Consider the following 57,671-nt stretch of genomic DNA (forward strand, 5'->3'; position numbering starts at 1 on the left):
TCTCACAACTTCCTGCTATTCGGTTTTCAAAGACCAGATGCGTTCCGTGACAGACGAACAAAGTACTAAATCAAGCCGACATTGTCAAGAAGTTTTTTCCGGCCAAACTCCTTTTTTTCCGCCCCCAACGACTCGGCAAAACTCTCCGCGTCAAATGGGACGCTGGTTATAACAACTATCACTCCCACCGTCAATACCTTTTTTTGTTCTTTTCTCTGTTTTTTTCGATAACCCCAAAAAATATGTTGTTAATCCGACAGTTGAATCGACAATAAAATCACTCGAAGGAACGGTTGTCGAATATACGACGCGTCTTGCGCTCCGAGCGCGGCCCAAAAATCCTCAGCAGGCGCATGGGGGGAGCCAGGAAGTATCCGCACATTTTATCTCTTATATATAATGAGCGGGGGCACACACTCCAACCGACCAACTTAACTGTTGCCAATCTTCCGGGATATATTGTACATACAGGGCTTATGAAATTCCCTGCCCTCCCCCGTATCTCCGTCATGGGCGCATCGCGCCTTGTGTCCTTCGCTGCACTTTTTCTGATAACGCCCGGCGCTTGGGCCGATACTCGCCAGGATGCCCTTCTGGCCGTTTCGCACCTTCGGGCATCCGGTTTCGGCCGACAGATGCCCGATGAGATGAAGAGCGTGGATGCCACCTTCTCCCTGGCCGAGCGCCATTATCAGAGGCAGGAGCACGACATGGCCGAGCGCTATTATCTGCTCACCCTCCAGAAGGTACGTGTCATTCAGGAGACGTTGCCCGCCATCCCGCCAGCGGAAGCCGCCGGGAGCGACCAACCCCGGAACGCTGCGGCGGTACCGCAGCCAGCCAGCCAGCCCGAAGCAGTGCCACCCCACCCCCCGGTGGCGGCAGTACCGGCCGATCCTCTGCCCGGTATCACACCGGAGCAAACGATGGCCAGTCAGGAGCCGGCTGTTCCCACCCAGGACGACGCCCCCACCGTGCATGACGACTTCGTATCGGCAAAGGTCGTGGGAAGCGCCAACGTCTATACCGCTGTCAAGGGCGATACCTTGCGGCTGGTCGCGGCAAAGCTTGGGGTCAGCCGCCAGCACCTCATAGCGGCGAACAAGCTGGACGCCAAGGCTTCCCTCAAAATCGGGCAGAGACTGAAATACAACAACCGGAAGATCATCCCCCAGAGAATGAAGGACGGCATCGTGGTCAATATCCCCGACCGCACCTTGTACTACTTCCGCCAGGGGAAACTGGTCACCTCGCTCCCGGTAGCGGTCGGCACCGGGAAGAAGAGCGACAAGTTCGATTGGCAGACTCCGGTCGGCAAATTCAAGATAACGGGGAAACAGAAAGACCCCACCTGGCACGTCCCCGCCTCTATCCGTTCGGAGATGGAGGAGGAAGGGAGGGAGGTCATCACCAGCATCCCCCCCGGACCCGGCAACCCCTTGGGGAGATACGCCATAAAGACCTCAATCCCCGGGATACTGATTCACAGCACCATCAAGCCCTGGTCCATATACGGCTTTGCCAGCCATGGCTGCATCAGGGTGTCACCGCTCAGGATGGAGGGATTCTTCAACGAGGTCAAGGTCAATACCCCCGGTGAGATCATCTACAAGCCGGTAAAGATGGCCGTTACCGAGCAGGGGAGAATCCTTCTGGAGGTGCACCAGGATGTGTACAAAAAGGGGCTAAAGCCGGATGTGGAGGCTTGGAATCTCATCAGGAAATACCGGCTGTCCGAACGCATCGACCGGGACAAGGTAGAGGCGGTCATCAGGCAGCGGTCGGGGATTGCCGAGGATATCTCGTTGTAGCGGGTGTACCCGCGAGCACGGGTGCGACAATTAATCCTTTCAGAACAGCAAAGGGGGGCGCGAACGCCCCCCTTTTATTTTTTACTATCGTACCAGCGTCCGGCCCCACCCCGGCCTTATTCCTCTTTTTCCGCCGCGGGCGGACGGGCGGCTGCCCCCCCGCCGTCGCCGTCATAGCCGGTCGGCTCGCTCCCCTTGACAAAACATTCCATGACCGCCCCCGGGGTTCCCTCCTTGGCCAGTTTGCCGGTACGGGGGTTGATCAGCACAAAGGTGACATTATCCGGGGCCTCGAAATCCATGACCGGCATTCCCGCCGTCGCTTTCCTCATGAATTCGGCCCAGATCGGCGCAGCCGCCTGTCCGCCCGACCCGCCGGCGCCCAGGGAGCGTTCCTGATCGTAACCGACCCACACGCCGGTCACCAGTTGCGGGATGTAGCCGACGAACCAGGCATCCTTACCTTCGTTCGTGGTACCGGTCTTGCCGGCCACGGGACGCCCGATGATGGCGCGAGAACCGGTGCCGCTGGCGACGACGCTCTGCATCAGGTTGGTGATGACATAGGAGGTCTCGGGCGAAACGGCCGGAATCGCGGCCGGCGGCTGGTTTTCCTGAAGTACGGTCCCGTCGTTGTCCGTAACCTTGGTGACGAAATACTGGGGGATCAATTGCCCCTTATTGGCAAACACCGAGTAGGCTTCGGTCAGCTCGAAGGGGGACACGGACGCGGCCCCCAGGGCCAGGGCCAGGTTGGCCGGGATCTGGGAGGTGAAGCCGAGCTTCTTGGCGTAATCCGCCGCATACTGGGCGCCGATCTGTTCCATGATCTTGACGCTGACGATGTTGATGGAGTAGGTCAGCGCCTCGCGCATGGTTACCGGTCCACGAAAGGTGTTGTCGTAGTTCTTCGGTTTCCAGGTTCCGCCGGCGCCGTCCGGATATTCCACCTCGGAGTCCTCGATGATGGTGGCCGGGGTCAATCCCTTGTCGAGGGCTGCGGCATAGATGATCGGCTTGAAGGCCGACCCGGCGTTGCGCTTGGCCTGGATGGCCCGGTTGAACTGGCTCTTGCGGAAGTCGTAGCCGCCGACCATGGCCTTGACCGCCCCGGTACGGGGATCGAGGGAAACCAGGGCCGCCTGCACCTCGGGGGTTTGATCGAGGGCGAATTGGGCTCCCTCCTTGTTGACCTCCGGCGAGACGACCGACACCTCGATCACCGAGCCGAGGGCCAGGTTCTTGTTCCCCTTCTCCGGCTTGCCGTAGCTGTTGATCATCCCCACCCTGCCGGCCCAGGCCATATTCTTGCGGGTCAGAACGCCTTTACGATCCCCAACCCTGACGATGGCCTCACCCTTCTCGGGGACGAATCCCACTACGACCCCCTGATAGCTCTCGCCGGTCTTGAGGGTCGCGGAATCGATACCATCCTCGACCTTGGCGCAGAACCCATCCACCTCGGATTCGCCAAGGTATTTGGTTGGTCCGCGGAACCCCTGGCGCTTGTCAACCGCCTTGAGGCCGTTCCTGAGGCTTTCGTAGGCCGCCCGCTGCATGTCGGCATTCATGGTGGTGTAGATCTTCAGGCCACCCTTGTAAAGCTGATCCTCTCCGTACTTCTCCTCAAGCTGGATGCGCAGATGTTCGAGGAAATAGGCCGACTGCTCGTTGTTGACCTTTTTCATGGAGCGGATCTCGATCGGCGTATTCTTGGCGTGATCGGCCTCGGCGGTCGTGATGTACCCCTCCTTCACCATCCGATCCAGAACATAGGCCTGCCGCTCACGGGCCTTGTCCAGGTGCTTGATGGGGGAATAGGCGTTGGGCGCCTTGGGAAGCCCGGCCAGCATGGCCATCTCGGCCAGGTTGAGCTGATCGACGTTTTTGCCGAAATAGGTTTCAGCCGCCACCTGGACGCCGTAGGCCCCGCCCCCCAGGTAGATCTGGTTCAGGTACAGGTAGAGGATCTCGTCCTTGGAGAGCTTTTCCTCCATGCGTTTGGCCAGTATGGCCTCTTTGATCTTGCGGGAAAACTTCTTTTCCGGGGTCAGCAGCATGGACTTGGTCACCTGCTGGGTGATGGTCGAGGCCCCCTCCTTCTTGCGCATGGAGAGGAGGTTTTTGAAGGCCGCCCGTACAATCCCCAGGTAATCGATCCCCTTGTGCTGGTAAAAACTGGAGTCCTCGGCCGCCACGAAGGCCTGGATCAGCTTGCGCGGCATCTTTTCCACCGGCACCACGATGCGCCGTTCCAGATAGAATTCCCCCACCAGGCTGCCGTCGTCGCTAAAGACCTGGGAGACGATGGGCGGTTTATAGTCCGCCAGACGGTCCACCCGTGGCAGGCGCGCCATCAGATAGAATACATACCCCGTTGCCCCGAGCAGCCCAACAATGCCCAGCGTAACGGCAAACAGCGCCAGGGCCGGCAAAATCCCCCTGCCCCTGCCCTTGGTTGATGTTGATGTTGATGTGGATGCGGGTGCCTTCCTGTCCATATACCTACTCCCCGGCTATGCGCCGTGATTCCCGATTCGTTGTGCATCAGTGCAAATTCTGATGCAATCTTTTCAAAATAGCCCATATCACCACGAGAATTCAAGCATAATAACGAAACCACATTACCCTTGCCAAGCCTCGAAGAGCAGTTATAATCAGTCTGAATCCGATGTTGCCTGCATGGCGGATCGAGTGACATGCAGGGGTCGATCGCCGCCCACGAAAAACCATCCCGGCTTTGTCGGGAAAACTCCGCCGTCGCGGATTCAGACACCATGCAAACGACACATGAAGCGTGGGACAACGGGGACGGCAGGGCCGGGGAACCTCCATGAGAATGCTTTCTGACCGCAGCGTCAACACCAAATTCAACATCATCGCCGCCCTCCTCCTCGCGGCGCTGTTCCTGAGCCTGGCCTACAGCAACTATCGCCGGGAGCAGGCGCTCATCCTCACCACGGCCGTGGACAACGCCCGTTCCATCGCGCACCAGATCATCGAAACCCGGGACTATCTTTCCCAGAGCGTCACCAACGAACCTGAACACAACTACAACCTCATCCCCCAGGTGGCCGCCACCCAGATCGCCAAACGCCTCACCAGCGGGTCGCGCTACTATGTCCGCCAGATATCGTTACGCTACCGCAATCCGGGCAACCGCCCCGACAGCTTCGAGACCGCCCAATTGGCGACTTTTCGCGATACACAGGCCAGGGAGGTCTGGCAGGTGGCGGGTGAAAAAGGGAAGAAGGCCCTGCGCTACCTGCTGCCCATGAAGGCCGATCAATCCTGTCTGGCCTGCCATGGCACCTATGACACCGCGCCCCGTTTTGTCCGGGAGCGCTTCCCGCGGGGGCATTATTCCTACGGCTACCGGGTGGGCGAGGTGATCGGCGCGGTTTCGGTGTCGGTTCCCATGGAGGGACTGTACCACGAGGTCGGTACCAACCTGGCCTTCGACCTGCTCTACGACGGCGCGGTTCTCCTCGCCTTCGTCCTCGTCAGCGGCTGGCTCATCCGCAGGACGATCCTGACACCGGTCAAGAACGTCGCCGAGAGTATTGCCGACGTGGCCCGCACCGGTAATTTCTCCGAGCGACTCACGGGGCGGGGCAACGACGAGATCGGCGAACTGATCGGATCGTTCAACGAACTGATGGCGGAGTTGGACCGCAAGACCCTGCAGCGGAAGGAGTCGGAGGATCGCTACCGCAACTTCATCGAGATCGCCCAGTCCCCCATCGTCACCTTCGTGGGGGACGGCAAGATCGTCATCTCCAATCAGAAGGCGGAAAAGCTCTTTGGCCTGACCAAACAGGAACTGCTCGGCCAGTGCATCTTTGAATTCATGGAAAACGGAGAGGCGTTACGGGCCGGGGTCGAAGGGTATTTCAGTTCTGGCAGCAGCGACCTGATCGGCGCCACGGTGCGACAAACGGTGCGGGATGTGTGTGGTAACCCCTTTGAGGTGGACATGGTCATCTCCGTCTCCCAGGCTGATCAGAACCCGATCTTCAGTGCCATACTGCGACCACTCAAATAGCAGGTTGTGCATCCTGTTCCGGCAACTCACGTTTCACGTTTGAAGCGACACGAATATCTGCTATAGTTTCCTCACTATGGTATCCGACCCACTGTATCAACTTGCCCTGTACGCCCTGGTGACCGTTGCCCTGATCGGCGTTTTGCTGTTGGCTGCCTGGTGGCTCGGAGCAAAGCGCACGACGCCCGCCAAGGAGACCCCCTACGAATCGGGGGTTCTGCCCACCGGCAGCGCCCGTCTGGCATGGCCGGTCCCTTTCTACCTGGTGGCCATCTTCTTTATCGTGTTCGACGTGGAGGCGGCCTTTATCTTCACCTGGGCCTCGGCCTGGGACCTGCTCGGTATTGCGGGCCTCACCCAGATCACGGTCTTCATCGTCATTTTAGCCGCCGGCCTCCTCTGGCTCTGGCTTAAAGGCGGACTGGACTGGGGACCTTCACGGGAGAGAAACGCAGAGTTTTCGCAATCCCTGCGCAAGTCTTCGGAATAACTTGTGCGGCGTAGCGCTGCTACGCCTCCGCGCCCTTCCTCGACAACCTTGATCTTGCAAAAACTTTGCGTTTCAGAGGTACCAGCCTTGTACGATACACCGGACAACATCATCCCAACCCCCGACAACATCATCCTGACTCGCCTCGACGACCTGATCAACTGGGGGCGGGCCAATTCCCTCTGGCCCATGTTCTTCGGTCTCTCCTGCTGCTTTGTGGAGATGATGACCTCCTTCACGTCGCGCCACGACATCTCCCGCTTCGGGGCCGAGGTGCTGCGGGGGACCCCCCGCGAGGCGGACGTGATGGTGATCGCCGGGACGGTTTTCAAGAAGATGGCCCCCTCGATCCTGAACCTCTACGAGCAGATGGCCGAGCCGCGCTGGGTGATCTCCATGGGGAGCTGCTCCAATTCCGGCGGCATGTACGACGTGTACAGCGTGGTGCAGGGGGTGAACCAGATCCTGCCGGTGGATGTGTACGTGCCCGGCTGTCCGCCACGGCCCGAGGCCTTCCTCCAGGGGCTGATGCTGCTCCAGGAAAAGATCAAAACCGGGGAGCGCCCGGCCCGGCCGGTCCTGCACCTGGCCGGGGGCTATCAGGGGACGACCGTCCCGGTCCTGAGGGACGGGGAGACCAAATTCCGGGACACCCGCGGCCCAGGCATGGCGGCCATCCCCGCCCGTGGTGCCGCCGTGGGGCATCCCGCCATGTTCCAGCCCCGCTCGGACGCGCAGTGGCGCCCCCCCGCGCCCCGGCACCCCTACCCGGATTTCGGGCTTCCCGGAGAGATCGGCACGCTCTTCGGCGACCGGGTCGCCATCGACGAGACCGCCACCGACATGCTCACCCTGCGGGCGCCGGCCGAACTGGTGCCCGACCTGCTGCGCCATCTGAAAGGGCGCCCCGGCGCAGCCTTCAAGCGCCTGGAGGACATCGCCGCCGTGGACGACTCCCTCCGGCGGGACCGCTCCCGGTACCGGGACTTCACCCTCAACTACCACCTGCTCTCTTTCGACCAGCCCGGCTACGTGCGCGTCAAATGCGAACTAACGGGGAAATCCCCGGAAGCGCCCAGCGTGACCCCGGTCTTCCCGGTTGCCGACTGGTACGAGCGGGAGGTGTTCGACATGTTCGGCATCCGCTTTGGCGGCCACCCCAACCTGCGGCGCATCCTGATGCCCCATGACTGGGAGGGGCACCCCCTGCGCAAGGAGCACCCCTTCCGCGCCACGGAGATGGCGCCCTACACCGTGGATGACGCCCGCCGCCATGCGCCGCTGCCCGCCTCGGACTTTTTCGAACGGATCAACGAGGGGGAGATGGTGCTCAACCTGGGGCCGCAGCACCCCGGCACCCACGGCATCATCCGCTGCATCCTCAAGCTGGACGGGGAGGAGATCCGCGACATCGACTTCGACATCGGCTATCACCACCGGGGGGCCGAGAAGATCGCCGAGCGCCAGCACTGGAACCAGTTCATCCCCTACACCGACCGCATCGACTACCTGGCCGGGGTGCAGAACAACCTGGCCTATGTCACGTCGGTCGAACGGCTCTGCGGTATCCAGGTGCCCGAGCGGGCCCAGTATATCCGCGTCATGCTGGCGGAACTGTTCCGCATCGCCAGCCACCTGGTCTGGCTCGGGACCTTTGCCGCCGACGTGGGGGCCATGACGCCGGTCTTCTATACCTTTACCGACCGGGAACTGATCTTCGACATCGTGGAGATGATCACCGGGGGGCGCATGCACCCGGCCTGGTTCCGCATCGGCGGCGTGGCCGAGGACCTGCCCGAAGGGTGGGAGGCGCCGGTGAAGCGGTTTCTGGAATGGCTGCCGCCCCGACTCAAGGAGTACGAACAGCTCGTGGGCGGCAACCCGATCTTCCGGGCGCGGCTCAAAGGGGTCGGCGTCATCTCGGCGGAAGACGCCCGGGAATGGGGACTTTCGGGGCCTAACCTGCGCGCCTGCGGCATGGAATGGGATTTACGGAAAAAGATGCCCTACGGCGGATACGAGCGGTTCTCGTTCGATGTGGCCGTGGCCGAAGGGGGGGACTGCTGGGCGCGCTATCTGGTGCGCATGGAGGAGATTCGCCAGTCGCTCAGTCTGGTGGAACAGGCAATGAACGGGATGCCCGACGGCCGCTGGATCACGGACGACTACCGCTACGTGCTGCCCCAGAAGCCGGACACCCTGAAGGACATCGAGTCCCTGATCCACCACTTCGTCAACAGCACCCGGGGCATGACGCCGCCCAAGGGAGAGACCTACGCCGCCATCGAGGCCCCGAAAGGGGAGAACGGCTACTTTGCCGTCTCGGACGGCCTGAATATCCCCTACCGGATGCGCATCCGCACCCCCAGCTTCCCGCACATCCAGGCGCTGCCGGTCATGAGCCGCGGCTGGCTGGTGGCCGACTTCCTGGCAATCCTGGGCTCGGTGGATTTCGTCCTGGCCGATCTCGACCGCTAACAGGGGGTTGCGCGTCCAGGGGCAGGGGCAGTTGGCGCGTATGCACCCCGCGGGATGGCGGTTCTTGAGACTGGCTGGCATCGAAGATCTCCGCGAACTCATCCTTGATCTCATCGAACGTGGCCAGGACGTGGGGATCGAAATGCTCCGGCATCGTCCTGCCGTCGCCGTTCAGGATGATGTCGCAGGCCGTTGCATGGTCAAAGGCCCCCTTATAGACCCGCTCGCTCCGCAAGGCGTCATACTGGTCGGCCAGCATGGTGATCCGGCCGGCAATGGGGATGGCTTCCCCCCGCAGGCCGTAGGGATAGCCGCTGCCGTCCCAGCGTTCATGATGGCTGGCCGCGATGGTCGCCCCCATCTGGAGCATGCTGTGGGCCGACCCCTGGAGGATCTTCTCGCCGATGACCGTATGCTGTTTGATGGTCTCGAATTCGGCGGATGTCAGTGCCCCCGGTTTGAGCAGGATCGAGTCGGGGATGCCGATCTTGCCGACGTCGTGCATGGCGCTGGCAATGTGGATCTGCTCGATGAAGGTGTCCGACATACCCAGGGCTGTCGCCAGTTTTTTGGCATACAGGCCGATGCGCAGGATGTGCAGCCCGGTGTCCTCGTCCCGCAACTCGGCCGCCGAGGTGAGCCGTTCGATGATCTCGCGGCTCATCTTCGTCAACCTCCGCAGGGCCTCGGCCAGTTCCGAAGTCCGCTTCTCCACCGTGATCTCCAGCTCCCGCTTGTAGTTCTTTTCGATCTGGGTCAGATGCTTATAGTGGACCCCCTTTTCCACCGTATGGATGAGATAGGGGGGGCTGTACGGTTTGATGATGAAGTCGAAGGCCCCTTTCTGGATGGCTTTGACGGCCGTATCCAGGTCCGCGTAGGCGGTCATGAGCACCACCGGCGTCTCCCGGTCCAGGAAACGGATCTTCTCCAGAAGCTCGATGCCATCCATATGGGGCATGTTGATATCGGTCAGGACCAGGTCCACCGGCCGGGTCACGAACTGCTTGACCGCTTCGTGGCCATTGGCAAAGGCCTGGACCGTGAAACCGTATTCGTCGAGAAGCGTCGAGACGCTCTCCAACACGAAGCGGTCGTCGTCAACCACAAAGATGTTCCCGGTTGTTTCACTCCCCATGGCCCAGCACCTCGCGAATTTTCATAAGCAACTCCTTGGGCATATATGGTTTGGCGATGAAAGGCAGGCTTTCATCCAGGACCTCCTGCGAACGGACGATCTCCTCCGTGTACCCGCTGGTGAAGAGCACCTTTACCCCCGGATTGCCGGCACGGATGGCCTCGTAAACCTCCCGCCCCTTCATTCCCGGCATGATGACATCCAGGATGAGCAGGCCGACCTGGTTGCTGTATTCATAGAACCTGTCCAGGGCCTGCCGACCGTCTTCGGCCTCAATAACCGAATAGCCGAACTCCTCCAGCACCTCCCGGGAAAAACGGCGGGTCGACTCGTTGTCGTCGGCCAGGAGGACCACCTGTTTTCCGGCCTGGGGAGACACCCGGGGCGCCTCCTGTTCATCGTCACGGGACTCCACGTCCGAACAGGGGAGATAGATGCGGAAGGTCGTTCCCTTCCCCTTCTCGCTGGTGCACACAATGCATCCGTTGTGCTTTTTGACGATGCCGTAGGCGATGGAAAGACCGAGCCCGGTTCCCTTGCCGGTCCCCTTGGTGGTAAAAAACGGCTCGAAGATATGGCTGATCGTCTCCTCATCCATGCCCTGGCCGGTGTCGGAGACCGTCAGTACCGCAAAGCGGCCGGGCTGACCGAGCCCGTTCATGACGGCAAACGAGCTGTCCAGGTCCACCAATGCGCTTCCGATGGCGATCTTGCCCCCGTCCGGCATCGCATCCCGTGCGTTGGCGGCCAGGCTCATCAGCACCTGTTCGATCTGGACGCTGTCAACCATGACCGGCAGATCTTCAACGGCCAGGCGGGTGGTGAGGTGGATGTCTTCGCTGATCAGCCGATGGAGCAGTTTCTGCACCCGCTCGACGATCTCGTTGAGGTTGATGTGGCGGGTGATCGTATGCTGTTTGCGGCTGAAGGCCAGAAGCCCTTTGGTCAGACTGGAACCGCGCTCGGCAGTGGCCAGGATCTGCTCCACCCCATTCCGCATGGGATTTTCCTCCGGCAGCTTGATCTGCATGATGCTGGCATAACCGATGACCGCCGTCAGGATATTGTTGAAGTCATGGGCGATGCCGCCGGCCAGTTGCCCGATGGCCTCCATCTTCTGGGAGTGGTGCAGTTCGCTCTCCAGCCGCTTGCGCTCGGTAATATCCTCGTTGATGGCGATAAAGTGGGTGATCAGACCTTTTTCATCCCTGATCGGCGCTATCATAGCCTGTTCCCAGTACAGTTCGCCACTCTTCTTGCGGTTATGAAATTCCCCGCGCCATTCGCGCCCGCCCAGGATCGTCTCCCAGAGCAGGCGGTATTCCGCCGGGCTGGTGGTGCCGGATTTGAACATGCGGGTGTTCTGGCCGACCGCCTCGGCGGAGGAATATCCGGTAACCTCGCTGAAACGGGGGTTGACGTATTCGATGGCGCCGCCCGTATCCGTGATGATGATGGAAGCCGGGTTTTGCTCCACGGCGACCGAAAGTTTCCTCAGGCTTGCCTCGGCCTTCTGGCGCTCCGACAGTTCCCGTTGAACCGCACCATAGAGCTGGGCATTGTCCAGGGCCACGGAGGCCAATTCGGCGAATTGCATCAGGATGGCCATCTGCTCGTCATCGAACAGCTGCCCCTCCTTGAGGAACGCCAACCCAAGCACGCCGACCACCCTGTCGTTCGACTTCAGCGGGACGCCGGCCACGGCCCGCAGCACGATGCGGTCGGCGTCGGGAAGCCGGTGTTCCCATTGGCTGTAATTGTCGACCTGAAACGGTTCCCCCGTTGTCCAGACCAGGCCCGCGATCCCGTCATGGGGCCCGATGGAGCGGTGCACAAAACCTTCAAAGACCCCGCTCTGGCAGACCATGTCCATTGCCGTCCCCTGCCCGTTCAACAGGTAGACATAGCAATGTTCGGTCCCCACCAGCTTGCCGGCGCGAACGAGGATCGCCTGCAGGAGGCTGGGCGCGTCCAGGCGCCTGACAAGCCCCAGGGAGGTCTCGTGGAATGCGGTCAGGTATTCGTTCTGGCGGCGCAAAAGTTCGTCGGCTCGCTTGCGGTCGCTGATATCCCGGGCCACGGCCATGAGCGCCTTGTCACCGTCGAAATCGATCAGGCGGGCCTTCACCTCCACCGGCAGGGTGACGCCGCTCTTGCAGCGCTGGCAGGTTTCGAAGGTGATCTGCCCCAACTCCATGACGAGGGCAAACCGCTCGGGGTTGTGCACGGCGTACTCGGGAGTATCCAGATCCCCTACCTGCATGCCGATGAACTCCTCGCGGCAGAACCCGTAACGGTTGCACGCCTCGTTGTTCACCTCGAAGATCCTGCCGTCCTTGTGGGTAATAAAGATTGCGTCGCTGGACTGCTCGAAGAAGAGCCGAAATTTTTCCTCGCTGACGATGGTGGAGAGTTCGGCGCGCTTCAGGAGCGTGATATCGGAGAAGCTGCCGCGCAAGCCGACATAGGCGCCGTTCTGGCCGAAGACCGGCCGGCTGAGATAGTTCGTCCACCGTACCTCGCCGCTCTTGGTGACGATTCGGAACTCCAGGGGCTCGACGGAGTCGGCGGTTGCACCTTCCCGGTACTGCTCATCCCAATGTTCCCGGTCATCCGGGTGGATAATGGAACTCAACAGGCCGGGCGCGGCATAGAACTCCTCGGGGCTGTACCCGGTGACGTCGCTGCAGCTGGGAGAGACGTAGTGCATGGTCCCGCAGTCCGGGGCGACCCAGAAGACCATCTCCGAGGAGAAATCCACCACCGTGCGATACAGCACCTCCCGCTTGGCAAGCTCCTCCTGCTGCTGGTCCACCTCCTTGAGCAGACGGTTGAAGGCCTGGGCCAGTATGGCCGGTTCATCGTCACCCACGGCGGGAAAGAGGCGGTCGTCGCCTGTTTTGGTCGAGAGGGTTTCCACATGCCCGGCGAGGGCCAGAATCGGCGCGGTCAGCCGGGAGAGGACACGCCGCAGCAGCAGGGCAGCGAGCAGGGCAATCGGGACAACGATCCCCAGGAAAAGGGCATTCGCCTTTTGGATCGGCTCATAGGCCTGGGCGATGGGATAGTTTGCCGCGATAATCCAGTTCTTGCTCTTGAGGTGCTTGAACGACGCCAGCGTGCGAACCCCGCGGGAGGTTAGCGTCTCGTCGGTGCCGTCAAAGCCTGCAATGGCGCGGTCCAGCAGCGGGTTGGCACCCGGGAGGGGCGTTCCCTTCACACCCACCAGGGGATCGGAATGAAACAGGGTGACCCGGTCGGTATTGACGACGTACAGGTAGCCGTTCTTGCCGATCCTGACATCGGAAAGCTTGCCCAGGAATGGGGAGCGGGTCAGGTCGATCCCCCCCCCTACTACCGCGATCAGGACGCCCTCCTCGTCGAACACCGGGGCGGTGAACATCAGGGCCGAATGATGGTGCTCCTGGGATGACACATAGGGGTCGGAAATAATCGGTTTCCGTGTGGCAAAGGTCTTTTTCAGGTAGTCGCGGTAGGAAAAGTCTTCCCCCGAACGCTCCAGCCCCTGGGGCAACTCCGCCATCAGGCGGCCGTGCCGGTCGAAAATGAAGAAGCCGTTATCGAAGGTGGCAAGATATTCACCTTCCCCCCTCAGGAATTCCAGCGCTTTTTGGGGGGTGGAGATCGTTTCGGGCGTGGCCATGCGGGCGATGGCGACCAGCGACTCGCTGGTGGAGGCCACCTGCCGGTCGATCTCATCCGCCAGAACCGAGACGATCTGGTACTGCTGTTCGGAGACCCCCTCCTTGATGCGCGACTCGAGGATCCTTTGGGAGAGCAAAAGAATCCCAGCCAGCACACAGATGGAGAGGATGGGGTACACAAGGCTTACTTTCGTTTTGAGGGAAAGGGTCCGCATCGCAACGTTTCCGGAATCAATGGTGTTTTCGCGCCGAGCGCATCATTACGCGGCATCTATTCAGGCACAGGTTCGAAATCATAGCATAGTTATTGAGCCGAACCCAAAAATAAAAAACCACTCATCTGCCGGAACGTGTCGCCCGCCTTCTATGCCGGTGCTTCATCGCCCGGCTTCAGGCCAACTTTTTCTTGGACAAGGTGTATCCCATCGAGTAATATGGATCGAATAACTATCAATAAAAGGGAGAAAAAGGGTGGATAAGCTTGTCATCAAGGGTGGGAAAAAACTAGCGGGCGAGGTGCGGGTCAGCGGTTCCAAGAACGCCTCCCTGCCGATCTTCGTGGCCACCATCCTGAACTCCGGGATGAACCAGATCAGCAACGTACCCTTCCTGCGCGACATCAACACCACCATCAAGGTGCTGGAATCCCTGGGCGCCACCATCGAAGGCAACGGCAACATCGTCAGGATCGACTCCGCCGGTATCCGCAACCACGAGGCAACCTACGAACTGGTAAAAACCATGCGCGCCTCGGTGCTGGTCCTGGGGCCGCTTCTGGCCCGCTTCGGCAAGGCCAGGGTCTCCCTGCCCGGTGGCTGCGCCATCGGCGCCCGCCCCATCAACCTGCACCTCAAGGGGCTCCAGGCCCTGGGGGCCGAGATAAACCTGGAACACGGCTATGTGGAGGCCAAAGCCCGCCACCTGAAAGGGGCGCGGGTCAACTTCGACATATCCACCGTGGGGGGCACCGAGCACCTGCTGATGGCCGCTGCCCTGGCCAAGGGGGAGACGGTCCTGGAGAACGCCGCCCGTGAGCCGGAGATCGTCGATCTGGCCCAGATGCTCAACCTCATGGGAGCCAAGATCGAGGGAGCCGGAACCGACACCATCCATATCCAGGGGGTCACCGAACTCTCCCCCGTTTCCTACTCCGTCATGCCGGACCGCATCGAGGCCGGCACCTTCATGATCGCCGCGGCGATCACCGGGGGCGACGTGAAGATCCACGGCATGAAGCTGGAGCATCTGGACGCGATGGTCTTCAAGCTCCAGGACGCCGGGGTGGAGATCACGAGCCACGACAACGTGGTGCGGGTCAAGGCGCCCAGGAAGATCCGCAGCATCAACATCAAGACCCGCCCCTACCCCGGCTTTCCCACGGACATGCAGGCCCAATTCATGGCCCTCATGTGTGTGGCCGACGGGGCGAGCGTCATCAGCGAGAACATCTTCGAGAACCGTTTCATGCACGTCTCCGAGCTCCAACGCTTCGGGGCGGACATCACCATTGAGGGGAACAGCGCCACAGTCAAGGGGGTCAAGAAACTCTCCGGCGCGCCGGTCATGGCCACCGACCTGCGGGCGTCGGCATCCCTGATCCTGGCCGGCCTGGCCGCGGACAACGTCACCGAGATCTCCCGCATCTACCACCTGGACCGGGGGTATGAGTCCATCGAGAAGAAGTTGGCGGGGCTGGGAGCGGATATCAAAAGAATCAAAGAGTGACGATAAATAGGTACCACCCCCGGCCCCTCCTAAACTAGGAGGGGAGGAAAAACGCCCAGTTCTTCCCCCTCCTTGATAAGGAGGGGGGCAGGGGGTGGTTGAATCCCCAAATTCCCTTCTCCCCCCCCCGCTGGGGGGAGGAGCTAAAACGAAAAGGTTCCCTATGAACGACTGGATTACAATCGCAATTCCGAAGGGCCGCATCCTGGAAGAATCGGTGGAACTGTTCGGCAGGATCGGCATCGACTGCCGGGAACTGCTCTCCGACTCCCGCAAACTGATCTTTGAGAATGCCGAACAGCGCATGCGCTATATGATCGTGCGCGCCACCGACGTCCCCACCTACGTGGAGTACGGCAGCGCCGACCTGGGCATCGTGGGCAAGGACACGCTCATGGAACAGGGCAAGGACCTGTACGAACCGCTGGACCTGAAGTTCGGCTACTGCCGCATGATGGTGGCCGAGCCGGTCAACCTGGCCAAGAACGACGACCCCTCCGGCTGGTCCCATATCCGCATCGCCACCAAGTACCCCCACGTGGCCGAGACCTATTTCGCCTCCAAGGGGATTCAGGTGGAGATCATCAAGCTGTACGGCTCCATCGAACTGGCCCCGCTGGTGGGGCTCTCCGAGCGGATCGTGGACCTGGTGTCCACCGGCGAGACCCTGCGCCAGAACGGCCTGGTGGAGGTGGAGAGCATCGCCGAGATCACCACCCGGCTGATCGTCAACCGCGCCAGCCTCAAGACCAAGTACGAGCGGATCACCCACATCATACAAGGGCTGGAAAAAGAGCTTCAGTCCGCATAAACCTAAAATAAACATTTGCACCACAAAGACACAAAGAACACTAAGTAAAATCAGTCGTTTGTCTTACCAAAGTCTTGCACCTGATTGGTTCGGTTTTTTGTTTTCCATAAGCATCTGAATTTCTTTGTGCCCTTTGTGTCTTTGTGGTTATTAACTACCGCATTCAGGATGAACGCTGTAAAGAGGGACTCCATGCTATTTCTCGATATACGCGACAACGATTTTACTGAGAAGTTCGGCGCCATCCTCGCCCGGGGCGAAGAGACCGGCCGGGAGGTGGAACAGACCGTGCTCGGCATCATCGCCGACGTGCGCAAGCGGGGCGACGCAGCCGTGCTGGAGTTGACCCGGCGCTTCGACCGTCTGGAGGCGGCCTCCGTGGCCGAGCTGGAGGTCACCCCCGCCGAGATCGAGGCGGCCTTCGCCCAGGTTGCAGAGGCGGACGCGGCGGCGCTCAAGCTGGCCGTGGAGCGGGTGGCCCGGTTTCACGAAAAACAGAAGCAGCAGACCTGGATCTCCACCGAGGAGCCGGACATCATGCTGGGGCAGAAGGTCACCCCCCTGGCGCGGGTCGGCATCTACGTCCCGGGCGGCAAGGCCAGTTATCCCAGCAGCGTGATCATGAACGCCGTGCCGGCCCGTGTGGCGGGCGTCGGCGAGATCATCATGGTGGCCCCCACGCCGGGGGGACAGATCAACCCCCACGTGCTGGTGGCGGCCAAACTGGCCGGGGTAGACCGTATCTTCCGCATGGGCGGGGCCCAGGCGGTGGCGGCCCTGGCCTACGGCACCGAAACAATCCCCAAGGTGGACAAGATCACCGGGCCGGGCAATATCTATGTGGCCACGGCCAAGAAGCTGGTCTTCGGCCAGGTGGGGATCGACATGATCGCCGGGCCGAGCGAGATCCTGGTCATCAACGACGGCAGCGGCAACCCGGTCCACATCGCGGCAGACCTCCTCTCCCAGGCCGAACACGACGAATTGGCCTCCTCCATCCTCATCACCACCGACCGCGCCTTTGGCGAGCGGGTGGCGGCCGAGGTGGAGCGCCAGTTGGCCCAACTCTCCCGAGAGGCCATCGCCCGCGCCTCGTGGGACAAGTACGGCGCCGTCATCGTGGCCGCAGACCTGGACGAGGTCATCGCCTTCTCCAACCGCATCGCGCCGGAGCATCTGGAACTGGCCGTCGCCGATCCCTTCGCCATCCTGTCCCGCATCACCAACGCCGGGGCCATCTTCATGGGGCACTGGACCCCCGAGGCGGCGGGCGACTACCTGGCCGGGCCGAACCACACCCTGCCCACCGGCGGCACGGCCCGCTTCTTCTCCCCCCTGTCCGTGGACGACTTTGTGAAGAAATCCTCCATCGTCTATTTCTCCGAAGGCGGATTGAAACGGCTGGGGAGCGACATCATGCGCATCGCCGGGCTTGAAGGGCTGGAGGCCCACGCCAAGTCGGTGGGTAAACGACTGGAATAGACGAGAGGCACTATCGAAATGATACAAAAAGCACCCGGAGGCGATCCGGGTGCTTTTTTTGTGTGCTCGCGGAGATGCGCCATGCGCCGCCCTGCCATGGCTCACCTACTTGCCGGCCATGCCCAGGCAATAGACCAGCACGGGAGCCGCCAGCACGTTGAACAGACCGACGAGCACCATGACCAGACCGGCGATGGCGCCGACCTCCTGATCGATCTGATGCGCCTTTGCCGTCCCGGCTCCGTGAGCCCCCATCCCCAGGAGGGCTCCTCGCGAAAAGACCGAGCGCAGCGGCAGATAGTTGATCAATCCCTCGCCCAGCGCCGCGCCCAACACCCCCGTGAGCACCACGAACACCGCGGTAAGCCCCGGCGCGCCGCCGATGTCGCCGGAAACGGCCATGGCGAATGGCGTGCTCATGGAACGAGGCAGCAGGCTCAGGCGCAAGCTGTCATTCAGGCCAAGCAGGTTGGAGAGTTCCCACGAGGAAACCACCGCCGTTATGCTCCCTGCCACCACGCCCACCACCAGCAGCACCCAGTGCCGGCAGATCAAAGCGCGCTGTTCATAGATGGGCACGGCAAAGGCGACGGTCGCCGGGCCGAGCAAGGCGACCAGCCAGTGGGTGCCCCGGATATACTGCGCATAGCTGACGTGGAACAGAAGCGTCGCCAGGATGAGCAGCACCGGAGTAATGAACAGCGGCGACGACAACATGCACGACTTGCGCCGGTACAGGGCTTTCCCCAGGGCATACAGCCCAATGGTCAGCACGGACCAGAACGCGGCCTGAAACAATGGCATATTACTTTGCAACATCCACATCCTCTTTTCCCAACCGATAACAGAGATCGATAGCCCCCGCCGTAACCGTCATGACGGTAAGCGTCCCCAGCACGATCACCGTGAGGATCTTCAACCCCAGCAGCCCGAGAAATTCCGGGTGGTCCAAAACAGCCAATACCGCCGGGACAAAGAACAGCAGCATCTCGGCAAGATACCACTCGGCCCCCCGGCGCACCGTCCGAACCCGGAGCCGTTTGCCGACCAGCAGGACCAGCATGATCAACAACCCGACAATCGCGCCGGGGATCGCAATGCCGGTGATGCGTACGATGGCTTCCCCCAGTGCCCAGAACAGCAAGATAACCAGAGCCTGAAACGGACGGCTCAAACGGAAGCGCCGCAGCCAGAGGCTCATGTGTTGATAGATGGTCATACCCTTTCCTCTCCTCACATTTACTGTTTGTATAATATCCCCGCCCATGCTATTCGTAAAACGAATTAAATTCATACTGTATATTCTCAATAGGACTAACAATGGAATTGCGGACATTACGGGCTTTTGTCGAGGTAGTGCGCCACGGGGGCTTTTCACGAGCCGCAAAGACGCTGTACGTGACCCAGTCGGCCGTGAGCAAGGCCGTAAAGCAGCTTGAGGATGAGTTGAGCCTCCAACTGGTGGACCGGATCGGCCAGGGGTGCAAGATGACGGCGGCGGGAGAGGTGGTCTACCGGCGGGCGCTCACGATCCTGGCCCAGGGGGACGATCTGAAAGCGGAACTGGAGGAGTTGCGGGGGCTCAAAGGGGGCACGCTGCGCCTCGGGGTACCGCTCATCGGCAGCAATACCCTCTTTGCCCACTGGTTCGCCGCCTTTCGCAGCCGCTACCCCGGCGTGGACCTGCGGCTGGTGGAACACGGCAGCAAGCGTCTGGAAGAACTGGTGCTGGCGGGGGAACTGGACCTGGCGGCAACGCTGCTGCCGGTGGGAGCGGAGTTCGAGTGGCAGGAGGTATGGCGCGAGCCCATCGATGTGCTTCTGGCGGCGGACCACCCCTTGGCGGCAGCGGACCGGCTCACCTTCGCGGCGCTCAAGGATGAGCCGTTTATCCTCTACGGGCCGGGTTTCGCCCTCAACCCGATGATCTTGGAGGCCTGCCGGGAAGCGGGATTCACGCCCAAGGTCGCGGCAAACTCCAGCCAGATCGACTTCATCATCGAATTGGTGGCCTCGAAGCTCGGCGTCGCCCTGCTGCCCCGCATGATCGCGGAACAGCGGCATCATCGCCTGACAAGATGCATCCCGGTCGATCAACCGGCGATCTTTTGGCATATGGCCTTGATCTGGCGGCGCGGGGGCTACCTGTCGCACGCCGCGCAGGCATGGTTGGGGCTGGCGGGCGAACCGGGGATTCGGCTCACCCCGGAGCGGAGTTAGGCCCCCATTTATATAGAAGAACGCCCCATTTCCTCATTTACCCCGTATTTCCTCATTTCCCGCTTCAATTACTCGGTATAATCACCCGAATGAGTGAACGCAAACCATCCACACCAAGGAAATGAGGATCGACCGATGAAAAAACATATCTGGGTAAAAACGGCACTTATGCTCGCAACGATCTCGATGCTGTCCGGTTGTCTCGGCTGGCCGTATGAAGGCGGCGGCGGTGGCGGACGTGGCAACGGGAGCATAAGCGGCGGCAGGGGCGGCGGCTTATTCCATGATGAACAGCGCGGCGGCGGTGGCGACCGCGGCGGCGATGACGGCGGCCGTCGTTGATCTGAGAAAAGCCATGGGGACCAGGTCGGCACTCTTCAAGTTATCGGCATTTTTGAGGCGTGCCGGCCGGGTCCCTGCCTTTCTCTCGAATCACGCCAAACCCGCCTAACAGCAGAATAGCTACTACTTCCAATAAGCAATGGCAGGCCTGATCGCCAGCAGGACCGCAACACCGAGAACCACCCACACATACGGCAAGACCGCCGCATGGAAATACGCCCCCGCCGCAATACCGAACAGGAACGCGCACCACTTCAGCAGCCACACATCCCACCAGTTCCAGATCTTCGTTATGAACAGTCTCATCACATCACACCGAGGGCGTCATGTTCAATTCCTGCTCGATGTCATCGCCATTCAGCAGGATCACCTTGCCCTTGCCCCCTTCAGTGCGCAGCACGCCATTTTCGATCCAATTTTGTAGCTGTTGGTTGGTGACTCCGAACTTGGCTGCCGCTTCGTCGATGGTATACCAGTTTTTCGTCAATGACATGGCTCGCTCCTTTTACACGGGATGACATGAATTATTATACCATGTCCTAACAGGTCGGCAGTAAACCCCGCATTCGGGGTAGAGGGAAATATTTTGCCTTGGGAATTTCCGCGGGTATACTGTTGAGCAGGTACAACCAACAACATCAGGGAGGGGCCGCGAGATCATGAAGGCGGAGATCTATTCCATTACGTACCGGATACCCTTGACGGATGCCCAACAGGCGCGGCTCGACCGGAAGTGGCCCGACGGCGACCCGTTCATATCCTATGAAAAGATCGCATCCCTGCTGGAACCGCTGCCGGTGGAAGACCTGGACTGGTCCAACCATACCGGCCGGTATTTCTACTTTACCGTGCACGGGGACGACCGGGAAGGCACGGTAGCGGAGGTCATCGAACGGCTCGAACGGAAGCTGGGGGGCACGTGATGGGATGAACGGGGAATTGAGCTGGCAGGCTGCTATTTCAGAAAGTCTGCGCGGTTCATATGGACACCGTAACGGTCTTCGCCCTCCCCTGCGTTTCAGACTTGAACACAACGCCCAAGCGTGATATTTCTCATACATTATGAACCGACTACGACCTAATATACGCGACATGAAGGGGTATGTCCCCGGCTTCCAGCCGGACGACGTGGCCTCGTGGATCAAGCTGAACACCAACGAAAATCCCTATCCGCCGTCACCCAGAGTCGTGGAGGCCATCTACGAGGAAGTGGGCGTGGACGGCGCCCTGTTGCGCACCTACCCCAGCGCCTCCAGTGCGAAACTGCGCGAGGCGGCCGGCGAACTGTACGGCTTCGATCCCTCCTGGATCATCATGGCCAACGGTTCCGACGAGGTACTCAACAACCTGATCCGGGCCTGCGCCGGCGAGGGTGAGGAGATCGCCCTCGTCCACCCCTCCTACTCCTACTACGCCACCCTGGCGGAGGTTCAAGGGGCCAGGGTCCGCTGTTTCGGCCTGACGGACGACTTCCGCATCGCCGACTTCCCGGAGCGCTACGAGGGGAAACTGTTCTTCCTCACCTCCCCCAATGCGCCGCTCGGCTTCGCGTTCCCCCAGGAGTACGTCGAGGAGCTGGCCCAACGGTGCAGCGGCCTGCTGGTGATCGACGAGGCCTATGCCGACTTTGCCGACGCCAATGTGATGGAACTGGTGAAAAAATACGACAACGTGGTGGTGACCCGCACCTTTTCCAAGAGCTACGCCCTGGCCGGCATGCGCCTCGGCCTGGCCATCGCCCGGCCGGAGATCATCGCCGCCCTGGACAAGATCCGCGACCACTACAACCTGGACCGTCTGGCCCAGGCGGCCTGCGTGGCCGCGCTGCAGGACCAGCCCTATTTCCGCAACAGCTGCACCCGCATCCGTGAGACCCGTGAGTGGTTCACCCAGGAGTTGATCGCCATCGGCTATCAGGTGATCCCGTCCCAGACCAATTTCGTCTTCGTCTCCCCGCCCGACCGGAACGGCAAGCGGGTCTACGAGGCCCTGTACGGCCGCAAGATTCTGGTGCGCCTCCTGTCCGATCCGCTCTTGGCCCACGGCCTGCGCATCTCCATCGGGACCCGCGAGGAGATGGAACTGACCCTGGCGGCCTTGAAGGAGATCGGGTAGAGTCCGTTGTTTTTATGTGACTTATAGGTCTTATGGGACTTATATGTCCCATTTATCCCATAAGTCCTATCTCCCCCGCGGGGGGAGGGGAATTTTGCAAAAGGCACTACAGGGAGGTCATATGTCACGATGCGCCGCACTAGAACGGATCACCCAGGAAACAAAGATCAAGCTGGCGCTGGACGTGGATGGCAGCGGCCAGGCCACGATCTGCACCTCGGTCCCGTTTTTAGACCACATGCTGAACCTGTTCGCCCGGCATGGCCTTTTCGATCTCAAGATCGAGGCCTGCGGCGATATCGACATCGACTTCCACCATACGGTGGAGGATATCGGCATCGTGCTGGGCGAGGCGTTCAAACAGGCCCTGGGCGATAAGCAGGGAATCCGGCGCTACGGCCAGGCCACGGTACCCATGGACGAAACCCTGGCGGCGGTGGCGGTGGACATCTCCGGCCGCCCCTACCTGGTGTACAACGTGCGGCTCCCCAAGGTGAAGCTCGGCGAGTTCGACGTGGAACTGGCCCGTGAGTTCTTCCAGGCCTTTGCCAACCACTGCGGCCTGAACCTGCACATCAACGTGATGTACGGCGACAACGTGCACCACATCCTGGAGGCCTGCTTCAAGGCGGTGGCGCGGGCCCTGGATGCGGCGACCCAGCTCGACCCGCGGGTGCAGGGGGTCATGTCCACCAAAGGGGTTCTGTAACACAAGCACCCCACGATCCAATGAAAAAAGGGCGACCCCCACGGGCCGCCCTTTCTGTTTTCATCATCCGCACACCATCCCGCCTATTTGATCTCCTTCAGCAATTCCTTGGCCTTCTTCGCCTCGTCGCTCTTGGGATACCCCTCCACCAGCTTCTTCAAGACGTACCGGGCGCTCTTGGCGTCCTTGATGGCCTTGAAGGACATGGCCTGTTTGAGCATGGCAGCCGGGACCTTGTCCTTGGTCGGATACTGCTTGATCACCTCCTGGTACGCCAGGATGGCCGGTTCATACCCCTTTTCGCTGTAGAAGGTCTCGCCGATCCAGTACTGGGCATTGGCGGCCAGGTCGTGCTGGGGGTACTTGTCCAGGAATTTGGTGAAGATATCCCGCGCACCGGGCATGTCTCCCGCCTTGAAGAGCTCCAGCCCCTTTGTATAGAAGGATTCGGGGGTAACGACCTCTTCCTTTTTCGGCAGGGAGGCGAGGTCGCCCATCTTCTTGCCCAGTTCGTCGATGGCCGTCTGCAACTTCATGACCCGGTCTTCCAGGGTGAGCATACGCTTGTCCGCATCCTCACGGTAGCGGGTCAGGTCGTCCGTCGGCTTTTTGGTGGCGATGGCCAGATCGTCCGCCTTGCCGTTCAGGGCCTGGATATCGGTCCTGAGACTGTCCATGGAGGCCTGGATATCGGCAGAGAGCTTGCGAACCGCCGTCACGTCGGATTTGTATTCCTTCTCGATGGAGCCGATCCCCTGTTTGGACTCGTCCCTCACCCCCCCCAGGTCCTTTTCCACGGAAAACAGCCTGGTCTTGACGGCATCCACATCGCTGCGGACCACGTCGAGCGAACTTTGGGTAGCGCAACCGGCAAGCCCTGTCATGGCAGCCAAGAGTACTAAATATGCATATTTCATCAGGGAATACTCCTTTGATGGTCGTTATGGTGTGCACGCAGTACAGACTCTTTATATATCATGCCGCCCGCGCCATGACAAGTGGGAGGCGGGCCAGACCAAAAGAGAGGAAACATGCGGCAGGGCGCAGGAAATAACGCTTGACAATCAACCGCTATTCAATTAACAATTTTTCGTTTCTGCATGTGAAGAAGAATTGCCTGATTATCGGCTATTTATATCAACAGGAGGAATTGAGAGAATGGAACAGTATGCTGTGTACTTCGCCCTGGTCTGCGCCGTAGTGGCTGTCGCCTACGGACTGATTTCGGCACAGTGGATTCTGGGGCTGCCGCAGGGCAATGACCGGATGCGCCAGATCGCTGCCGCGATTCAGGAGGGCGCCGGCGCCTACATGAAACGCCAGTACACGATCATCGCCGTTGTGGGCGTGATCATGTTCGTCGCATTGTTCGCCACCCTGGGTGTCAAGACCGCCATCGGCTTCGCCATTGGCGCGCTCTTCTCCGGCCTTACCGGTTTCATCGGCATGTTCGTATCGGTCCGCGCCAACGTGCGCACCACCGAGGCGGCCAAAAGCGGCATCGTCAAGGCCCTTAACGTGGCCTTCAAGGGGGGCGCCATCACCGGCATGCTGGTGGTCGGCCTGGGCCTTCTGGGCGTGGCCGGCTACTACCTGGCCCTGCAGAAACTGATGCCGGGCGCACCGGTGAAGGAAGTGGTCAGCCAGTTGGTCGGCCTCGGCTTCGGCGGTTCCCTGATCTCCATCTTCGCCCGTCTGGGCGGCGGTATCTTCACCAAGGGCGCCGACGTGGGCGCCGACCTGGTGGGCAAGGTCGAGGCAGGCATCCCCGAGGACGACCCCCGCAACCCGGCCGTCATCGCCGACAACGTGGGCGACAACGTGGGCGACTGCGCCGGTATGGCCGCCGACCTGTTCGAAACCTACGCCGTGACCCTGATCGCCGCCATGCTGCTGGGCGCCATCGCCTTCAACAGCAACCAGAGCGCGGTCAGTTATCCGCTGATCCTGGGCGGCATCTCCATCGTCACCTCGGTTATCGGCACCTTCTTCGTCAAACTGGGCGCCAGCCAGAAGATCATGCCCGCCCTGTACAAAGGGCTGATCGTCTCCGCCGTCCTGGCCTGCATCGCCTTCTACTTCGTCACGGTCCAGATGTTCCCCCAAGGGCTCACCAATGACTCCGGGGCGACCTTCAGCGCCATCAACATCTTCATCTCCTCCATCGTCGGCCTGGTCGTGACCGGGGCCATTTTCTGGATCACCGAATACTACACTTCCACCGAATACGGCCCGGTCCGCCACATCGCCCAGGCCTCCACCACCGGCCACGGCACCAACGTCATCGCCGGCCTCGGCGTCTCCATGAAAGCCACGGCCGCTCCGGTGATCGTCATCGCAGCCGGTATCATCGTCTCCTTCCAGTGCGCCGGGGTCTACGGCATCGCCATAGCGGCCGTGTCCATGCTCTCCCTGACCGGCATCGTCGTGGCCATGGACGCCTACGGCCCGATCACCGACAATGCCGGCGGCATCGCCGAGATGGCCGAACTGGACGACTCGGTCCGCGCCGTGACCGACCCCCTGGACGCGGTGGGCAACACCACCAAGGCCGTGACCAAGGGCTACGCCATCGGCTCCGCCGGCCTGGCCGCCGTTATCCTCTTCACCTCCTATGTGGATGAGTTGAAGTTTGCCGGCAAGGCCATCACCTTCGACCTGTCCGACCCCTACATCATCGTCGGCCTCTTCATCGGCGGCATGCTCCCCTACTACTTCGCAGCCCAGTGCATGGAAGCGGTCGGCAAGGCCGGCGGCGCCGTTGTTGTGGAAGTCCGTCGCCAGTTCCGGGAGATCAAGGGGATCATGGAAGGCACCGGCAAGCCGGACTACGCCTCCTGCGTCGATATCGTCACCAAGACCGCCCTGAAGGAAATGGTCATCCCCGGCCTGATCCCGATCCTCGCCCCGGTCATCGTCGGCTTCACCCTCGGTCCCAAGGCCCTGGGGGGCGTGATCGTCGGCACCATCGTCACCGGTATCTTCGTGGCCATTTCCATGACCACCGGCGGCGGCGCTTGGGATAACGCCAAGAAGTACATCGAGGACGGCCACCACGGCGGCAAAGGCGGCGACGCCCACAAAGCTGCCGTTACCGGCGACACCGTCGGCGACCCGTACAAGGACACCGCCGGCCCGGCCGTCAACCCGATGATCAAGATCATCAACATCGTCTCGCTGCTGCTCGTGCCGCTCCTGGCCAAGTACTACGTGGGATGATGTAGCAGATTCGCTTGTTCCGAAAACAGAAGCGGCAGGGGAGATCATCCCCTGCCGCTTTTTTCATGCCATGTTGTCCCGCCGGGGCCGCCTCTATTTCTTCAAGGGGTTCTGTTTCCAGTAGATGCCCAGCACCTCCCGCTCGTTGGCGTTCAGTTTGGCCCCCCGCCGCTCCATCTCCTGCTGGATCGTGGCCATGTCCTTCCCTGACGACAACGCGGCGTCGATCCGTTTGTCGCTGTGACAGACCGTGCATCTCTTTTCGATGACGGCATGGGCCTTTTTGAAGTCGCCTCCGACCACATTGCCCAGATTTTTCCCCGTTGCGGTGTCGTCCTGTGCGGCCCACAGGGGCGCCGCGGCAACCACCGCAATGATAAGCGCAAGCGTCTGGCTGATGTTCATTGCTGTTCCTTTCTATGGGAAAGATGAAAAGGCCTGACGGCATCTCCAGCCGGCAGGCCCCCGTTGTAGCACGAAGAAGGGAACGCCCTACTCCCTGACGTAGATGTCCTGGTCGCTCTCATGCACCATTTTCATGACGTGGGCGTACTCGGACTCGATCAGGTCATAGTGTCCCTGGGTTTCCTTGACGACCCGTTCGAAGACGCTCCTGACCCCGGGGTCCACCATATCCTTTGCGAACTGTGAATACTGGCCGATGCACTCCTTCTCCTCGGCCAAGGCCAATTCCAGGGCCTTCTGCTCGACCATTTCTTCGTTGATGGCCTTCTCCAGCTTCATATAGGTAGGGTTCTTCGTATCGGCCGGCGAATTAATGTAGCTGGTCAGGTCTCCGAATTCTTCCCCCTTGTAGTGAGCGAAGAACGCCTTGAGATGGCCGACCTCTTCGTTGGCCAACAGGTCAAACACCTTCCTGGCACGCTCGTTCTTCGCCACCGAGGCGGCCTTGCGGTAGAAATCCATGCTATCCTTTTCAGCCTTGATCGCCAGCTTCAAGGCCTCCTGTAGCGAAAACTCTCTCCCCATGGTTCCCTCCTATGGCTAAGTTGTGTATACGAGTATAACGGGGAAATGACAACGGTCAACCAGAAAAATTCAGGGCGTGGGGTGGGGTCAATGCCCCTGTTTCAGCAGTTCGTTGACAACGGTTCCGGCCATGGTCAGGCCGAAGATGGAGGGGATGAAGGAGATACTGCCCAGGATCACGCGGCGGTTTTCGCAGCGGAACACCTGGTCGTCCCGATTGGGACAGATGCATTCCGTGCCGCAATGGGCGGCCTGGGGGTTGAGTTCGCGGTGTCCCTCGGTGGAGTAGACGACTTGAACCCCCTCATGGATACCGGCCTGGCGGAGTATCTTGCGCATGCTGCGGGCCATGCGGCAGTTGCGAGTGGCGGAGATGTCCGCCACCTGGATTTTGGTGGGGTCGAGCTTGTTGGCCGCCCCCATGCTGGAGATGACCGGGATGCCACTGGCGCGGCAGATGGTGATCAGGGCGGTCTTGGCGGTGAAATGGTCGATGGCGTCCAGCACGTAGTCCGGGCGGGGCGTCAACAACTGTGCCGCATTCTCAGCGGAGAAGAAGGCCTTGACCGGGACGATCTCGGCGTCCGGGTTGATGTCTTTGAGCCGCCCGGCCATGACCTCGACCTTGGACATGCCCACCGTGCTGGAGAGGGCGTGAATCTGGCGGTTGACATTGGTCAGGCAGATGTCGTCGAAATCCACCAGGGTGATGGAGCCGACCCCGGCCCGCCCCAGGGCCTCGGCCGCATAACTGCCGACCCCGCCGATACCGCAGATCATGACCCGCTTCCGGCGGAGCGTCTCGAGCCCTTCTTGGCCGACCAGGAGTTCGGTGCGGGAAAAACGATGGAGTGTCATGGGGTTTTCTCCACGTGGTGGATTGTGGTTGGAGTCATGCCAAGAGTTCCTGCGCCAACCGGGCGATCTCTTCCGGGGTGATATGCCCGACCGAGTCGTCACGGGAGTCAGGCTTACGCAGGTTGACCACAGACGACGTCGTTATGACCCGATTGCGCTCCGTGGGATAGATGCATACCGGCGTTGCTCCGAACAGGGTTATGGAGGAAACTCCACAGGCCCAGGCGATATGGGTCGGTCCCGAATCCCCGCCGATGACGAGATCGCAGCGCCCCACCGTCGCCTTGAGCTGGTTCAGGTTCAAACGGGGTAATACCCGGACATGAGGCGCACGTTCGGCAATCAGGGATGCGGTCAGGAACTCCTGCTGGTTGCCGTGGCAGATCATGATGTTTCCCGGCAACAGATTCGCGATACGCGCAAACTTTTCAGGCGGGTAGTTCTTGTAGCTTGCGCTGGTTTCGGGCACAAGCAGGATATTATGCTTGTCCGTAGCGAAATACTCCTCCGTGGCCGCGCCGTCGCCCTCCCCCCAGAACAGGTACGGCTTGGGGGGGCACAATTCGTCAGGCCGGAAATCCAGGCCGAGGCTCTGGGCGGCAAGGGTCGTGTAGCGGCACACCGCAGGGAGATCCAGCGGAACCGGGACCGAGCGGTTATAGAACAGGCCGGCCAACGGCTCTTTGAGCATCTGCCGGGCGAACCCGTACCGGATGCCGCCCAGGGAAGCGGCTATGACGGCGGACTTCAACATGCCGTGCAGGTCGATGACAACATCGAAATCGCCGCATGATGCAAGGCGGCGGTACTCGGCACGCAAGGCGGTCAAGGACTTCTTCCTTTTCAGCTCTTTCAGGTCGATCCGGATGATCTGCTGGATATCGGGGTTATGATCGAGAATATCGGCAAAACGCCTCTCGGCTACCCAGGTGACATGGCACTCCGGCAGGCGGCTGCGCACGACCTGCAACGCCGCCATGGCGAGGATGATATCCCCCAGCGAGGTGAGCCTGACAAAAGCGATCTTCATCCCTGGTTGCGCGCCCGGTACAATTCCGGGTTCAAGGTCGGGTCGTTGTACATCTTGAATTGTTTGTAGAGCTTCATCCGTTTGTGGCCTGCCACATAATCGGCCAGCAACTGTTCAAGGGCGACATACAGGTCATAGCGCTGGAGTTTCAGCACGGAGAGACGGTGGAGCGAGCGCTGCCGGTGAACATCGTCGATATCGCCGCGGCGGCTGTCTTCGTCCATGTGATAGATCTTGAGCGACATGATGGATATGCGGTCCACGATACTGCCGGGGGTCTCGGAATTGATCCGGTCCGCGGTCTGCTTGGGAGCGACAGCCGTAACCTGGGCCAGGATCGCCTCGTCCAGTTTTTCGATCAGATCGTTGCGTTGCTGATTGAGCTTGTCGATGGCGCGCTTGACGACGGCAATGGCGCTGTCGTCCACATCGGTGCGGCGCGCCTTGTCCTCCTCGTGCCACAACAGATAGTTGCGGTAGGCCAGCTCCAGGGCGATGGGGCTGATGGGGATATCCAGCGCATCATAGGTGGCGGGATCGGTATGCCAATAGCTCAGATAGCGGTCAAAGGCATCCTCGAGCCCGTTCAGGTTCAGCTTGGTCAACATGGTGCATCCTTTCCATTCGGGTACTGTCCGATCAAATCCGTTACCGCGCCAAAGAGAGCATCAACGGTGATGCTGCGGCGGCACTCCCCGTCCCGGTCGCAGGAGGTCCGGTAGCAGGCAGCGCACTCCATGGCGGCCTGAACCGTGCGGTGCCGTTTCCCTTGGGGGGCATAGGTGGCGGCGCTGGTCGCCCGGTAAAAGGAGACCGTGGGGGTGCCGACGGCAGCGGCCAGGTATACCGGGCCGGTGTCGCCGCCGATAACCAGATCCACCCTCCTGAGCACCGGGATGAGTTCCCTGATGCGCAGCCAGGGGAGGAGGTGCACCGCCGGACCGACTTCACCGGCGATCCGCTCCCCCAGGGCCTTTTCGCCGGGGCTGCCCCAGTTGATCAGTATGGTCGCCCCGGGATACCGGGCCACGACCCGGCGCGCCAGCTCCGACCACCCCTCAGGATACCACAACTTGGTGTTCCAGGTGGTGCCGACCTGGAAGAGGATGACCGGCCCGCCCGGCAATCCTGCCCGGTAGCGTTCCGCGGCAGCCTCGTCCTCGGGTGCGGAGACGATGGCGCCCGTCAGTTCCATGCCGCGGTAATCCCTGCCGAACAGGGCGCTGACCACTCGCAGGTAGCGGTCGGTAACGTTGCGGTCGCTGTCCCTAAACGGGATGCGACGGGTGGTGAACAGACAGTTGGCCTTTTCCTGCGCGACCTCCCTGGTGAAGCCGACCCGTTCGCGGGCGCCGGTGAGCCAGGCGATCAGGCCGCTCTTCAGGTTCCCCTGGATGTCGAAGACCAGGTCGTAGCAGCGTTCCCGCAACTCCATGCGCAACGCCCTCAGGTCCTTGCGGGTCTCCGCGGAGAACGGGGCCTTGCGCCACTTCCTTGTCCTGACGACATGAATTTGCGACAGGCCGGGATTGTGCTCCAGCACCGGCAGAAACGGTTCTTCGACCACCCAGTCGATCTCGACCCCGGTCGACACCTGGCGCAGGTAATCGATAACCGGCAGGGCGTGAATGATGTCGCCCAGGGCGGATGTTTTTATGATCAGAACGCGCATCGGTTATCCCGCCTTATACACGGCACCAACCTTCAATGCGCGCTTTCCGTTACGTTGTGACACCATACCATTCATTTCTGCCGACTCGCCATGATATGACAAGCGTCGGCGCTCCACGGGATTGGGCAGCAGGTAAAAAGCTCCCCCCGGTGTCAACACGGGGTTTTCCAGGTGCCGGAGGTACCAGTATTCCGGCCCACAGGAGCAATTGTCGTAAATGTGGCCGGTTCTGAAGAAACTATCGTGGTCGAATTGTCCGAGAGTCCGTTGTCACTTTACCTGTGCCGTATGAAAGCAACACACAATTTTCGCAACAACCGCACTCCGCTCGGCACATTAACGGTTCTGCCCGCTTCAGCACTCAAACCCTTGATTTCACGATAGGTGGCGATTGGAGAGGGGTATCTCTTTATGCCTGCCTTTTCGGCGTATGATGCCATCAGGGTTTCAAGGGCAGCCCGGTATGCCTTCTTTTTGTCTTTCGACCGTTTTTCTTCAAACGTATTGTTTTTACTGTGCACGCGATAGTTTATACCCAATGCCGGAACATAGGTTTTGTTCTCACCAAGTATTGAGGTACCGAAAACAATCACATCATCAGCCCTTACCTTCCAATTCCTTTCGTCACCGTATGGCAGCAGCTTATGAAAGAGTCCTCCTGAAATGGATACACACGATGTGGGTGCTCCGATCCAATAGTTAAGAAAAAGAGTTATGGATGAGGTTGTGCCTATCTCTATGGTTGATACGTTTTCGATGAGGCTTGAAGTAAGTCTTGTATCATCCACACCAAATCTTATGCTTTTACAGTACGTAAAATCCCTGTTGTCTTTCTTCGTAAAACTGCACCATAATTCCAGATAATCCTGTGGGTAGATATCGTCGGAATCGAGAAAAAAGACCTGCGCATCGAACGGAATATGCTTTGCAGCACAATTAAAGGCAGAAAGCTGCCCTCCGTTTTCTTTTTCGATAGTTATTACATTTTCTTTTTTGTAGCCGGCAAGCACGTGCCGTGAATTATCCGTGGAGCCGTCGTCAACAACAATGATCAGGTCAAAAGGTTTTGACTGCTGGAGGACAGAATCCAAACATTCGCCAAGGTAGCCCCCGTAGTTAAAATTATTGATCAGGCAAATATTCATTCACAAAAATCCTTAGCGTTATCTATCCTTATGCGGTGAGGCACTAGTCATCCGGCTGGACAAGCCTGGCGTAGTATTCGTACTTGCGCTGTATCTTGCCGCTTTTTACAAAACAACTCAGTATCCGGTACTTGTAATACTTCATACGAAGCCTGGCCCGGTCGAGGGTAGCCAGCCACGCCGTATGGGGGGCGCCGTAGCATTTTTCGATATAGATGCGCCGGCTCTGCTGAAACAGCTTGCCACCGGCGGCCGAGGTAGACTGCCCCCCCGTATGGATGATCGAAACCTGGGGCAGCACATAGCACGGCACCCCCTGTTCCCAATACCGGTGAGCAAGCTCCGTATCCTCGTAATAGAAGAAAAAATCCTCGTCGAACAGGGGGGCGGCGAAACAGGAGCGCCGAATCATAAAAAAAGCGCCCAATACGCCGGGGACCCTGAGGGGAACGCGTGCTTTCGCTACCCGCAACTTCCACAGCTTGCTCTTGATTTTGCTGAGCGTCGGTGCATAGAGCAACAGGAGACCGGGAAAACTGAGAAAGCCTTGCATGCGGCCATCACTTCCCAGGATAACCGGAGAAGCGACACCGGCCTCGGGGCGGCTCTCAAAAAACTCCCACAGAGCAACCAGCGCTTCCCGGTTGAGAATCAGATCGGTATTCATGACGCAGGCATAGCGGCTTGCAACGGCCGCCATCCCCCGGTTCATGCCACGGCCATAGCCCAGGTTTTCGTTGGCCTGGATATAGACCAGGCCGTCCCCCTGCGCCTGTTCGAGCATCTCGCGCGAGCCATCGGTGGAAGAATTGTCAACCACCACCAGGCAATGGCGGAACGGCAGCTCGCACGTTGCAAAGAACCGGATCAATTCCTCGACGAGAGCACGGGTGTTGTAGTTTACCGCTATAAAGGCGATGTCAACGGCCATGATCGGCACCATGCGTCTGTTGTATCTGCGTAGTGGATGACGACAGCAATCGGGACGCCTCTTGGCAGACCTGGTCCGTTGTTATTGCCATCATGCAGGGATTTTCAACTGCTCCGTAACAATCGGGCCTGAGACAGGTCGGGTGGTCGCAGCCCGCTTGCAGGGTAACGATCCGGCCGCACCGGATCGGGCCGCGATAACCCGGGCGAACGAGCTTTGCCGACGGAGAATCATTGTTCCATGGATGCCAACGCCACAGTTCCGTGGGGCCGTAGAGCGCCACCACCGGTACGCCGGTTGATGCGGCAATGTGGGTAATTGCCGTATCGAGGCCGATATAGAGGCGGGCTCCCTGGAGCAGGCAGGCCATCTGGTTGAGGGACAGGCTGCCGGGTATCAATATGGGCTTTACGCTGCACTCTGCGGCGCTCTCCTTAAGCAATTGCGCCTCGGCTTCGTCGGGTGACGACGTCCAAACCGGTTGCAGGTGATGCTCCCGTGCCACATGATTGCTCACCTCGACAAAACGCTTTAGATCCCAATATTTATAGCCCCAGCGGGCAAAGGGATGGATGACGAAATAAGGGGGGACGGGTTCGCCACCCAGCGTAGCGGCAACGCGCTCCTCATCGCCCTTGTCCCAAAAGAGCCGCACCCTGAGCAACGAGTAGGGTATGCCCAGCGCATCTGCGACCTGGCCGCATAGCCCAACCATGTGCATATCTGCGGCACCGTCAATGGGGTGGCTGAATAACCTGGAGCGAAGAAACCGCGAGTAGGGCTTGTCGGTCTGACAAAAGCCCACGCGGTAGCGTCTGCTGGCGACGAGGACCGCCATGGCCCCCCGGTCGCCCGAATTCATCGTTATGGCCAGGTCATACTTTCTGACGAGCCCCAGGAGATAGCTGCTGCCAAGACCCGAGGCAGAATTTCTCCATTTCTCGGAATAGATGACCCTACGAATCCGGGGGTCTTTCTCCAGAAATTCGCCCGTACCACGGTTGACGAGGACATCGATTGCAACGCCGGGAAATGCGTCCATCAGAATTTCAACCAACGGCGTGGTGAGGACGACATCGCCGATGAGGCGGGTATTGGCTATCAGTATGGTGCCGGGCGCATCTATCATGGCCTTCCGCTCTCCCGGTCGGCGAGACCTTTGAATAGCTCCAGATACTGTTCGGTCGTGCTTTCGAGGGAATGGGCGGAAACAACATAGTCATAGGCCCGCTCCGCTGTTTTCCGATATTCTTCCGGGTGCTCCAGAACCTTATCGATGCATTCCGCCATAGCGGCGCTATCCTTTATGTCGCACAGGAACCCTCGCCCGGTAACGATTTCCGTCAACCCCCCGGCGGATGTGGACACGACCGGCACCTTATAGACAAAGGCATCGAGCACACTGCTGCCCAATCCCTCTTCTTCGGAACTCATGCAAAACACGTCCATGAGCAGAAAGACATCCTCAACCTCGGGAACGAATCCCATCAAATGATAGACATCGTTCAACCGGTACTCGTCTATCTTCTGCTGCACCGTGTTTCTGAGAGAACCATCGCCGAAATGCAAAAACACGAAGTCATCCCTCATCCGGGAGAGTTCCCGTACCGCTTCAATCATGGTAAGAGGGTCCTTGTGTTGCTCCAGGGCGGAAAAGGTTGCAACGATCTTTTTCCCCTTGGTGTCCACCTTGGCAACGATCTCCGTGGCCCGCCTGCTGTCCAGGGTCCGCGGTACGACGACATCGGAGATGATGGTGATATTCGGTATGCCAAAATTCTCCAGTATGGTTTTTACCCAGTTGGATATGGCAACGACATGATCGGTGGTGCGATACTTGATCTTCGTGAGTCTGCCCCGTGGCACGAAGTCGACCCGGCGCGTGTACACGATCGGTTTGCCGTGAAACGGTTTTGTCACGGCAGCCAGCGTCTGGGCTTTGGCTGTCTGGGCTTGCATGAGATCATAGGCTGCCGCGTTGGTCGCCAACCACCGAAGGCCGCCCAGGGTTCCGCCGATCTCGTGCACCGTTATCCCCAGTCCACGGGCTTTTTGCGACAGGGGGCACCCCTTTCGGCACAGCAGATCGACCTGAAGGCCTGCCTGTAGAAAGCCCATGATATTATAGAGGGTCTGACGTTCGCCCCCCCTCCAGCCCTTTTCGGTGTTTATGACCAATACGTGCATGCGCAGCCTTTTCGTGCCGTGTCGAGTACCACAACAGATCAATCCTCTTCGTTGAGTTCCGACAGCATGATTATCTTGTAAAAAACGCCGATGGCGCCCGAAACGGCTACGAGCAACCCGGTACGGCCGTCAAGAAAGCCGCGCTTCAGGATATAGCTCTTCACAAATGCGGCCACCGTTCGGACGACGGCGCGCAACGCCCCGCCCCTCTTTCCCGCAACCCGCATCTGCCGGGCGCCGGCGGTGGAGTAACTGTACATCTTCAGAATAAAATCTTCCGGCCTGTTATACGAAAAATGCTCCATGACACCGGCAAGCTTCTTGACGGCCCCATTGACTTCGACGGATTCGTGTACCTGCCGGTCATTGAATCTTCCCGCATCCTTCCTGAACACCCGCAGTATTTCATCGGGCCACCAACCGGAGTGACGGACCCACCGCTTTTTATACATATTCTTGCGCCTGAAACTGAGCCCCGCGTAAGCGCCATTGTTGTCGATGGCACCCCGTATCTCCTCCGCCAACTCAGGGGTGATGACCTCATCGGCGTCGATGGACAAGACCCACTCGTGAGTTGCTAACGAGAGGGCATAGTTTTTCTGGGGACCATACCCCAACCAGGGGTGATGAAAAAACCTCACGCCCGGATAGGTGGTGCAGATCTCTTCGGTCCTGTCGGTGCTTCCGGAGTCAACGACGATGATCTCCGCAGCCCAGGACACACTCTGAAGGCACGGGGCAATGGTAGCCTCACCATTCAAAACGATGAGGATGACGCTGATCTTGCACGGCGCCGTAACGGCGCGGTCAGCCAGACCTTGATGAACCATGAACAGACTCCTTGCCAGACCGGTTGCGCTGCCGCCAATCGTCAGGGGAACACGACGGGAGAACGAAACGATTCTATTTCATAAAGCCGAAGACGCGCTTAAGCCCATGAAAACGTGGCTTTTCCCGGTAGAAACTTTCGCAGAAACGATTGTCGCCGCTGTTTTCAGCCACCATCGCCAGAAAATACGCGGCTCGTTCTTTCGTCGTATGATACCTTACCAGATGCTCATGCCCGGCGGCCGCAATGGTCTCCACCAATGCAGGGTCGGAGAGTAAGAGATCCAATTTTTCGTCGAATTCGTCAGGGGTCTTGAAAACCATACAGTTTGTGCCGCTGGTGAAAGGATGCGGTATGGTAATGTCCAGCTCCTGCGTGAGCAACAAGGTGCCGGCAGCGGGGATTTCCCAGTAGCGGGCACAATCGTATCCAGCGCCGACCACGTTTACCGCAATCCGGCTGCGGTAGAGGATATCCTGATATTTCGGCGTTTTTATCGGCCACCCCCTGGACTGTGACCGAATGTATGCGCACTCGCCGGTACTTCCGCAGAATATGGCTGCATCGTCTCTATTCAAGAGTCTTTGATAGATTGAATAGCGCATGGTGTTGTTGTTCAGATTGGCGGCAAATGAGGCTTTTATGTCGCGTTGCAGCCTGGGGTGATCGAAATATCTCTTTTCCGCGGCAAACGGCAACGGATAGACCGGATCGGCGTTTTTATTGTTCCAGCATTTATTCAGCTCTCTTTTGAATACCGCCCTGAACTTCGCATAGGGGTAGACCTTGAATGCCTGGGAATCAGAACCGTCCACAAAGACCTTGTTGGGATTATCCATGTAATCCACCAGCCCGGTCCTCACCCCTTTATTAGAACAAACCACAATCAGATCGGCATGTTCCGCCTCTTTCAGGATCTTTCCGTTCGATGATCGTGCCGCGTAATTACTGTTCTCGGACGCGATGATCTCATGCCCGAGCTCCTGCAACCCCTCCATCAAGGAGGCTGTCAAATAATCATAATAAGGGGATAATATGCAAACGATCTTCATGCCAGCACCTTTTGACGGCGGCTTCCCACAAGCCCTTGAAATCCCAGGGGGTAACCATATTTTTTATGAACAGGCAACAAGACGCCGCAACAAAGCACTTTCCCTCCATAACCAGAGGTGAAATGCCTTTCCCCGACTCAGGAGATCATGACTGTGGCGGTTGTTGTGTAAGCGCCAACGCCGCCGCAACCACATCGTCCGCAGTAACCGCCGTCATGCAGCGATGGTCGGTCGGGCACTCCCGCAACTTGCAGGGGGCGCACGCCACGCCTTTGCGCACAATGGCCGCCTTGACGGTATAGGGCGCGGTGCCGGTATGGTCGGTGGGGCCGAAAATGGCCACCAGGGGCACATCGAAGGCGGCGGCAATATGCATCGGTCCGGAATCGTTGGTGACCATGAAATTGCTGCGTTTGATGAGCGCCATCAGTTCCCGCACGGTGGTCTTGCCGGCCATATTGAGGCAATCGCCTCCCAGGCGCTGCTCGATGTCGGCGGCAATGCCGGCCTCGCCGGGACTGCCGAAGATCACGATCCGTGCCTGCCACTCCGCGGCGAGGCGGCGGGCGACGTCGGCAAACCGGTCCGGGTACCACCGTTTGGCCGAGCCATAGGTAGCGCCGGGATTGACGGCGAGCACGCACGCTCCCGCCGGTATGCCCCCCTTGGCCAGCAGGGCCTCGGCGGCGGCGTCTTCCGCCGGCGTGGTGCACAGACGCGGCAGCACATCCACGCCCGTAATGCCGAAATGGCGCACCAGATTGCGGTAGTACTGGACCTCGTGACGGTGGGGCGGCGTTTCGTCCTGGGAATAACGGCCGGTCAGCAGCAAACTGCGGCCATCGCTGCTCTTTCCCAGCCTGACCGGTATGCCCGCCAGCCAGGGCACCAGGGCGGAATCGAAGGAGTTGGGTAGGATGATCACCATGTCGAATGAGCGTTTTCGCAGTTCGGAGGCCAGCCTGAGTCTGCCCCGCAGCCCCTGATGGGCCCCTTCGCGGTCGAAGACCATGACCTTGTCCACCCAGTCGTGGGGCGAAAAGACCTCCGCCACCGGGGGATTCGCCAGCAGGGTGATCTCGGCCTCGGGGTAGTGCTCCCGAATCAGCCCGAGGGCCGGCGTCGTCATAACCGCATCTCCGATCCAGTTGACCGCGCGGATCAGTATCCGGCGAACCTTATGGCGATCCGGGAGCATCATCGATCATCCTTTCCGGTATCCCCAGGCGTTACCGCTTCGGCCTCGTCCGCCAGCAGGACCGGAATACCCTCGCGGATCGGAAACTTCACCCCACAGGGGCGGCACAGCATGTACCGGCCACCGCCCGACAGTGAGAGCTCTCCCGTGCAGATGGGGCAGGCAAGTATGGATTGCAGACGTTCAGGCAGCATGTGCGTATCCTGTAATAAACTATATATTTTGACACAGGAACGGTTATTTTTGAAGTAAATTGTTCAGGAGACCCATCAGGGTGGTGGGGTCGTCGAGGGCAAACTCAAGCCGGGCGAGCAGGACCTTTTGGGCAAACTCCGGTGCAAGGCGGCGCAGCTTCACCCCGTCCTTTTCCGTCGTCACGGCGTACTCGGCGCCGCAGCCCCGGAAGGCCTCCCCCAATCCGGCCAGTTGGGCGGGGGTATAGGCGGCGTGATCGGGAAACGGGATGGTGCGAACCACGTCCAGCCCCAAGGTACGGAGCTCCTCGAAAAACGGGTCCGGCTCCCCGATGCCGGCAAAGGCCAGGACCTTTGTGCCCCGCAGAGCGTCAAAGGAGACAAGGGGCCCACCAGACAGGGGGAGGGCCGCGCCAAGGCGATGGCGGGCCGAACATGCAGGTTTCCCCGCCAGAGGCGCGGGGGAAAAACCCAGGGGGCAACGGGTATGGATAATCAGGTCGGCGCGTTGCACGGCGCTTATCGGCTCCCGCAGCAGTCCGGCCGGCAGGGTCCAGCCGTTGCCGAAGGGATGTGCGCAATCCACAAGCAGGATGTTCAGGTCGCGCTGGAGACGCAGGTGCTGAAAACCGTCATCCAGCAGGAAGATATCGGGAGAGAGCTGTTCCATGGCCAGCAGGCCGGCCCTCTGTCGGTCGGCCCCCATCACCACCATCAGGCCCGGCACCGTGGCGGCCAGCAGGTACGGTTCGTCACCGCACTGTCCGGCATCCAGACGGGTAGCATCCCCATCGGCGACAATAGCGGTCTGTCCCTCCATAGAGCCGCCATAGCCGCGCGACAGAACCGCCACCTTCAGGCCGCGGGCGATGAGCAACCGGGCGATAAAGGCCGTGGCAGGTGTTTTGCCGGTGCCCCCCACGGTGATGTTGCCCACCGAGATCACCGGCCGGGGCAGACGTTTTACCGTCAGGATCTGCTTTCCGTACAGGGTGCTGCGGATGATCTGGATACAGGCATAGAGCAGGGCAACCGGAGACAGGGCAAGGACCAGCAGGCGCCCGGCAAGCCCCTTTCGTGTTCCCGTGGCGACGCTGCGCCAGTATGTGGAAGAGGAGGTCAAATCCATCCCGATGGGCCCCTCCCCGCCGCCGTTTGAGCCGCGGCGGGGAGAAGGCGATCCAACTATTTTATCCTTCGTATCGTATAATTCTGGGCATCCGCCACATAAAGGCCGATGCCGTCCGTGGTGATGCCCATGGGGGCACAAAAATATGCACCAAGCGCGGAGACGGTCCCTGTATCAAATCCGAACGTGTCCTGGGTTCCGGCTATCCTCTTGACTTCACCGGAGAAACCGCTTGAGGTAAGAACTATCCTGAATATCACCTGGCCGCGCCCCGGGGCGTTATAGATATCCCGTCCCCAATCGGTCACATACAGGTAGGTGCCATCCGTGGTGATGCCGTTCGGCCCGTTGAAGAGCGCACGATCCCCCGACGCGACACTCACGGCGCTGTTCGTGCCGTAAGTGCCGATGGTCCCCGCTATCCTCGTCACCAGGCCAGTGGCAATGGAGACCTTGCGGATGGTGTAGTTGTAGAAGTCCGTCACATACAGGTTGGTCCCGTCCGTGGTGATGCGCAGGGGGGTGTTGAAGCGCGCGGAGGTCCCCTTGCCGTCGGTTGAGTCTGTCGAGCCGGTAGCACCGAGGGAACCGGCCAATGTTGTGACCTGGGGGGTGCCGCCGTTAGGCACCAGGGTGATCTTGCGGACTGTCTGGTTGTCCACGACATACAGGTTCGTTCCGTCGGTTGTGATCCCGACGGGGGCGCCGAAACGCGCTGCGCCGATTGTGGTGCTGCTCGTTGTTGTACCGTTTGTTGTCGTGGTCGTTGTGGTATTTCCCGTGCCGTCAATCGCCCCGGAAGTCCCGCTACTGCCGGCCAAAACCGAGACGGTTCCGGTATAGCGACCTGATGAGTCAACGGTAAGTGCGATCTTATCGATCGTGTAATTCGAGGTATCGGTTACATACAGATTTTTCCCATCACTCGTTATACCTGCGGGATTGTTGAATACTATGTCAGCAGGGGTGGTGGTCGCGGTCCGCAGCGTCTTGACGCTGGTGGCTGCGCCGCTCGCATCGAGCGTTACGATGTGGATGCGGTTGCTGTAGTTGTCCAACACAAAGAATGTTTTCCCGTCGATGGTGGTGATGCCGATAGGCAACCCCATATTCACCGGGGGGATTCTTGCGGCGGTATAATCGGAAAATGTGGGCACAATTTTTACCCTGTCCCCCACCGCGGCAATCCCCACGACCGTAGAGACATTGGAGAAGGTCGCCGGGAGCGTGTTGTTCTGGATCGCTCCTCCCATCAAGCCGTATCTTGCGGCATTGGATGATGTATAGGCACCAAAGGTTGTTTTTGGCGAATCCAGGTACATTCTGCAATTTTGTTTGCTATCGACATCGTAGACCAGCCAGTAATCCACCGTCGAATTAGTGGCATCCGTGTGTACTTTTTGGATGGCCGTAATTGTTTTGACGGGGGTGGATGAATCAACATTAAACGTGACCGTGCTGCCTGTCGTAGATAGAGCCCACGTCCCGACCCTTGTGGTAGTATCCGATGGATTGTAGTTCCAATCATACCTCGTGACGCCCGAATAGGTATGGAATGTGGTATATGGTGCACCTTTGGGTGATGTGACGTAGAACGTATTCGGGTAAACATCCTTAGCGGTAAACACATCGGTAGTGCTGGCAATAGTGCTTGCGGACGTAGAGCCGCCGCACCCGGAAATGAATAGTGAAAGCAATAACGCTGCTGTCAGCCACATACTTTTCTGCATAAAAAACACCTCATCCGATTGTTTGTCATTATCGCAAGTTTGGTATTATACGTCATTCAACAACATTATTTAACCTAAAAACAGTGTGTGTTCATCTCGAAAAACAATGGTCACAAATAAATCATACTTCTGGTCGAGTAACAGCACCTTTACCAGGGCTCACCCACATTCAAGCCCCGGTTTTCACAGATAGCTGGCAATGACCGCCATGTGCCGCTCGGTGGCCCCGCCGTTCTCCCGCACCATGGCCAGCCCGTTCGCGCTCAATTCCCGGCGCTGGGCAGTATCTTCGAGCAGGCGGCAACAGGCCGGGGCCAGACCGGCGGCGTCTTCGACCTGGACCCCGGCCCGGCATTTCAGGACCAGCGCCATAATCTCACGGAAATTGGTCATGTGGGGGCCGAAGATGAACGGTATCCCCAGGGAGGCTGGTTCCAGCAGGTTGTGGCCGCCGGTCGGCACAAGACTCCCCCCCACAAAGGCCAGGTTCGACAGGGCGTAGATGTCCATCAATTCTCCCACCGTGTCCACCAGCAGCACAGAGCCGTCGGAAAAGAGCGAGGTCGCATCCGCGGCCAGGGCCGTGCGCCGCAGGAACGGCAGCCCGGCCTTTTCCAGAAGCCCGGCGACCAGGACGGCCCGTTCGGGATGGCGCGGCACCAGGACCAGCATGAGCCGGCTGTGGCTCACCAGGAGTTCCCGAAAGGCGGCCAGAACAGGTTCCTCCTCGCCGGGATGGGTGCTGGCGGCTGTGATGACGGTCATCCCTTCGGGAATCGCGTAGCGCTTCCGCAGGGCCGCCCGCTCATCGGGGGACACCTGACTGCCGGGGATATCGTACTTCAGGTTGCCCGTCGCCAACGCCCGCTCCGCCGGAGCACCGATGGCGACGATCCGCTCCCGGTCGGCGGCGGTCTGCATGCAGAGCGCGGAGCAGAACTCCAGGGCATGGCGAAAGAACCAGGCAAACTTCAGGTAGCGACCGTAGGAGCGGTCCGAGATACGGCCGTTGGCCAGGATCACCGGTATGCCGCGACGGGCCGCCTCCCGGTTGAAGTTGGGCCAGATCTCGGTCTCCATGATGATGACCAGGGCCGGTTTGATCGTATCCAGGGTGCGGCGTACGGCCGGCAGGAAATCAAAGGGGAAGTAGATGCACAGGTCTTTTTCGGGGAAGCCGGAGGTCACCCCGCGGCCGGTTTCGGTAGTGTTGGACACCACGATGGCATGTCCGGGGTAGCGTTGGCGCAACGCCTTGAGCAATGGCCGTGCGGCAATGGATTCGCCCACCGACACGGCGTGCAGCCAGATCACCGGGCGGTTGGCGATGGTATCGAGCCGCGACCGGGGGATGTGCCCGAAACGCTCGCCCAGCGCGGCGGGCCGGCCGCGGCTGATGGAGCGATACAGGTGGTAGATGAGTACCGGCACGAGCAGCACAAGGGCGAGTATGTTGTAGACCGCGTAGAACATAGGAGGACTCAAACCCCGCCATCGGGAATATGCTCCCGGTCAAGCCCCATCAGGTAGTAGAGCGCCACGGCCGTAAGGTGGACGACGCCCCAGGCCCACAGGACATCGCTGACAAAGTGCCCCCCCTGGCTGATGCGGGCCACCCCCATCACGATGCCGTACAGCATGCCGAGGACGAATACCCGCCGGGCGATCCGCGGAGAGCGACGGCGCAGGACAAAAAACGGCATGGCCAGATAGAACGCCGATGCGCCGTGCCCGGAGGGAAACGACTTGCCGTTGCCCGCGACGCCCCGTTCCCAGGGGTTGTGGAAGGCCCGCTTGCCTCCAAACTGAGTCACCTCCCGGGGCCGGGGACGGCCCCAGCCATCCTTGAATACGGTGTTGACCAACAGGCCGGGGCCCAGCATCAGTAGAATCACCATGAAGGCGGCGCCTTTTCTGAAAGGCGTCAGGTACGGCTTGACAAAACCTGCCACATACAGTGCCAATGCGGCCCCGCCCAGAATATAGGCGGGATAATATCCATAGAGGTACAGAAAGTGCCACGGCTGGGCGTCCCCCACGGGCCAGACGCCGTTGATATAAAAAAACTGCGCCGCCTTAAGATCGACCCCGGTGACGGCGATAAACACCGTTGCCACCATCAGCACCGCAATCGGCAGCCCGAAATCAAAATACTTGTTGTTCAGCATGACGGCTCCCCGGCCCGCTTCCAGCGTCGATGCACCCAATACCAGTCCGCCGGATGCGCGACGGCGAAGTTCTCCACATAGCGCGACAAAGCCTGGACATCCCGCTGGATGCCCTCGTCCGACGTGTCGCTGCCCAGTTCGTATTCCGGATACAGGGTGATGACGCTCTTTGCACCTTCTCGGTGGATGAAAGCCGGGACCAGTGGGGCTCCGGTTTTCCGACCGATGACGACCTGTGCCTTGGTGGCCCAGGCTTTTCTGCCGAGGACATCGATCAGCGTTCCGTCTTCGGGAAACACGGCCTGGTCCCCCAGAATACCTATGATGCCGTCCTTTTTCAGCACGCCGAGCATCTGCCGCAGACCGCCATCTTTGTAGATGACCTTGTTGTTGTAATGCAGTCGCATGGTTTCGACCATGGTGTTGAGGTAGGGGTTGTTCTGGCGTCGCGCCACGACCGACATGGAGGTGCCGAACGTGCGGGAGAACGCCAGGGCCAGCAATTCCCAGTTGCCGCAATGACCGGTGACGAAGATGATCCCTTTGTGGCGCTCCCGGGCCCGCTCGTAGTGTTCGCGCCCCCTGATCTCGACGCCGCCGATGATGGCGTCCCCCCTGCCGTGGTACAGCCGGCAGGTTTCAAGCAGCGAGACACCCAGATGCCGGAACAATTCGCGGGCAATCTCCTCGGGGGTTTCCAGGGGGCAGGTCCAGTCGGGATGTTGCTTCATGAAAGGGAGGGTCTGGCGGATATTGTCGATGGCGATGCGCCGTCGTTTGAGCAGTAGCAGGGCCATAAGGCCGCCAACCGCCTTTCCGGCGGGCTGAATGAAGCTCGCGGGGAGAATTGCCCCTGCCAGGGTGAGCAAATAGAACAGGGCAGTTTGGGCGGGCCAAAGGATGCGTTTCATGACTCGGCGCTGGGGTCGTCACCGGTGGTGCGGTCGCTGAATTGCAGGGCGTGCAGCCGGCTATAGAGACTGCTGTTCTTCAACAGGTCTTCATGGGAGCCGCGTTCCACGATACGCCCCTTTTCCAGGACAATGATGGTATCGGCATGCAGTATGGTGGAGAGACGGTGGGCAATGACAAAGGTGGTACGGTTGACCATCAGATTATCCAGGGCCTTTTGCACCATCTGCTCGCTCTCCGTGTCCAAGGCGCTGGTGGCCTCGTCCAGTATCAGGACCGGTGCATTTTTGAGGAGCGCTCGCGCGATACAGATGCGCTGGCGCTGCCCGCCGGACAGGCGCAGCCCCCGGTCGCCGATGTTGGTGCCGTACCCATCGGGCAACTGTTCGATGAAATCATGGGCAAAGGCGGCCCTGGCCGCCTCCACCACCTCCTCCAGAGGGGCGCCCGGTCTCCCGTAGCGGATATTATCGGCAATACTCTCGTTGAACAGGGTCGTCTCCTGGTCCACCAGGGCGATCTGGGAGACGAGCGATGCAACCGTCACGTCGCGAATATCACGGCCGTCGATGAGGATGGCGCCTTCGCTTACGTCATAGAAGCGGGGGATCAGGGATGCCAGGGTCGATTTCCCGCCGCCCGAGGGGCCCACCAGAGCGATCATCCGGTTGCTTTCGGCGATAAGGGAAATGTCCTGGAGGATCGGTTCGGCACCGTAACCGAAGGAGACGTTGCGAAACTCCACCCGGCCTGAGGAACGGCCGATATCCACCGCGCCGGGGCGGTCGACGATGGCCCGGCGCTCGTCCATGAGATTGAAGACGCGTTCCGCCGCGCCGGCTGAGCGCTGGACCACGTTATAGGACCCCTGGAGCTTCTTGATCGGGGTGAATACCATGACCATGGCGGCAATGAACGAGAAAAATTCCGAAGCGGTCATGCGCCCCGACATGACCTGGCTGCCGCCGAAGTAGATCACGCCTGCCACCCCCAGGGAGATGATGGTTTCGGAAACCGGCATGGCCAGGGATTCGTATTTTATAAACCGGCGAATTTGATGAAAATACTCCAGGTTGGTCGCGCGGAAACGGCTGATTATCTGGTTTTCCAGGCCAAAGGCCTTGATGACCTTGACCCCGGAAAAGGTTTCCTGAAGGGTGGCCGTCAGCCCACCCATGACGTTGAGGCTGCGACCGGAGGCGTTCTTGATCTTCTTGCCGATCAGCTGGGCGGGATAGGCCGTGGCCGGGATTACCACGAAGGAGATGATGGCCAGTTCCCAGTTGCGGTAAAAGATGACCCCCAGAAGCGACACGGCAGAAATCGTATCGCGGAACAGCCCGCTGACGACCTGGCCGATCCCTTCCTGCATCTGGGAGATATCGTTGGTCATGCGCGACATCAGCTCGCCGGTGGCCTGGCGGTTGTAAAAGGCCATATCCTGGCGGATCGTGCTGGCATACAGGGTATTGCGGATATCCTGGATCGCCTTCTGGCCGGCCAGCTTGATGGCTGTGTCATAGGTAAAGCGGGTAATCCCCCGGATCAGGAACAGGGCGATGATCCCGACCGGCACCAGCAGGAAGATGCCGGTGTCCTTGCCGGCGAAGATCTTCTTCAAGACCGGCTCCACCAGATAGGCGAAGGCGCCGTCCATGCCCCCCACGACCGCCGAGCAGAGCGCAGAGATGAGCAACAGCCCCCAATAGGGCTTGAAAAAGCTGAGGGTGCGTAACAGGGTTGGTTTCATTGATCTTCCATTGTTGCCAGTATCAGTCGCGCCACATTTGCGGATGCGCCGCCGCCGCCCAGCCTCTCCCGGACTGCCGCCAGCTTCTCCCGTATTCTCCCGGCGTAGCCGGCATCCGTCAGGATCGAACCGACCTCGTCCGCAATCAGAGCAGGATTGGCCTCATTCTGGATGAGTTCCTTGACCACGGTTTCTCCGGCGACAATATTGCAGAGGCCGATGTTGTCCACTTTCACCATGCGCTTTGCCAGGTGGTAGGTGAGGGGCGAGAGCTTGTAGATGATCACCATGGGGGTGCCCACCAGGGCTATTTCCAGGGTGACGGTGCCGGAAACGGAGATGACGGCGTCGCAGGCCCGGATCAGGTCGTGAATCCGTTCACGGGTGATGGCGGCCTCAAGGCCGGCTGCCGTGAGTTGCGGGGTTATGTCGTCATCGTGCAGCGTGGATGCCACGGGGAGAACGAACTGGGCGTCGGGAAAGCGTTTCTTCAGCAGAACCGCTGCATCGACGATCACCGGCAGGAGTCGATCGATCTCGTTCCGGCGGCTGCCGGGGAAGAGCCCGATGATCCTTCGGGAAGGATCAAGCCCGAAGCTTTCGGCTGCTTCGTCCCGCTCAGCGACAACCTTGACCAGATCACTCATGGGATGCCCCACAAAGGAAACCGGCACGCCGGCACGTTCATAGAAGGGCGCTTCAAACGGCAAAATGACCGCCATGTGGTCCACCAGCCGCGCCATCTTCTTTACCCGTCCCTGGCGCCAGGCCCATATCTGCGGGCTGATGTAGTAGAGTACCTTGACGCCGGCCTTGCGGGCCGCCTTGGCCAGGCGCAGGTTGAATCCGGGGTAATCGATCAGGATCAGCAGGTCGGGCCGATCGGCAAACAGGATTTTTTTCAGCCGGAGGAAGGCGCCCGAGATGACGTCGAAGTGCTTGAGCACCTCCACCAGCCCCACCACGGCCATATCGGCCGAATCCACCAGGGTCTCGACCCCCGCCTCGCGCATGCGCGCTCCGCCGATGCCGAAAAAGTGCAGGGACCGGTCCAGCTTGAGCGCTTCCCGGGCCAGGTCGGCACCGTAGATATCGCCGGAGGCCTCGCCCGCCACAATCATGATATTCCGCGGTGTCGTAGCTGGAGTAATGTCGGACATCACGCGCACATCCCTTCAACAATAGAGGGAACACAGAGACACAAATTATCCAACCAGTACCTCTTTGACGGTTTCCGCTACCAAGCGCACCGATGCATCGGGCATTTCGGGATACACGGGGAGCGACATGCAGGTGGCGGCAACCTTTTCGGCCACCGGCAGACTCAGACCTGCGCAGGCCTGGGCAAAGACGTCCTGTTTGTGGAGCGGAATGGGGTAATAGACGGCCGAGGCGATCTGCTGTTCGGAGAGTTTGGCCATGACGGCGTCGCGCCGATCGGTAAGGATTGTGTATTGGTGATAGACGTGCCGTCCCTTGCCATCCTCGTGGGGAACGGTCGCCACGTCGGCCAGCAGGGAAGAATAGAGCTGCGCAACGCGGCGGCGGCCGGCATTGAATTCGTCGATCCGCTTGAGCTTCACCCGCAGAATAGCGGCCTGGATGTCGTCGAGGCGGCTGTTGAAACCGATCATGCTGTGGTGGTAGCGGACTCGGCTGCCGTGGTTACGCAGCACCTTGACCTGTTCGGCCAACTCGGCCGTGGCACAGGTGACCATGCCGCCGTCGCCGTAGCATCCCAGATTTTTGCTGGGGAAGAAGCTGAAACAGCCCAAGAGGCCTATGGTGCCGGTCATGCGGCCATCGATCGCGGCGCCGAAGGACTGGGCGCAATCTTCGATCAGGAGCAGGTTGTGTTTTTTACAGATGGCCGTAAACGCAGCCATGTCGGCTGGCTGGCCGAAGAGGTGTACCGGGATGATCGCTTTGGTGCGAGGGGTGATGGCCTTTTCGACCATGGCCGGATCGAGGTTGAAGGTTTGGGGATCGATGTCCGCGAAGACCGGAGTGGCCCCGGCGTAGCAGATGGCCTCGGCCGTGGCGATAAAGGTGAACGGTGAGGTGATGACCTCATCCCCGGGGCCGATGCCGGCCGCCAGGATCGCCAGGTGCAGGGCGTCGGTGCCCGATGCACAGGTGACGGCATGGGGCGCGCCCAGAAATGCCGCAGCCTCCTGCTCCAGAGCGGTCACGTTGGGCCCCAGAATGAACTGACTGCTCTCCAGGGCGGCGAGAACGGCCGTATCGATCTCCGCTTTCAGTGTGTGATATTGCGTTTTGAGGTCTACCATCGGTATCATGGGTGTGTCCTTTTCAGGCTAACGTTGATTTTGAGTGCCGTTTCCAGCGCCATTTTTCCTTCCCTGCCGCTCACCTGGGGCTGTTTCCCTTCCCTGATGGCCTCGATGAACGATTCAATCTCGTTTTTGAGCGCATCGGCCTGCCCCAGTTCCCGCTCAACAACCTTCACGTTGGGGATGCCAGGAAATAACTCGCCGCTCCCCTTCTGGGCCACCAGCAGCTTGCGGTTCTGAAAGTCCAGGGTGATGTAGGCATCGCGCTGGAATATGCGCATCTTGCGTTCGCTCTTCAGACTGATACGGCTGGCGGTAACGTTGGCGACGCAGCCGTTTTTGAAAACGATCCGCGCGTTGGCGATATCCTCCTCGCCGGTAAAGACCGGCGCCCCGACGGCGTCGATGTGCTCAACCGGGGACCCGACGATGTGCTGGATGATGTCGATGTCGTGAATCATCAGGTCCAGGACCACGTTCACGTCCGTCCCCCGCGGCTTGAAGGGGGCGATGCGCACCGACTCGATGAAGAGCGGTTCATGGAGGATGTCCCCCAACGCCACCAGAACCGGGTTGAAACGTTCCAGATGGCCGACCTGGAAGACCACCTTGTGCATCTCGGCGAGGGCGATCAATTCGTCGGCCTCGGCCGTGGTGACGGTGATCGGCTTCTCGATCAGCACGTGGACCCCGGCTGCCAGAAAATCACGGGCAACGGTGTGGTGATACTGGGTTGGCACCACCACACTGACCGCATCCACCTTGCCGATCAGGTCGCGGTGATCGCTGTAGGCGGTCGTCCCCAGCGCAGCTGCAATCTCGGCTGCCCGCTTCTGATCGCTGTCCACCACGCCGACCAGTTCCACATCGGGGATGGCGGCGTACTTCTGGGCATGGAAGTTACCCAGGTAGCCCACGCCTATGACGGCCGTTCTGAGGACGCTCATCCGCGGCAGATCCCCCGCTCGGAGCGTTCGATGAAGGCCAGCAGGTAGTCCACCTCCGGACACTCCTTGACCTCGGCCCTGATGCGGCTGATGGCGTCGGGGAGTTTCAGACCGGCCATGAACAGGCTCTTGTAGGCCTTTTTCAGGCTGCTGATCGCCTCGTCCGTGAACCCGCGCCGCTTCAGACCGATCAGGTTCAGCCCCCGCAGCTTGGCGTCGCGCTTGCCCGAGGTGGCGATCATGTACGGCGGGATGTCCAGGCCAACCAGGGTGCCGCCGCCGATCATGACGTGGGCGCCGACCGTGACGAATTGATGTATCGCCACCAAGCCGCCCAGGATGACGTGGTCCTCCACCGTGACATGCCCGGCCAGGGTTGCCACGTTGGCCATGACCACGTTGTTGCCGATGCGGCAGTCGTGGGCCACATGGGAGTAGGCCATGAAGAGGTTGCTGTTTCCGACCACGGTCTCGCCGTGGCCGGAAACCGTGCCGCGGTGGATTGTGGCGAATTCCCGGATCATGTTGTTGTCGCCGATGCGGGTCCAGGTCTCTTCACCCCGGTATTTCAGGTCCTGGGGGGGGGCGCCGACCGAGGTCTGGTGGAAGATCTGGTTGTTTTCGCCGATCTCCGTCCAGTCACCGATTACGGCATGGGCGCCGATCTTGGTGCCCTTGCCGATGGTTACCTGTTTGCCGATGATCGCATAGGGGCCTATCTCGACGTCGGACGCCAGCTGTGCGCTCGGTTCGATTATTGCGCTTGAGTGTATCATTGGAACTCTCCCCGGTTTACTATCTAAAAAATTAGCACGTGCTCGGTGTTACGCCGCTTTATCGGCAAAGGTCGCCTTGAGGGATGCCTCGGTTACCAGTGTTTCGCCCACGTAGGCCTTACCGTCGACCCCCCAGATGCCACGGCGGTTGAAGGTCGTTTCGATCTGGATGCGTAGTTGATCGCCAGGGAACACCGGCTTTCTGAACTTTGCATTGTCGATGGACATGAAGTAGCTGACCTTCTTCTTCGTTTCATCGTCCGATGCCAGGTAGGCCATGATACCGGCAACCTGGGCCATGGCCTCGACAATCAGCACCCCCGGCATAACCGGATGGCCGGGAAAGTGCCCCTGAAAAAAAGGCTCGTTGATGGTGACATTCTTGATTCCGACGCAGCGTTTGCCGTGCTCCAGCTCAATGATCCGATCGACCATGAGGAAGGGGTAGCGGTGGGGAAGAATCTTCATGATTTCATTGACGTCCATTAGCATGGGAAACCTCGTTGAAATAAAATAGTCGCCGCAAAAGCGCGGAGTAACAATCAATCTGCCACAGAGACATAGAGACACGGAGAACGTCAAAGACAGCGCCTCTTTAATTTACAGCGTTGAACCAAAACTGTTTATCTCACTGCTTCTGCTTTTCCTCTGTGTCTCTGTGGCAGATTTCAGGACTTTATCCTGTTCATTTTTTCAGCTGTTCTTCCAGTTCGGCGATGCGTTTTTCCAGGCTGCCGACCGTTTTCTTCAGGGCCGGCAGGTTGGAGACAACCGCCATGGATTTGAGCCACTCCTTGTGGGGCTGCGCCGGATAGCCGCTGTAGCCGGCATTGGCGGCCAGGGAGTTGGGTACTCCCGACTTGGCCCCCACCATCACGTTGTCACCGATGGTCAGGTGACCGGCAACCCCGACCTGGCCGGCCAGGGTCACGTGGTCGCCGACCTTGGTGCTGCCCGATATCCCCACCTGGGAGACGATCATGCAATCGCGCCCTATCTGACAGTTGTGGGCGACCTGCACCAGATTGTCGAGCTTGGTACCCTGTTTTACCAGGGTGACCTCCAGAGCGGCCCGGTCAACGGTCGTATTGGCGCCCACCTCCACATCATCTTCCAACACCACGATGCCGATCTGGGGAATCCGGTAATAGCCGCGACCGTCCGGGGCATAACCGAACCCGTCGCTCCCGATGACCGCGCCGGGCTGGATGATCACCCGGTTTCCGAGACGGCAGCGCTCGCGGATAACGACGTTGGCATGCACCACACAGTCATCGCCGATCACGGCCCCCTCGTAGATGACTGCGCCGCTATGGATGACGGTCCGCGCGCCTATGGTGACGTTGTTCCCGACGCAGGCGCCGGGATAGATGCTGATCCCCTCACCCATCGTCACGCCGGTCCCCACGTTCGACTCGGGCAGTATTCCCAGCCCAGGGTGGGGGGATGTGTAGAAGAGTGTCAGCAGCTTGGCAAACCCCAGGTATGGATTGGCCACTTCGACCACATTGCGGCCATAGCTTTCGTTTCCTGGGGCCATCAGCACCGCTCCGGCCTTTGTCTCTGCGACCTTGGCGGCATATTTGTGGTTTGCCAGGAACGTGATGGTGTCGGGTCCGGCTGTTTCCAAGGGGGCAAGGCCGCCAACGCGCACCGCACCATCCCCCCGCACCGTACCGCCCAGGTATTCGGCAATTTCTTTCAATGTTTTACTTTGTTGCATGTCACTGCCCCGTAGCGATAGTCAAAATATTCCGACCGCACAATTTGATGCGGCGCCCGCTATTTCTTTTTGGCGGTGTTGAAGCGTTTCAGCACCTCTTCGGTCACATCGGACTTTTCATCGACATACAGCATCATGCTGTCGTTTTTGGCAAAGATAAAGGCGTAGCCGTTGGCACGGCCGTACTCCTTGATAACCTTTTCCATCTCCTCCAGGATCTTGCGGGTAAATTCTTCATCCTTGGCCTGAAGCTCATCCTGGGCATCCTTGGTGAAACGCTGGAACTCTTTCAGCCGCTGCTGATAGTCCTTTTCCTTGGAGGCCCTGGCCGTTTCAGACAGGAGCATTCCCTGTTTTTCAAGCTCATCCTTCAACTTCTTGAGCTCTTCCTGCTTGCCGTTGATTTCGTCCTGATATTTCTTGAGCCGCGCCGCCAACTGCTCCTTAGCCTCCTTGCCCGACTCGGAGTTGTTGAGCGCCCGCTGCATATCGACATAGCCGATCTTTACATCGGCAGCAGACGCCGATGCAGCTGCGAAGCCAAAAACCATGACTGCCGCCAGTATAAACCTTCTCATGATTGACGTTCTCCTTTTTCTGTATGATGCAGCCTAAAAGAGGCTGCCGATCGAAAACTCGAACCTGCCGCTCTTGCTGTCCAGTTCGGCACGCGGGTTGACGGGGATGCCATACTCAAGGCGGAGCGGCCCGAGCGGCGAGGCCCATCTGATCCCCCCACCGTAGCTCAGCAGCAACGAATCGAACATCTTGCCGTATGAATCGTTGGTGCTATTGCCGTAGTCGAAGAACACGACCCCCTTGACCCCCGCCTCAGACAGGATGGGGAAGGAAAACTCCATGTTGCCGTAGGCCTCCTTGTTGCCCCCGAGGTAGACCACTTCGTCAGATTTAACACCGTTCTCCGGGCTTGCTGTCCCTAGATGTTTGGTCGGGGAAACCGTGCGGGCCTTGTAACCGCGAAGCGAGTAGATGCCGCCCAGGTAGAACTTCTCGTCGATCGGCACCAGCTTCCCTCCCACCTCCTGGACATACCCCAAGGCCAGCTTGGTGGAGAAGATCAGTTTCTTGTAAATCGGGTGAAACCAGGTGTTCTCCAAGGTGTAGCGGGCAAACTTGTTATTCCCCCCCAGACCGGCGAATTCGGCAGTAAGCGAATTGATGAAACCGGTTGTAGGGTCGAGGTGGTAGTCGGTGTTATTGTGGGTGATACTCGCCATGACCGAACTGGTCGTCGTCATTCCCAGCGGATAGGTGTCCGGATTGGAGGAGTGGAGGTCCTGATAGGCCTGCTGGGGATTGTAGATATCCTTGATCTCATACTTGTACATGAAGAAGGTGCCGATAAAGTCGTTGATCGGGTACCCCCCCTTGATGTCGCCGCCGGTCAGGCGCCGGGTGTAGTCGTTATAATCGCGTTGCGTTCGGTAGACGTCGGCCCCCAGGGTCCACTTGGTGTCGAGGAAGTAGGGATCGGTCAGACCGAGGGAGTAGGTCTGGGACTTTCCGCCGATGGAACCGGAAACGTTTGCCTTGAGCCCCAGGCCGAGGAAGTTCGATTGCTGCACGGACCCCTGTCCGATGATGCCGTCCAGGGAGCTGTATCCGCCACCGATACTGAACGATCCGGTCGGTTTTTCCTTGACGTCCACGTTGAGGTTGAGTTTGTTGCCGGCACTCCCCTTGGCCGTCGCAAGGTTGGCTTCCTCGAAAAAGCCCGTGTTCATCAGGTTTTGCTTGCTGCGCTTGATGCCGGTGGCACTGTAGAGTTCGCCCTCGGTGATGCGCAACTCACGGCGGACCACCTTGTCGCGGGTCTTGGGGTTGCCTGCGATATTGATCCGTTCGAGGGAAACCAGCTCACCCTTTTCCATATCGAAGCTCAAATCTATGGTCTGCTTTGCGCTGTCGGCCTTTGTCAATGGGTTGACGTTGGCAAAGGCATACCCCTTGTCGGCATAGGCATCTGTCAGGGTGGCGATATCGGTGCGCAGGGTGCTCCGACTGAAGATCTGTCCCGGCTCGACCTTGACCTTCTTGCGCAGTTCACTGACCGGCTCAAGCAGATCCCCCTTGAAGTCGAGGTCACCGATGCGGAACTGCTGCCCCTCCGTGATTCCGATGAACACCTCCAGCGCGTCCTTGGCATCGGTCAGCTTGACAACCGGCTCACCCACCTTGACATTGATGTAGCCGTTGTTCATGTAGTGGTCGGCGATCAGCAGGGCGTCGTTTTTCAACACCTCTTCCTTGTATGTGCCTGCCCCGGTCAGCCACGACAGAAACCATTTTTCCTTGGTTTCCATAACCTTGCGCAACTGTTTGTCGGCGAAGGCCCTGTTCCCGTCGAAGCGGATGGTGCGGATAAGGATCTTCTTCCCTTCGGTGACCTTGAAGGTAATCGCAAGCTCCGTGGGCGTACGTTTTTCCGTCAGCGGTTCGATCTCGGCGAGATAGTACCCTTCGTCGCCGTAGAGTTTTTTCATTTTGGCAACGCTCTTGGCAAGGTCCTTGGTGGAGAGGATGGCATTCTGACGGAATTCCAAGGCCTCCTTGAGCTTGTCGGTACTGATTTCCTTGTTCCCCTCGAATTTTATGTCGCGGACAACCGGTTTTTCCAGCACCGTATAGACCAGAACCACGCCCTTGTCGGTCTCTTCCGTCGCGGCTTGAATATCCTGGAAATGCCCCAGCTTGTAAATGGCACGGATGTCTGCGTCGGTCTTGTCATCGGACAAGGTATCGCCGGCCTTGCTCGAGACGACATTGAGGATGGCAGCCGATTCAATGCGCTGATTGCCCTTGGTCCGCACCTCGAAAATCTTTTCGCCTTCAGCCCACGCCGTACCGGCGACGATAAACTGAAACGCACATACAACCATCACTGCCATACGAAATATGGGCACTCTTCCCCCGAGACTCACACGAATTATTCAAGCCGTCCATCAACCAGCCGCACGGTTCTTCCCATGGCGGCAGCCAAACGTTCATTATGGGTGACGACAACCAGGGTCAGCCCCTTTTTCTGCTGCAATTCGGCCAACAGAGCATGCACCCCCTCACTGGTCTTCATGTCCAGGTTACCGGTCGGTTCATCCGCCAGCAGCAACTCAGGAGACAACGCCAGGGCGCGTGCAATGGCCACCCGCTGCTGCTCGCCGCCGGACAATTCACCGGGTCGGTGCCCCAGGCGGTGGCTCAGTCCAACATCATCCAGCAGCTCCTCTGCCGTTGCCCTGGCCTTGTCACGAGCGGTGCGAGCGATCAGGGCCGGCATCATGACGTTTTCCAGAGCGGTGAATTCTGACAGCAGATGGTGAAACTGGAAGACAAACCCGATGCTTTTGTTGCGGAAAAACGCCAGTTCACGGTCGCTTTTCCGGAAAATATCCTCGCCGCGGAAGCTGACGGTCCCCGATGACGGCCGGTCCAACGCCCCCAACAGGTGCAACAGCGTACTCTTGCCGGCCCCCGAAGCCCCCACCAAGGCGGTGGTGGTCGCGGATTCCAATTCAAGGTCGATGCCGGCCAGCACCTCAACCCTGTTCGGCCCGGTTGCATAGGTCTTGCATAGGGCGCGAACCTCGAGAAGGTTGCTCACAATAGCACCTCTTGACGAAAAACGCAGCGGGTTGAAAAAAATTCACATTTTCTACTCATAGCGCAACGCCTCGGCGGGCAGCATCCTGGACGCCTGCCACGATGGGTACAGGGTGGCGATGAACGAAATCAGCACCGCGGTCACCGATATCAGGACCACATCCGACGGCACGACCATCGACGGGAAATGGTCCAGGTAGTACACGTCCTTGCTGAAAAAATTCAGGCCGGTGACCTTCTCGATGACGGTGATAATCGGCTCAAGATTGAGGGCGATGAGGAGCCCCGAGGCAACGCCCAAGATGGTGCCGATGACGCCTATGATCAGCCCTTCCAGGACGAATATTTTCATGATGCTGAGACCGGTGGCCCCCATGGATTTGAGGATGGCGATATCCCTGGTCTTCTCCATAACCACCATGAACAGGGTCGAGGCGATGCCGAAGGCCGCCACGAGGACGATGAGGGTCAGGATGATGAACATGACCATCTTCTCCGTCTTCAGGGCAAAGAGGATGTTGCGGTTCATCTGCATCCAGTCCCGGGCATAGTAGTCGCCCCCCATGGTCTGGTTGATGGCGCGCGCCAGTTCTCCGGTATGATAGACGTCATCCACCTTGAGCTGGATGCCGGTGACCGTATCCCCCAGGTCGAAGAAGGCCTGGGCCTGGGCCAGGCTGACGTATGCCAGGGTTGAGTCGTACTCGAACATGCCGGTATTGAAAATCCCCACCACGCGAAACGGCTTCATCTTGGGCATCATACCCAAGGGCGTGATGTTTCCCATGGGGGAGACGACGTTGATCGTGTCGCCCACGAACAGGTTCAGGTGCTTGGCCAACTCTTTGCCTACCACCAGCCCCGGCTTGCCGTCGGAGCCCGCCCCCATGACCGGGTCGAGTTTGTCGATGGAACCTTCGACGATCGACTTGCTCAGCTTGGTTACCAGGCGGTCCGACTGGACATCGATCCCCCGCAGCACCACTCCGGAGACATTCTTGCCCGACGACAGCATGACCTGGTTGTAGATGAACGGCGTGGCCGCCTGCACCCCTTTGAAACGCTTGAGCTTCGCCATGACTTGTTGGTAATCATCCATGGGGGCACCGCTGCGGATGACCACCACATGGGCATTGGTCCCGAGGATTTTTTCCTTCAAGTCTTCTTCAAAGCCTGTCATGACCGCCAGCACCACGATCAGCGCCATGACGCCAAGGGCGACCCCTGCGGTGGAAATGAAGGTGATGATAGAAATGAATGTTGATTTGCGCTTGGCTTTCAGATAGCGCAATCCGATAAAAAGCTCGAAGGGCATCGCCTATTTCATTTCCTTCCGCAACTGGGGAAACAGGATCACGTCGCGGATCGATGCGGAATCCGTCAAGAGCATCACCAGACGGTCGATGCCGATACCTTCGCCTGCCGTGGGGGGCATGCCGTACTCCAGGGCGCGGACATAGTCCTCATCCATGTAATGGGCTTCTTCGTCCCCCTTGTTCTTCTCGGCCACCTGGGAGAGGAAACGCTCCTTCTGGTCAACCGGATCGTTCAGTTCCGAGAAGGCATTAGCGATCTCGCGGCCGCCGATGATCAACTCGAAACGGTCGACGATATCGGGGTTATGATCGTTCTTGCGCGACAGTGGCGACACCTCGGTCGGATAGGCGGTGATGAAGGTCGGTTGGATCAGCTTGTGCTCGACCACCTCATCGAAGATTTCCATGACCAGCTTGCCGTAGCCGATGTCCTGGGGAAGATCGAGGCCGAGGCCGCGGGCATAGGCCAGCGCCAGATCGCGGTCGTCCAACTGCTTGGCATCGACATCACCATGCTCCAGGATCGCCTCCCGAACGGTCAGGCGTTTCCAGGGGCGCTTGAAGCTGATCTCGTTTCCCTGGCAGGTGAAATCCAGCGTGCCGAGAATTTCCTGGGCCACATGGCAGAAGAGTTCTTCAGTGAAATTCATCAGTTCTTCATAGGTGGCGTAGGCCTGATAGAACTCCATCATGGTGAACTCGGGGTTATGGCGCACCGAGATCCCCTCGTTCCTGAAGTTGCGGTTGATCTCGAAGACCCTTTCCAGGCCACCCACCACCAGGCGTTTCAGGTAGAGTTCGGGGGCAATGCGCAGAAAAAGCTGCATGTCCAGGGCGTTATGATGGGTAACGAATGGCCGGGCTGTGGCGCCGCCGGGGATCGGATGCATCATGGGGGTCTCGACCTCCAGGAAGTCGCGACCAGCCATGAAACCGCGAATCAGGTTGACGATCCGGGAGCGCTTGATAAAG

51 protein-coding genes and 1 pseudogene (1 of these 52 running past the window's edge) are annotated in these 57,671 nt (G+C 59.6%); 13 read left to right on the top strand and 39 right to left on the bottom strand.

The window, feature by feature from the left end; translation table 11 throughout:
* The first annotated feature begins 476 nt into the window (after positions 1–476).
* Positions 477–1,811 (top strand): L,D-transpeptidase family protein, encoded by a 1,335-nt coding sequence (locus ET418_RS07245; RefSeq protein WP_149306935.1) that lies wholly within the window; start codon positions 477–479, stop codon positions 1,809–1,811.
* A gap of 116 nt (positions 1,812–1,927) precedes the next feature.
* Here the strand turns inward: ET418_RS07245 and ET418_RS07250 are convergent, their stop codons facing one another.
* Positions 1,928–4,312, bottom strand: coding sequence for a penicillin-binding protein 1A (locus tag ET418_RS07250; protein ID WP_149306936.1), 2,385 nt, complete (start codon positions 4,310–4,312; stop codon positions 1,928–1,930).
* 332 nt (positions 4,313–4,644) lie between these two features.
* Here ET418_RS07250 and ET418_RS07255 point away from each other — a divergent pair, with 332 nt between their 5' ends.
* The 3 genes from ET418_RS07255 (at position 4,645) to ET418_RS07265 (ending at position 8,824) form a co-directional block, all read left to right on the top strand.
* Positions 4,645–5,856 (top strand): c-type heme family protein, encoded by a 1,212-nt coding sequence (locus tag ET418_RS07255; protein WP_149306937.1) that lies wholly within the window; start codon positions 4,645–4,647, stop codon positions 5,854–5,856.
* Positions 5,857–5,932: 76 nt separating this feature from the next.
* Complete coding sequence (locus tag ET418_RS07260; protein WP_149306938.1) at positions 5,933–6,346, top strand: NADH-quinone oxidoreductase subunit A; 414 nt, start codon at positions 5,933–5,935, stop codon at positions 6,344–6,346.
* A 108-nt stretch (positions 6,347–6,454) separates the two neighbouring features.
* The gene (locus ET418_RS07265; protein ID WP_149307248.1) at positions 6,455–8,824 is read left to right on the top strand and encodes an NADH-quinone oxidoreductase subunit B/C/D; all 2,370 of its coding nucleotides are present in this window, start codon (positions 6,455–6,457) and stop codon (positions 8,822–8,824) included.
* Here the strand turns inward: ET418_RS07265 and ET418_RS07270 are convergent.
* Positions 8,742–9,962: a response regulator gene (locus ET418_RS07270; protein WP_149306939.1), complete on the bottom strand. Its 1,221-nt coding sequence runs from the start codon at positions 9,960–9,962 to the stop codon at positions 8,742–8,744. The genes ET418_RS07265 and ET418_RS07270 overlap by 83 nt on opposite strands.
* Positions 9,952–13,842 (bottom strand): PAS domain S-box protein, encoded by a 3,891-nt coding sequence (locus tag ET418_RS07275; RefSeq protein WP_149306940.1) that lies wholly within the window; start codon positions 13,840–13,842, stop codon positions 9,952–9,954. The genes ET418_RS07270 and ET418_RS07275 overlap by 11 nt, the downstream gene beginning before the upstream one ends.
* A 256-nt stretch (positions 13,843–14,098) precedes the next feature.
* Between ET418_RS07275 and murA the strand changes: the two genes are divergently transcribed.
* From murA to hisD, 3 genes are all read left to right on the top strand, one after another.
* Positions 14,099–15,352, top strand: a complete 1,254-nt coding sequence (murA, locus tag ET418_RS07280; protein ID WP_149306941.1) for a UDP-N-acetylglucosamine 1-carboxyvinyltransferase — start codon at positions 14,099–14,101, stop codon at positions 15,350–15,352.
* Positions 15,353–15,515: 163 nt separating this feature from the next.
* A complete protein-coding gene (gene hisG, locus ET418_RS07285; protein WP_149306942.1) occupies positions 15,516–16,163 on the top strand; it encodes an ATP phosphoribosyltransferase in 648 nt (215 codons plus the stop codon).
* A 192-nt stretch (positions 16,164–16,355) separates the two neighbouring features.
* Entirely contained in the window at positions 16,356–17,645 is a 1,290-nt protein-coding gene (gene hisD, locus ET418_RS07290; RefSeq protein ID WP_149306943.1) for a histidinol dehydrogenase, read from the top strand.
* 105 nt (positions 17,646–17,750) lie between these two features.
* Here hisD and ET418_RS07295 read toward each other — a convergent pair whose 3' ends face one another.
* The gene (locus tag ET418_RS07295) at positions 17,751–18,449 is read right to left on the bottom strand and encodes an LrgB family protein (protein WP_218043380.1); all 699 of its coding nucleotides are present in this window, start codon (positions 18,447–18,449) and stop codon (positions 17,751–17,753) included.
* 1 nt (position 18,450) lies between these two features.
* Positions 18,451–18,864: a CidA/LrgA family protein gene (locus tag ET418_RS07300; protein WP_188055400.1), complete on the bottom strand. Its 414-nt coding sequence runs from the start codon at positions 18,862–18,864 to the stop codon at positions 18,451–18,453.
* A 101-nt stretch (positions 18,865–18,965) separates the two neighbouring features.
* Between ET418_RS07300 and ET418_RS07305 the strand changes: the two genes are divergently transcribed.
* Both ET418_RS07305 and ET418_RS07310 read left to right on the top strand, forming a co-directional pair.
* The gene (locus ET418_RS07305; RefSeq protein ID WP_149306945.1) at positions 18,966–19,865 is read left to right on the top strand and encodes a LysR family transcriptional regulator; all 900 of its coding nucleotides are present in this window, start codon (positions 18,966–18,968) and stop codon (positions 19,863–19,865) included.
* Between the two features lie 135 nt (positions 19,866–20,000).
* A complete protein-coding gene (locus ET418_RS07310; protein WP_149306946.1) occupies positions 20,001–20,207 on the top strand; it encodes a hypothetical protein in 207 nt (68 codons plus the stop codon).
* A gap of 123 nt (positions 20,208–20,330) precedes the next feature.
* Here the strand turns inward: ET418_RS07310 and ET418_RS07315 are convergent, their stop codons facing one another.
* Positions 20,331–20,513 (bottom strand): hypothetical protein, encoded by a 183-nt coding sequence (locus ET418_RS07315; RefSeq protein WP_149306947.1) that lies wholly within the window; start codon positions 20,511–20,513, stop codon positions 20,331–20,333.
* A gap of 4 nt (positions 20,514–20,517) precedes the next feature.
* Positions 20,518–20,700, bottom strand: coding sequence for a helix-turn-helix domain-containing protein (locus tag ET418_RS07320; protein WP_149306948.1), 183 nt, complete (start codon positions 20,698–20,700; stop codon positions 20,518–20,520).
* Between the two features lie 166 nt (positions 20,701–20,866).
* Here ET418_RS07320 and ET418_RS07325 point away from each other — a divergent pair, with 166 nt between their 5' ends.
* The 3 genes from ET418_RS07325 to hisB all read left to right on the top strand — a co-directional run bounded on the left by ET418_RS07325 (position 20,867) and on the right by hisB (position 23,031).
* Positions 20,867–21,130: a hypothetical protein gene (locus tag ET418_RS07325; protein WP_149306949.1), complete on the top strand. Its 264-nt coding sequence runs from the start codon at positions 20,867–20,869 to the stop codon at positions 21,128–21,130.
* 139 nt (positions 21,131–21,269) lie between these two features.
* Positions 21,270–22,322 carry a histidinol-phosphate transaminase gene (gene hisC / locus ET418_RS07330; RefSeq protein ID WP_149306950.1) on the top strand — a complete coding sequence of 351 codons (1,053 nt, stop codon included), beginning with the start codon at positions 21,270–21,272 and terminating at the stop codon, positions 22,320–22,322.
* A 121-nt stretch (positions 22,323–22,443) separates the two neighbouring features.
* Entirely contained in the window at positions 22,444–23,031 is a 588-nt protein-coding gene (hisB, locus tag ET418_RS07335) for an imidazoleglycerol-phosphate dehydratase HisB (protein WP_149306951.1), read from the top strand.
* Between the two features lie 83 nt (positions 23,032–23,114).
* On the opposite strand, the gene ybgF is transcribed toward hisB, so the two are convergent.
* Positions 23,115–23,948 carry a tol-pal system protein YbgF gene (gene ybgF, locus ET418_RS07340; protein WP_149306952.1) on the bottom strand — a complete coding sequence of 278 codons (834 nt, stop codon included), beginning with the start codon at positions 23,946–23,948 and terminating at the stop codon, positions 23,115–23,117.
* 241 nt (positions 23,949–24,189) lie between these two features.
* Between ybgF and ET418_RS07345 the strand changes: the two genes are divergently transcribed.
* Positions 24,190–26,250 (top strand): sodium-translocating pyrophosphatase, encoded by a 2,061-nt coding sequence (locus ET418_RS07345; RefSeq protein ID WP_149306953.1) that lies wholly within the window; start codon positions 24,190–24,192, stop codon positions 26,248–26,250.
* Between the two features lie 93 nt (positions 26,251–26,343).
* Here ET418_RS07345 and ET418_RS07350 read toward each other — a convergent pair whose 3' ends face one another.
* The 31 genes and pseudogenes from ET418_RS07350 to lysS all read right to left on the bottom strand — a co-directional run.
* Positions 26,344–26,655 carry a cytochrome C gene (locus ET418_RS07350; RefSeq protein WP_149306954.1) on the bottom strand — a complete coding sequence of 104 codons (312 nt, stop codon included), beginning with the start codon at positions 26,653–26,655 and terminating at the stop codon, positions 26,344–26,346.
* An 87-nt stretch (positions 26,656–26,742) separates the two neighbouring features.
* Complete coding sequence (locus ET418_RS07355; RefSeq protein WP_149306955.1) at positions 26,743–27,240, bottom strand: ferritin family protein; 498 nt, start codon at positions 27,238–27,240, stop codon at positions 26,743–26,745.
* A gap of 87 nt (positions 27,241–27,327) precedes the next feature.
* Positions 27,328–28,098: a tRNA threonylcarbamoyladenosine dehydratase gene (locus tag ET418_RS07360; RefSeq protein WP_149306956.1), complete on the bottom strand. Its 771-nt coding sequence runs from the start codon at positions 28,096–28,098 to the stop codon at positions 27,328–27,330.
* A 34-nt stretch (positions 28,099–28,132) separates the two neighbouring features.
* The gene (gene waaC / locus ET418_RS07365; protein ID WP_149306957.1) at positions 28,133–29,128 is read right to left on the bottom strand and encodes a lipopolysaccharide heptosyltransferase I; all 996 of its coding nucleotides are present in this window, start codon (positions 29,126–29,128) and stop codon (positions 28,133–28,135) included.
* The gene (locus ET418_RS07370; RefSeq protein WP_149306958.1) at positions 29,125–29,736 is read right to left on the bottom strand and encodes a DUF4254 domain-containing protein; all 612 of its coding nucleotides are present in this window, start codon (positions 29,734–29,736) and stop codon (positions 29,125–29,127) included. Before ET418_RS07370 ends, waaC (ET418_RS07365) begins: the two co-directional genes overlap by 4 nt.
* On the bottom strand, positions 29,730–30,800 hold the full coding sequence (waaC, locus tag ET418_RS07375; RefSeq protein WP_149306959.1) for a lipopolysaccharide heptosyltransferase I: 1,071 nt from the start codon (positions 30,798–30,800) through the stop codon (positions 29,730–29,732). Before waaC (ET418_RS07375) ends, ET418_RS07370 begins: the two co-directional genes overlap by 7 nt.
* 275 nt (positions 30,801–31,075) lie before the next feature.
* Complete coding sequence (locus ET418_RS07380; RefSeq protein ID WP_149306960.1) at positions 31,076–31,945, bottom strand: glycosyltransferase family A protein; 870 nt, start codon at positions 31,943–31,945, stop codon at positions 31,076–31,078.
* Between the two features lie 43 nt (positions 31,946–31,988).
* The gene (locus ET418_RS07385) at positions 31,989–32,876 is read right to left on the bottom strand and encodes a glycosyltransferase family 2 protein (RefSeq protein WP_188055403.1); all 888 of its coding nucleotides are present in this window, start codon (positions 32,874–32,876) and stop codon (positions 31,989–31,991) included.
* Positions 32,866–34,005 (bottom strand): glycosyltransferase family 9 protein, encoded by a 1,140-nt coding sequence (locus ET418_RS07390; RefSeq protein ID WP_149306962.1) that lies wholly within the window; start codon positions 34,003–34,005, stop codon positions 32,866–32,868. Before ET418_RS07390 ends, ET418_RS07385 begins: the two co-directional genes overlap by 11 nt.
* Positions 34,002–35,063: a glycosyltransferase family 4 protein gene (locus ET418_RS07395; protein ID WP_149306963.1), complete on the bottom strand. Its 1,062-nt coding sequence runs from the start codon at positions 35,061–35,063 to the stop codon at positions 34,002–34,004. Before ET418_RS07395 ends, ET418_RS07390 begins: the two co-directional genes overlap by 4 nt.
* A 38-nt stretch (positions 35,064–35,101) precedes the next feature.
* Entirely contained in the window at positions 35,102–35,893 is a 792-nt protein-coding gene (locus tag ET418_RS07400; protein WP_149306964.1) for a glycosyltransferase family 2 protein, read from the bottom strand.
* Positions 35,894–35,966: 73 nt separating this feature from the next.
* Positions 35,967–36,944: a glycosyltransferase family protein gene (locus tag ET418_RS07405; RefSeq protein ID WP_149306965.1), complete on the bottom strand. Its 978-nt coding sequence runs from the start codon at positions 36,942–36,944 to the stop codon at positions 35,967–35,969.
* A gap of 145 nt (positions 36,945–37,089) precedes the next feature.
* Positions 37,090–38,145, bottom strand: coding sequence for a lipopolysaccharide heptosyltransferase II (waaF, locus tag ET418_RS07410; RefSeq protein WP_246152980.1), 1,056 nt, complete (start codon positions 38,143–38,145; stop codon positions 37,090–37,092).
* Positions 38,142–38,336, bottom strand: coding sequence for a Trm112 family protein (locus ET418_RS07415; RefSeq protein ID WP_149306966.1), 195 nt, complete (start codon positions 38,334–38,336; stop codon positions 38,142–38,144). The genes waaF and ET418_RS07415 overlap by 4 nt, the downstream gene beginning before the upstream one ends.
* Positions 38,337–38,379: 43 nt before the next feature.
* Positions 38,380–39,465 (bottom strand): tetraacyldisaccharide 4'-kinase, encoded by a 1,086-nt coding sequence (lpxK, locus tag ET418_RS07420; RefSeq protein ID WP_149306967.1) that lies wholly within the window; start codon positions 39,463–39,465, stop codon positions 38,380–38,382.
* Between the two features lie 56 nt (positions 39,466–39,521).
* On the bottom strand, positions 39,522–40,718 hold the full coding sequence (locus tag ET418_RS07425; protein WP_149306968.1) for an NHL repeat-containing protein: 1,197 nt from the start codon (positions 40,716–40,718) through the stop codon (positions 39,522–39,524).
* Positions 40,719–41,378: 660 nt separating this feature from the next.
* Positions 41,379–42,668 (bottom strand): 3-deoxy-D-manno-octulosonic acid transferase, encoded by a 1,290-nt coding sequence (locus ET418_RS07430; protein ID WP_149306969.1) that lies wholly within the window; start codon positions 42,666–42,668, stop codon positions 41,379–41,381.
* A gap of 8 nt (positions 42,669–42,676) precedes the next feature.
* Positions 42,677–43,363 carry a phosphatase PAP2 family protein gene (locus ET418_RS07435; RefSeq protein ID WP_149306970.1) on the bottom strand — a complete coding sequence of 229 codons (687 nt, stop codon included), beginning with the start codon at positions 43,361–43,363 and terminating at the stop codon, positions 42,677–42,679.
* Positions 43,357–44,274 (bottom strand): lysophospholipid acyltransferase family protein, encoded by a 918-nt coding sequence (locus ET418_RS07440; protein WP_149306971.1) that lies wholly within the window; start codon positions 44,272–44,274, stop codon positions 43,357–43,359. The genes ET418_RS07435 and ET418_RS07440 overlap by 7 nt, the downstream gene beginning before the upstream one ends.
* Positions 44,271–46,025, bottom strand: coding sequence for an ABC transporter ATP-binding protein (locus ET418_RS07445; protein WP_149306972.1), 1,755 nt, complete (start codon positions 46,023–46,025; stop codon positions 44,271–44,273). The genes ET418_RS07440 and ET418_RS07445 overlap by 4 nt, the downstream gene beginning before the upstream one ends.
* Positions 46,022–47,185, bottom strand: coding sequence for a lipid-A-disaccharide synthase (gene lpxB, locus ET418_RS07450; RefSeq protein ID WP_149306973.1), 1,164 nt, complete (start codon positions 47,183–47,185; stop codon positions 46,022–46,024). The genes ET418_RS07445 and lpxB overlap by 4 nt, the downstream gene beginning before the upstream one ends.
* A 45-nt stretch (positions 47,186–47,230) precedes the next feature.
* On the bottom strand, positions 47,231–48,325 hold the full coding sequence (locus tag ET418_RS07455; RefSeq protein WP_149306974.1) for a DegT/DnrJ/EryC1/StrS family aminotransferase: 1,095 nt from the start codon (positions 48,323–48,325) through the stop codon (positions 47,231–47,233).
* Positions 48,322–49,266, bottom strand: a complete 945-nt coding sequence (locus ET418_RS07460; RefSeq protein ID WP_149306975.1) for a Gfo/Idh/MocA family protein — start codon at positions 49,264–49,266, stop codon at positions 48,322–48,324. Before ET418_RS07460 ends, ET418_RS07455 begins: the two co-directional genes overlap by 4 nt.
* Complete coding sequence (lpxA, locus tag ET418_RS07465) at positions 49,263–50,042, bottom strand: acyl-ACP--UDP-N-acetylglucosamine O-acyltransferase (protein ID WP_149306976.1); 780 nt, start codon at positions 50,040–50,042, stop codon at positions 49,263–49,265. Before lpxA ends, ET418_RS07460 begins: the two co-directional genes overlap by 4 nt.
* Before the next feature lie 48 nt (positions 50,043–50,090).
* A complete protein-coding gene (gene fabZ, locus ET418_RS07470; protein WP_149306977.1) occupies positions 50,091–50,534 on the bottom strand; it encodes a 3-hydroxyacyl-ACP dehydratase FabZ in 444 nt (147 codons plus the stop codon).
* Between the two features lie 193 nt (positions 50,535–50,727).
* The gene (gene lpxD, locus ET418_RS07475) at positions 50,728–51,765 is read right to left on the bottom strand and encodes a UDP-3-O-(3-hydroxymyristoyl)glucosamine N-acyltransferase (protein WP_149306978.1); all 1,038 of its coding nucleotides are present in this window, start codon (positions 51,763–51,765) and stop codon (positions 50,728–50,730) included.
* A gap of 59 nt (positions 51,766–51,824) precedes the next feature.
* Positions 51,825–52,343 carry an OmpH/Skp family outer membrane protein gene (locus ET418_RS07480; protein ID WP_149306979.1) on the bottom strand — a complete coding sequence of 173 codons (519 nt, stop codon included), beginning with the start codon at positions 52,341–52,343 and terminating at the stop codon, positions 51,825–51,827.
* Between the two features lie 33 nt (positions 52,344–52,376).
* Complete coding sequence (gene bamA, locus ET418_RS07485; RefSeq protein WP_149306980.1) at positions 52,377–54,674, bottom strand: outer membrane protein assembly factor BamA; 2,298 nt, start codon at positions 54,672–54,674, stop codon at positions 52,377–52,379.
* A 181-nt stretch (positions 54,675–54,855) separates the two neighbouring features.
* Positions 54,856–55,384, bottom strand: a pseudogene (locus ET418_RS07490) (ABC transporter ATP-binding protein); the annotation flags it as partial.
* 51 nt (positions 55,385–55,435) lie between these two features.
* Positions 55,436–56,698 carry a lipoprotein-releasing ABC transporter permease subunit gene (locus tag ET418_RS07495; protein WP_149306982.1) on the bottom strand — a complete coding sequence of 421 codons (1,263 nt, stop codon included), beginning with the start codon at positions 56,696–56,698 and terminating at the stop codon, positions 55,436–55,438.
* A gap of 3 nt (positions 56,699–56,701) precedes the next feature.
* Positions 56,702–57,671, bottom strand: partial view of a lysine--tRNA ligase gene (gene lysS, locus ET418_RS07500; protein ID WP_149306983.1) — the 3' portion only. Its footprint extends 509 nt past the window's final position; 970 of the gene's 1,479 nt are visible here — the last part of the coding sequence; its start codon lies off the right edge, out of view; it ends in the stop codon at positions 56,702–56,704.

This window comes from Oryzomonas rubra (assembly GCF_008369015.1).
Lineage (GTDB): Bacteria > Desulfobacterota > Desulfuromonadia > Geobacterales > Pseudopelobacteraceae > Oryzomonas > Oryzomonas japonica.

Bases quoted from the DNA above. Each gene is read 5' to 3' on its own strand.
- ET418_RS07405 (WP_149306965.1), bottom strand. From the start codon at position 36,944: ATGAAGATCGTTTGCATATTATCCCCTTATTATGATTATTTGACAGCC.
- ET418_RS07370 (WP_149306958.1), bottom strand. From the start codon at position 29,736: ATGTTGACCAAGCTGAACCTGAACGGGCTCGAGGATGCCTTTGACCGC.
- lpxB (WP_149306973.1), bottom strand. From the start codon at position 47,185: ATGTCCGACATTACTCCAGCTACGACACCGCGGAATATCATGATTGTG.
- ET418_RS07435 (WP_149306970.1), bottom strand. From the start codon at position 43,363: ATGCTGAACAACAAGTATTTTGATTTCGGGCTGCCGATTGCGGTGCTG.
- ET418_RS07445 (WP_149306972.1), bottom strand. From the start codon at position 46,025: ATGAAACCAACCCTGTTACGCACCCTCAGCTTTTTCAAGCCCTATTGG.
- ET418_RS07360 (WP_149306956.1), bottom strand. From the start codon at position 28,098: ATGACACTCCATCGTTTTTCCCGCACCGAACTCCTGGTCGGCCAAGAA.
- ET418_RS07390 (WP_149306962.1), bottom strand. From the start codon at position 34,005: ATGATAGATGCGCCCGGCACCATACTGATAGCCAATACCCGCCTCATC.
- hisD (WP_149306943.1), top strand. From the start codon at position 16,356: ATGCTATTTCTCGATATACGCGACAACGATTTTACTGAGAAGTTCGGC.
- ET418_RS07345 (WP_149306953.1), top strand. From the start codon at position 24,190: ATGGAACAGTATGCTGTGTACTTCGCCCTGGTCTGCGCCGTAGTGGCT.
- ET418_RS07480 (WP_149306979.1), bottom strand. From the start codon at position 52,343: ATGAGAAGGTTTATACTGGCGGCAGTCATGGTTTTTGGCTTCGCAGCT.
- ET418_RS07270 (WP_149306939.1), bottom strand. From the start codon at position 9,962: ATGGGGAGTGAAACAACCGGGAACATCTTTGTGGTTGACGACGACCGC.
- ET418_RS07320 (WP_149306948.1), bottom strand. From the start codon at position 20,700: ATGTCATTGACGAAAAACTGGTATACCATCGACGAAGCGGCAGCCAAG.
- ET418_RS07275 (WP_149306940.1), bottom strand. From the start codon at position 13,842: ATGCGGACCCTTTCCCTCAAAACGAAAGTAAGCCTTGTGTACCCCATC.
- ET418_RS07300 (WP_188055400.1), bottom strand. From the start codon at position 18,864: ATGACCATCTATCAACACATGAGCCTCTGGCTGCGGCGCTTCCGTTTG.
- ET418_RS07250 (WP_149306936.1), bottom strand. From the start codon at position 4,312: ATGGACAGGAAGGCACCCGCATCCACATCAACATCAACATCAACCAAG.
- waaC (WP_149306959.1), bottom strand. From the start codon at position 30,800: ATGCGCGTTCTGATCATAAAAACATCCGCCCTGGGCGACATCATTCAC.
- ET418_RS07455 (WP_149306974.1), bottom strand. From the start codon at position 48,325: ATGATACCGATGGTAGACCTCAAAACGCAATATCACACACTGAAAGCG.
- ET418_RS07415 (WP_149306966.1), bottom strand. From the start codon at position 38,336: ATGCTGCCTGAACGTCTGCAATCCATACTTGCCTGCCCCATCTGCACG.
- ET418_RS07350 (WP_149306954.1), bottom strand. From the start codon at position 26,655: ATGAACATCAGCCAGACGCTTGCGCTTATCATTGCGGTGGTTGCCGCG.
- waaC (WP_149306957.1), bottom strand. From the start codon at position 29,128: ATGAAGATCGCTTTTGTCAGGCTCACCTCGCTGGGGGATATCATCCTC.
- ET418_RS07295 (WP_218043380.1), bottom strand. From the start codon at position 18,449: ATGCCATTGTTTCAGGCCGCGTTCTGGTCCGTGCTGACCATTGGGCTG.
- bamA (WP_149306980.1), bottom strand. From the start codon at position 54,674: ATGGCAGTGATGGTTGTATGTGCGTTTCAGTTTATCGTCGCCGGTACG.
- ET418_RS07260 (WP_149306938.1), top strand. From the start codon at position 5,933: ATGGTATCCGACCCACTGTATCAACTTGCCCTGTACGCCCTGGTGACC.
- ET418_RS07245 (WP_149306935.1), top strand. From the start codon at position 477: ATGAAATTCCCTGCCCTCCCCCGTATCTCCGTCATGGGCGCATCGCGC.
- ET418_RS07305 (WP_149306945.1), top strand. From the start codon at position 18,966: ATGGAATTGCGGACATTACGGGCTTTTGTCGAGGTAGTGCGCCACGGG.
- ET418_RS07255 (WP_149306937.1), top strand. From the start codon at position 4,645: ATGAGAATGCTTTCTGACCGCAGCGTCAACACCAAATTCAACATCATC.
- ET418_RS07355 (WP_149306955.1), bottom strand. From the start codon at position 27,240: ATGGGGAGAGAGTTTTCGCTACAGGAGGCCTTGAAGCTGGCGATCAAG.
- waaF (WP_246152980.1), bottom strand. From the start codon at position 38,145: ATGATGCTCCCGGATCGCCATAAGGTTCGCCGGATACTGATCCGCGCG.
- lpxA (WP_149306976.1), bottom strand. From the start codon at position 50,042: ATGATACACTCAAGCGCAATAATCGAACCGAGCGCACAGCTGGCGTCC.
- ET418_RS07385 (WP_188055403.1), bottom strand. From the start codon at position 32,876: ATGGCCGTTGACATCGCCTTTATAGCGGTAAACTACAACACCCGTGCT.
- ET418_RS07395 (WP_149306963.1), bottom strand. From the start codon at position 35,063: ATGCACGTATTGGTCATAAACACCGAAAAGGGCTGGAGGGGGGGCGAA.
- hisB (WP_149306951.1), top strand. From the start codon at position 22,444: ATGTCACGATGCGCCGCACTAGAACGGATCACCCAGGAAACAAAGATC.
- ET418_RS07310 (WP_149306946.1), top strand. From the start codon at position 20,001: ATGAAAAAACATATCTGGGTAAAAACGGCACTTATGCTCGCAACGATC.
- ET418_RS07325 (WP_149306949.1), top strand. From the start codon at position 20,867: ATGAAGGCGGAGATCTATTCCATTACGTACCGGATACCCTTGACGGAT.
- ET418_RS07430 (WP_149306969.1), bottom strand. From the start codon at position 42,668: ATGTTCTACGCGGTCTACAACATACTCGCCCTTGTGCTGCTCGTGCCG.
- ET418_RS07460 (WP_149306975.1), bottom strand. From the start codon at position 49,266: ATGAGCGTCCTCAGAACGGCCGTCATAGGCGTGGGCTACCTGGGTAAC.
- ET418_RS07380 (WP_149306960.1), bottom strand. From the start codon at position 31,945: ATGAATATTTGCCTGATCAATAATTTTAACTACGGGGGCTACCTTGGC.
- ET418_RS07440 (WP_149306971.1), bottom strand. From the start codon at position 44,274: ATGAAACGCATCCTTTGGCCCGCCCAAACTGCCCTGTTCTATTTGCTC.
- fabZ (WP_149306977.1), bottom strand. From the start codon at position 50,534: ATGCTAATGGACGTCAATGAAATCATGAAGATTCTTCCCCACCGCTAC.
- ybgF (WP_149306952.1), bottom strand. From the start codon at position 23,948: ATGAAATATGCATATTTAGTACTCTTGGCTGCCATGACAGGGCTTGCC.
- ET418_RS07400 (WP_149306964.1), bottom strand. From the start codon at position 35,893: ATGGTTCATCAAGGTCTGGCTGACCGCGCCGTTACGGCGCCGTGCAAG.
- ET418_RS07425 (WP_149306968.1), bottom strand. From the start codon at position 40,718: ATGGGAGGAGCGATCCAGAACAACACGCTCCCGGCGACCTTCTCCAAT.
- ET418_RS07315 (WP_149306947.1), bottom strand. From the start codon at position 20,513: ATGAGACTGTTCATAACGAAGATCTGGAACTGGTGGGATGTGTGGCTG.
- lpxD (WP_149306978.1), bottom strand. From the start codon at position 51,765: ATGCAACAAAGTAAAACATTGAAAGAAATTGCCGAATACCTGGGCGGT.
- ET418_RS07495 (WP_149306982.1), bottom strand. From the start codon at position 56,698: ATGCCCTTCGAGCTTTTTATCGGATTGCGCTATCTGAAAGCCAAGCGC.
- hisG (WP_149306942.1), top strand. From the start codon at position 15,516: ATGAACGACTGGATTACAATCGCAATTCCGAAGGGCCGCATCCTGGAA.
- hisC (WP_149306950.1), top strand. From the start codon at position 21,270: ATGAACCGACTACGACCTAATATACGCGACATGAAGGGGTATGTCCCC.
- lpxK (WP_149306967.1), bottom strand. From the start codon at position 39,465: ATGGATTTGACCTCCTCTTCCACATACTGGCGCAGCGTCGCCACGGGA.